We start from the raw sequence: 41,534 nt of genomic DNA, 5'->3' as shown, positions 1-41,534 counted from the left end.
ATATAAGCGTTGTTGGCGTTCATCTAATTGATTAAAATAATTGCGTTCTTCGAGGGTAATTTCCATATAACTAAAAATCAGTATTGAATACGAAGATACAATATTATGAAAATTAATTAGACCAACTTATTATTTACACGTTACTAAGTTCAACAGTATTTCTAAGATAAAAATATCATACAAGAGTTCACAAAACCAGCTACACCTGAGCAGAATGCTCGGGGACACCGAGTCATATTGAATCGTATCATGGAAAGTGTGGTTTGCAAACGTTACGAATTTGAGGATTTAAACGATGCTATTCTTACCATGAATCAATATAAAGAATTCTATAATTTCAAAAGAATTTACTAGGGAGTCAAGTACAAAAGTCCATATAAATTCCTCTTAAACAGAGAGATAGATATGAAAAAAATAAAACTAACAAGCTGAAAAATCTGTCCTAAAATTAGGGGGTTAAGCCAGTATGAATTAACTCAATTTTATTACGTGACAATTTTACTCGCCCTATTCGTTCTAATTGTTTCAATAAGCGAGATATAACTTCTCTTGAAGTAGCAAGTTCTTGACCTAATTCTTCGTGTGTAATGTTAAAAACACTACAACCACATTGTTTAGATTTCCGGTTTAATAATCCCAAAAGCCTTTCGTCTAATTTTTGAAAGGCAATTTGGTCAACAACACCCAACAAATCCTCGAATCTTTTTTGATAAGTCATAAACACATATTGTCTCCAAGTAGCATATTTTTTGATCCATTCATCAATTTTTTCCACTGGTACAGCGATTAATTTTGTCTTTTCGTCAGCTATTGCTGTGATTTCACTCTGACGGCGGTCAAGGCAACAACTCAACGACATGGCACAAGAGTCCATACCGCCCAAATAATACAATAAAGCCTCTCTTCCTTCCGAATCAGCTCTTAATATTTTGACTGAACCACTGAGTAAAATGGGTACGGTTCGTATATAACCCCCAGGTTTCATGAGTGTAAATCCCTCATCTACTTCCACATAATTACCAAATTCCACTAATTCTTCTAATAGTGCAACCTCGAACATATTTCCGAATTTTCCGTGCAGCGACTGAATATCTAATTTCATCTTTGAATGTCTTTTTTAATTGAAACATCAAATTGCATTAAATAATTGAAAATACATTTATTAGAGTCAAACAAATCAATTGAAAAATAGTACAAATCAACTTTTCAATAATTCATGAATCTGTATTTATGAAGTTAGTCAAATTGTTTTGGTAGAATACGATACCTTTGATATATAATAAAACTACTGAGAACAATACGATTCCCGTTGCCATAAATGCTTAAGCACTTTTTCAATTTCTCAAAATATTTTCAAATCAAAATAACGGAGAAAATTATTTACTTATTTCTACCTATCTCGTTAGCATTCATAATTATAAATCAAAAATTCGTAATTCTAATTTTCTATCAATCAATGCTTAACTTAGTTCCGCCAAACTATTTTAAGCTTTTTATATGAACCAAACAAACAACGTTTTTGTCATTACGATTGCCCTAATTCTTTTAGGATTTTTGCTAAAAAAATACAATTTTATTAGCGAAAAAGATGGAAAAACCATTTCCAGATTTTTAATGCACACCACGTTTCCAGCGTTAATGATTATTTCAACGGCAAAAGTCAAATTAGATACTTCATTACTGTTGATTCCAGTTTTTGCCATGTTTGTGGGTTTGTCAATGCTTCTGATTGCTTGGATATGGTTTTCAAATTACGAAAAAGCACTGCGGGGAGTCTTGACAATGGGCGTAGGAGGGTTTAATAGTGGTTTATTTGGATTTCCTATTATTGAAGGATTATTCGGAAAACAGGCAATGGTATATGCTGTTATGTTTGATATTGGAAATACAATTATTGTTTTTGGAGCAATTTATTCTATCGGAAGTTATTTCTCCACGACTAAAAAATCACAGACAGGCATAAAACCAATTTTGAAAAAGGTTTTGACTTTACCTCCCGTTTTGGGAATACTTTTAGGACTGATTATAAATATTACAAACATTCCTTTACCAAAATTATTTTTTGATTTTTTAGAAGTCTTAGCCCTCGGAAACAAACCTTTAGTATTGTTGTTAATGGGAATTTATTTAAGTTTTGATTTAGATAAAAAGCTACTAATTGCCATTTCAAAAGTAATAGGAATCAGAGTGGCCGTTGGGATAACAGTCGTTTTAGCCATATTTTTTTTCGTAAGCAACGATTACTCGTTAATGAAAAAAGTATTAATGATGTGTGTTCTTTTTCCGATTGGATTAACCATTTTGCCCTTTTCCGATGAATTAGGCTATGATTCCAGAATTGCAGGTACAATGTTAAACATTTCATTGATTGTCAGTTTTGTTTTAATGTGGGGGTTCGTATTGTTATTGGGGTTTTGAAAAAAAATAAAACATAAATTCAACGCAATTTATTTTAGTAACGAATTTTCCAAAATTGATAGTAAAACATATAACCATCATTTGTAACTAAAACATGTGTCCTCAACTCAAAAATTTTGGATTATACGGCAAAGAAGCTTCAACGGTTTTGCCAGATTTTCTTAATTTAGTTTCCATAGATTCCAGTTGCAGAAAGCACAACTGGGAAATAAAACCTCATTTTCACAGTAAATTATAAGAATTTTCTTTAAATGAAACCAAAACATCCCAGTTTTTAGAGACACTTTTATTCTTGTTAATGATAAAAATAATTAGAATAAAAACTGATTATGAAAAGGATTTCGTAGTTTCCACCCGTAAATTGGTGTGTTGTAAAGAATTTATTTAAATATTAAGACTATAATTCATACCAACCGCAGTATTGATGATTTTACCAGAGATTTAGGAATAAGTAAAACGCATTTGAATCGGGTATATCAGACGATTACTGGCGAATCAACCAAACAAGTAATCAATAAATATTTGACCAATGAGGCGATGGCACTTTTAGTCCGTTCAGAATTGACTATCTCTGAAATTGCCCATCAGTTAGACTTGAAAGATATGAGTTACTTTTGCCGATTTTTCAAAAATCAAGCCCACATTTCTCCGGCAAAATATAGGGTAGATAATCTCAATTTGGAACATACTAAAAATATTGATGCCCTTAACTATTAATTTCGAAAATGACATACGAATTATTACAAAACCGTTTTAAAAGCCTCATTGATCATAATCCGATGAGTTCATTCCAAATTATGATTGTCGCCATTTGTTTTATACTGAACATGAATGACGGTATTGATGTGCTCATTGTATCTTTTTCAGGTTCGGATATCATCAAAGAATGGGGGCTTTCAAAGGGGCAAATGGGATATATTTTTAGTACGGGATTAGCTGGAATGACGCTTGGATGTTTGTTAATTGCCCCTTTGGGCGATAAAATTGGTCGAAGAAAGGTTTTTATTTTGTCGGTAATTTTAATTTCAAGCGGTATGTTATTAGTTTCGGTTTCTTCCACTTATGAACAATTACTAATTTTTCGATTTATCACAGGCTTAGGAATTGGCGGAATTTTACCAACCATGGCAGCCACTGCCTCCGAATTTTCCAATCAAAAAAATAGGGATTTTAATGTAGGTTTAGTGCAAGCGGGGTGGCCTGTCGGTGCTATTTTTACGGGCTTTTTTTGTGCCTACGCCATCCCACAATTTGGCTGGCGATTTGCCTTTCTTTTTGCAGGTTGTATTTCAGTTTTGATGTTAATTTTGGTATTGGTCTATATGACAGATTCGGTTGAGTTTCTAAGCAAAAAACAACCTAAAAATGCGTTGCCCAAAATTAATACTTTGCTTAGCAAAATGAATTTTGATCACATTTATTTTTTACCAAAAGCTAATAAAACTGAAAACATAATGCCCTTAAAATCCTTATTTTCAGATGAATACAGAAGTTCGACCTTTAAATTATGGATTGCCGTTTTCTTCGGTTTTCTAACACTTTATACCCTTTTAAGTTGGGTACCAACCATTGCCAAAGATGCTGGTTTACCGTTTGAAATGGCAACGTATGTGGGCATTGCTCTCAACCTTGGCGCAATCATAGGCACCGTTTCCGTTGGATTTATTTCGGCAAAATTAGGCTTAAAAAAGACCGTTTTATCGTTTATGATAATGGCTTTTTGCGTGATGTTGTTATACGGAAATTTAATGCTTTCAACCGCCATAATATTCGTAATGATTTGCCTAATTGGCATCTTTGTTCAAGGCGGTTTTAATGGGATTTATCCAATACTTTCCAGCGTTTATCCCACCGAAATACGTACTACGGGTGTTGGTACTGCCGTTGGAATTGGGCGTTTCGGAGCAATTTTAGGGCCAACTATATTTGGTTTACTTTCTGATTCGGGTATGAATATTCCAACCTTGTTTAGCCTTTTTTCAATTCCACTTTTAGTCACGGGGCTATGCGTGTGGAGCTTGAAATCTAAAAATTTAAAATAGCTAAAATGAAAGCAGCATTTTTGGATAAACCTACTGAGATTTCGATACGAGAGGTAGAAATCCCTAAACCTAAACAGGGAGAAGTGAGAATAAAATTAAAGAAAATTGGCGTTTGCGGTTCTGATGTACATCTTTATTTAGGGCATCGACTCTTAGACAAACCAACCATAATTGGACACGAAGGACTTGGCTATATTGATAAAATTGGCGAAGGAGTGATTGGTCGAGAAATTGGTGAAAGAGTAGTCATTGAACCCAATATTCCTTGTAGAAAATGCCGGTATTGTTTGAGTGGTCGTGGCACTATTTGTTCCAACAAGAGGGTTTTGGGCGTAAATGAAGCAGGTTGCTTTGCCGAATATATTTCAATACCTGCCGATTTTGCATGGAATGTTCCAGAGGAGATTTCGGATGAAAATGCGGTGACAATTGAACCGATGGTGGTTGCTTATCACGCCCTTTTTTCATCAAAAGCAAAACCTGGAGATACGATTGCTGTGATTGGTTTGGGAGCAATTGGACTTTTATTAACTCACATTGCCATTGCGTTGGGATATAAAGTTTTTGTAACCGAAATTAATGCCCCAAAAGTAAAAATGGCAACTGATTTAGGAGCAATTTCAATAATACTTGAAGGAAATGAGGAAGCTCAAATTCATGAATTATCCAAAATTTGTGAAGAAAATGATGTTGTTGCGGTCTTTGAATGTGCAGGTTCAGCTTACACAGCATCATTAGTAACTGCTTCAGCTCCAAGAGGTTCTGAAATTGTTTTGGTCGGTCTTTCTGAAAAATTAGCTACATTTAGACCCTTAAAAATTGCTCGGGAAGGAATCACGATTGTACCCTCAATTATTTATGACCATCCTTTTGATTTTAAACGAGTGTTACAATTAATGCAATCGAAAATTATCAATCCAAGTTTTATTATTTCTCGTGAAATGCCTTTGGATGATTTGCAAAATGCCCTTGAAATTGCTGCAATAGGGGACGATTCAAAAATTATTATTAAAGTTTAATCAAATTTGATAACTTAAAACAATCCAAAAACATGAAACCACCCTTCAGAGCCGACCACGTTGGCAGTTTATTAAGAACATCAGCAGTAAAAGAAAACCGTTTACGTTGGAAAAATGGATTAATTTCAGCCGAAGAATTGCGTGAAATTGAAAATATTGGCATCACTGAAACCGTCAAAAAATTAGCATCAACGGGCATGAAATCTATCACGGATGGCGAGTTCCGTAGAGATTATTTTCACCTCGACTTTTTGAAAGAATTAGCGGGCGTAACCGTTACGGGTGGGATTGATGCCAATCCAAACGCAAAAGCTGCCGAAGACGGATTTACTCCACCAAAATTGAGCGTTACGGGAAAATTACAACACGTAAAAGATATTCAAGTAGCTGATTTTGAGTTTCTTAAATCAGTAACAACCCAAACGCCAAAAGTGTCAATCCCGTCTCCTACAATGGTGCATTTTAGGGGTGGGCGTAAATCGATTGATATAAATTCGTATCCCGATATGGACCAATTTTTCCACGATTTGGCAAATGCTTACAAACAAGAAATTGACCATTTATACAAAGCTGGACTTCGATATTTGCAATTAGACGATACGAATTTGGCTTATCTTTGCGACCCAAAAATGAGAGCAGCGGCTTTGGAACGGGGAGAAGACCCTAATGAATTGCCAAGAACTTACGCCGCCTTGATAAATTCAGTAATTGATAATCGTCCCTCAGACTTAACCGTTGGAATTCACCTTTGTCGAGGAAATTACCGCAGCACTTGGTTTGCCGAAGGGGGTTATGAACCTGTAGCTGAAATTTTATTCAATTCAATTAATGTGGATGCCTATTTTTTGGAATATGACGATGAGCGTTCGGGAGATTTTGCTCCACTACGGTTTGTTCCGAAAGATAAAATGGTTGTTTTGGGAATTATTTCTTCCAAATTAAAGGAATTAGAAAAAGTGGACGACATGGCTAAACGCATTGACGAAGCTGCCAAATATATGCCTTTGGAACAAATGTGTGTAAGCCCGCAATGTGGATTTTCATCAACCCATCACGGTAACGATTTGACCCACGACGACCAATGGAGAAAGATGGAATTAGTAGTAAATACGGCCATTAAAGTTTGGGGCGAATCGTAGATTTTTTTATTTCTTTGGATGAAAATGATGTATATTTCATCCAAAGAAATAAATTAACTACTTTCTCTAAATTCCTTGGGCGAAACTCCTACGTGTTTTTTAAAAAGTCTTGAAAAATAAGCCGCATCTTCAAAATTTAATTGATAGGCAACTTCCGAAATAGATAAAGATGTATGGCGTAATAGTTTCTGAGCTTCACCTACAAAAAAATCATTGACTACTTGTGTAGCCGTTTGTTGCGAAATATTTTGGCAAATTCTATTCAAATGAATCGGCGTAATTTTCAATTCGTTAGCATAATCCGCAATCATTTTTTGCGGATTTTTAGCACTTTTTATGCTTTCTATAAATTGTTTATAAATACTCAAACTCCGCTGATTCTGAATAATTCTTTCTTCATTTTGGGCTTGTGTAATCCTAAAAATACTGGTTAAAAATGTCGTAAATAAAGATTGTAGCATAATTTCACGCTCTGGCAAATAACTAAATATTTCCTCTCTAATTTTTTCAATTAAGCCAATGATAAATTGAAATTCAGTTGTATTCTCATCAGCATTTAGGATTCTTAATTTACCCAATTCAATGTTTATTTTGGGATTTAACTTAAACAATTGCGCTAAGAATGAAACCGAAATCGTTAAAACTGTGCCTTGAATTTTCTCCTCATATTCAAAACCATGAAGGGTATTTTCGGGAATCACCATCAAACAAGCATCCTTAAATTCAAATTCTTTATGCTCAATCAATAGCTTTCCGTAGCCTTTTTCAATACAAAATATTTGAAATAATGAAGTATGAATGTGCTGTTTTATCTTCCAATCATGTTTTTGACTCCGTGTTTCAATAGATTCACAATGAATAAAATCGGGCAAAATTACCCTTGCATTATCGCCATAAAGTCCATTGTAATTCAGCATTGTATTTTTCTTAATGTATGTTTTGTCCAAAAATAAGATAAATATATCCAAATTCCATTGAGTAATTTCAAATACTTTTGTGGTGTCAAATTTTAGGAATATAAATTTTATGAATCACAGAACACAAGTCGGAATTATTGGAGCGGGTCCAGCAGGCTTAACCCTTGCTTTATTATTACAAAAAGCAGGTATTTCTTCAATTATTATCGAAAATAGAAGTCGAGAATACGTTGAATCACGGGTAAGGGCAGGGCTTTTAGAATATAATACTGTCGCACTATTTGATGATTTGGGTGTTTCTGAAAGATTGCATGCGGAAGGTTTGGTGCATCACGGTTGTTTTATCAATCATAATGGAAAAAGTCAGCGCATAGATTTTGCCAAACTTACACAAAAGGAAGTAACTATTTACGGACAGCAAGAAGTGGTAAAAGATTTAATTTCAGCTTGTTACGAACGAAATATTGAAATATTCTTTGAAGCGGATGCCACCCAAATTTCCAATTTAGAAACTAAAAAACCACTCATAACTTTTACAAAAAATAACGAAACGCATTCGCTCGAGTGTGATTTCGTGGGTGGATGCGATGGTTTTCACGGACTTTCTCGGAAAACTTTTCCCAAAGATTCTTACCATGAATATAAAATAGAATATCCATTTAGTTGGCTTGGCATTTTGGCGTATGCTAAACCAAATTACGAAGAACTCATTTACGCCTACCATTCCGAAGGTTTCGCCTTAGCCAGTATGCGTTCCGAAAAAGTTTGTCGTCTATATTTACAAGTGAATAATGACGATAAAATTGAAAATTGGTCGGATGAACAAATTTGGAACGAATTAGAAAATCGTTTAGGTTTTGCCTTAAATCGAGGGAATATTTTTGAAAAAGGAATTACCCCAATGCGTAGTTTTATGATTGATAATATGCAATTTGGAAGAATGTTTTTAGCGGGTGATTCTGCTCATATTGTGCCTCCAACGGGTGCAAAAGGCTTAAATTTAGCGATTGCCGACATCAATAATTTAGCAAATGGGATTATTGATTTTTACGAAAATGATAACGAAGAGTTATTGAAAAATTACACGACAAAGTGTTTATCGAGAGTTTGGCGAGTACAAGATTTTTCGAATTTTATGACTTATTTATGTCACAAGCAATCGGAAGAAGGTACTTTTGAAAATCAATTACAAAAATCTAAGTTTGATTATTTAACTATTTCTGAGGCATACCAAAAAACAATTGCGGAGAATTATGTAGGCTTGCCTTTTGATACTTTTGCCTAAGATAAAATGACTTTTACCAATATCAACGGAAAGAATATTCACTATCAATATCTTGACAATCACGATGATAGAACTTTTATTTTTATCAATTCACTCGGAACAGATTTTAGGATTTGGGACGGAGTTGTGGATATTTTGAAGCATCATGGCAATATTTTAAGGTTTGATAAAGCTGGACATGGACTGTCTTCAGATTTACGATTTAATGATTTACGATTGACGAGTCATCAATCGAATATCGAAAATCCAAAATCGTCAATCGTAAATCATTCAAATGATGTATTGGGTCTGATGGATTTTTTAACTATTCAAAAAGCTGTAATTGTTGGGCTTTCGATTGGGGGAATTATCGCTCAATATTTAGCCATTCATCATCCAGAAAGAGTAGAACAACTCATTTTAAGTAATACTGCTCCAAAAGTAGGTTCTGAAGAAGGTTGGAACACACGAATTGAAACGGTTAAAAAAGACGGAATTGCTTCGATTGCTGATAATATTATGAAAGTCTGGTTTTCAGAAAATTTCAGAAATAATCGAATCAATGAATTATTGGGATATAAAATGATGGTTTCAAACATTAACCTTGAAGGATACATCCAAGCATGTGAAGCCTTGAAAGTCAATGACTTAACGAATAAAATTAGTAAAATCAAGGTACCAACTTTATGTTTTGCTGGAACAGAAGATGGCTCAACGCCACCTGAACTTGTAAAAGCAATGGCAGATTTAATTCCCGATTCAACTTACATTTTAATTGCAGGCGTGGGTCATATTCCGTGCGTGGAACAACCAGAATTAATGGCAAATCATATTTTAGCATTTGTAAAATGAACGAATTATACGAACAAGGCATGAAAACCCGCCGAGAAGTCTTAGGAGATACTCACGTGGACAAAGCCGAAGCAAACAAAACGGATTTCGACAAAGATTTCCAAGAATACATTACCAATTCAGCTTGGGGAGCAATCTGGTCACGACCACATCTTACCAAACGAGAACGGTCATTAATTACCATCGCCATTTTGACGGCGCTTGGTTTGGAAGAAGAACTCGCCATGCACATACGAGCAACCCAAAATACAGGGGCAACTGAGCAAGATGTAAAGGAAGTTTTGATGCACACGGGTGTGTATGCCGGCGTTCCCAGAACAAACGGAGCCATGAAAATTGCGAAGAAAATTTATGCTGATTTGGAAAATAAAATTTAACAATAATGGAATCAACCCAAGCCCCATTTTTATATCCTGAATATAAATCAACCATTTTTAGGAGTCCAACGCAACCATTAATGATTGTGCAAAAACATCTAAAAGATTTGACCTTACCCGTTTTTGGCGAATCTCATATTCAAAAATTTGATAATGATTTAACTAAAAATGCCCAAGTAAACGGTGAACCAATCGGTGAAAGAATTAAAGTTTTTGGAAAACTCATGGATGAAAACGGACGAGGTATTCCGAACGCTTTAATCGAAATTTGGCAAGCGAATTCAGCGGGAAGATACATACATAAAGCCGAAATTCACGATGCTCCACTCGACCCGAATTTCTTGGGTGCAGGTCGATTTTTGACCGATAATCAAGGATTTTACCAATTTTATACGATTAAACCAGGAGCATATCCTTGGGGAAATCACTTCAATGCGTGGCGACCAAACCATATTCATTTTTCGGTGATGGGACATCAAATTGAACACCGTTTAATTACGCAAATGTATTTTCCAGGCGACCCATTGTTTGAATATGACCCCATTTATCAGTCAGTTCCGAAACACGCCCGACATTTGATGGTTTCAAAATTCAGTATCGACAAAACCGACCCAGAATTTGCTTTAGCCTACGAGTTTAATATCGTATTGAATGGAAAATTAAAAACGAATTTTGAATAATGGAAATATTTAGCCAAACGCCATCACAAACCGTAGGACCATTTTTTGCATACAGTTTAACCGCAGAACAATACGGATATAATTATAATAGCATTATCACGGATTCTTTGGTTGATGAAACTGATGAGGGTGAAAGAATTCTGATTACAGGTCATCTTTTCGATGGACAAGGAAACGTAATTCCCGATGCAATTATTGAATTAATACAATATTTTGAGACTGATAATCAAGAAATTAAGTCAAAAATTGCTCGTGTAGGAACAGGCACGAGTGTAGATAGTAGTTTTACTATTACCACGATAAAACCCAAAGCCATCAACGGTCAAGCTCCTTTTATTGGGATAATAATTATGATGCGAGGTTCATTGCATCATTTACATACAAGGCTTTATTTTTCGGATGAAAATAATCAACAAGATTTATTATTAAATTCAATTCCAGAAGATAGACGTAATTCGTTGATAGCGAATAAATTACAGAAAAATAATCTAATTTTATACGAGTTCAATATTAGCATGCAAGGGGATAACGAAACCGTCTTTTTTAAAATATGAAAACAGTACCAATTATAGATTTACAGACCGCCGCTTTGATGGTGAAAGAAGGCGATACGCTATTGCAAGGCGGTTTTGGCATGACAGGAAACCCTGTTCATCTCATGCACGCATTGGCTGAAATAGGCACAGGCAATCTTACTTTTATCGGAAATAATACGGGTGAAGCGGGGCTTGGGGGTGGTCGTTTACTTAGAAATGGACAACTCAAAAAGATGATTGGTTCATTTTTTACTTCCAATCCAGATGCAGTGAAAGCAGCACAATCTGGGCAAGTTGAGTATGAACTTTTGCCACAGGGTTCGCTCGCAGAAGCCTTGCGAGCAGGTGGGGCAGGAATCGGTGGTTTTTATACGCCAACTTCCGCAGGAACACTCATAGCAGCGGGGCGAGAAACCAAAATAATTGATGGTATTGAGCAAGTTTTTATCAAAGGAATTCGTGGAAATGTAGCTTTTATTCGGGCTTGGCGAGCCGATACCGCAGGCAATCTGCAGTACCGAATGACGGAAAATAATTTTAATAAAGCCATGGCAACCGCCGCCGATTTGGTTATTGCCGAAGTGGAAGAAATTGTGCCTTTGGGGACAATATTACCCGAAAATATTCATACCCAAGGTTGTTTTATAGATTATTTAGTCGAAGCCAAAATTACCCTCGAAGATTTGGGCAGTTCAGCCTCCGTTTCTTCTTCCAAAAAGGTCGATGAAAGCCGTATGAATATGGCAAAAAGGGCTTTGCAAGAATTAAAAAAAGGGGATGTAGTGAATTTAGGCATAGGAATTCCAACGTTGGTTGCTGACTTAATTACCGAAGAACACGGAATAATTTTGCATACTGAAAACGGAATGTTGGGCGTTGGACCCGTTCCATCCGATGGGGGAGGAGCGATGGAATATCCCGTAAATGCAGGAAAAATTCCCGTTACGGCCTTACAAGGAAGTAGCTATTTTGATAGTGCCGATTCCTTCGGTATGATTCGTGGTGGACATATTGATACGGCCATCATGGGTGGATTGGAAGTTGATGAAGCCGCAAATTTGGCAAACTGGGCAGTTCCTAATAAGCCACTTTTGGGCGTAGGTGGAGCGATGGATTTGGCAAAAGGGGCAAAACGATTAATCATCACCATGACCCACACAAATCCTGATGGTTCCGCCAAAATTGTTCCATCGTGCGTATTACCTTTAACTGCCAAAAATGTAGTAAAATTAGTAATCACCGATTTAGCCGTTTTTGCTTTCTTAGAAGGGAAATTGACCCTCATTGAACTCATGCCCAACGCAACAATTGAAGACGTTAGAGCCAAAACGAGTGCAAGTTTTATAGAAAAAATAACATGAAAAATACCTATATAATTGACGGAATCCGAACCCCAATCGGCAATTTTGGCGGAAGTCTATCTTCTATCAGAACCGACGATTTAGGGGCTTTGGTAATTAAGGAGTTAGCCCAAAGAAACGCCAATATTCCCTTAGATGCTTATGACGAAGTAATTTTTGGCTGTGCGAATCAAGCGGGAGAGGATAATCGTAATGTCGCCAGAATGTCGCTTTTATTGGCTGGATTGCCCTATTCTGTCCCTGGGGAAACGGTAAATCGCCTTTGTGCTTCGGGAATGTCGGCAATTATTCACGCCCATCGAGCGATTCAAGCAGGCGATGGTGATATTTTTATTTCGGGAGGTGTTGAAAACATGACTCGTGGCCCTTGGGTAATGTCAAAGTCTTCAAAACCCTTTGGCAATGATGTGGAAATTTTCGACAGCAGTTTTGGTTGGCGGTTTATTAATCCACAACTTAAAGCACTTTATGGCGTAGATGCAATGGGCGTAACGGCTGAAAATTTGGCAGAAATGTACCAAATCAGCCGAGAAGACCAAGATGCTTTTGCCCTTTGGTCGCAACAAAAAGCGACTGCTGCACAAATTCGAGGCAGATTATCAGAAGAAATTTTACCCGTTTCTATCCCACAGAAAAAAGGTGAGTCTATTATTTTTGATAAAGATGAATTTGTAAAACCTATCACTTCATTGGAAGGTTTAGGAAAATTAAGAGCCGCTTTCAAAAAGGAAAATGGAACGGTAACGGCCGGAAATGCCTCGGGCTTAAATGATGGTGCAGCCGCCGTTTTGATTGCTTCTGAAAATGGTGTTAAACAGTTTAATCTAAAACCCTTGGCAAGAATTGTAGCCTCGGCTGTGACAGGCGTAGAACCTCGAATTATGGGCATTGGCCCTGTTTCTGCCACCCAAAAAGTCTTAGAAAAAGCAGGATTAATACTTGAAGATATTGATATTATTGAACTCAATGAAGCCTTTGCCGCCCAAAGTTTAGCGTGTACTCGTGCTTTGGGTTTAGCCGATAACGACCCAAGAATTAACCCCAACGGCGGGGCAATTGCCTTGGGGCATCCACTCGGAATGTCGGGAATGAGAATAACGTATTCAGCGGCCTTAGAACTTCAAAAACAAAATAAGCGATATGCGCTTGCCACCATGTGTATTGGCGTGGGAATGGGCTATGCGGTTATTATTGAAAAAATGTAAAAGAATTATGAATTATGAGTGATGGATTATAAATGAAAACGTATTCATCACTCATAACTCATCACTCATAACTAAAATGAATTTGTATCAGAATTTCTTCTATTCACCACAAGTTGATGCCTTGTTTACGAACGAAGCAACGATTGGCTATATGCTACAATTTGAATCAGCTTTAGCACAGGCTCAAGCAAAGCATGGCATGATTCCACAGGCTTGTGCAGATATAATTTCCGAAAATTGTGAAATAGAAAATATTGATATTCAGCTACTTATCTCACAAGTTGGACTGGGCGGAAACGCTTGTATTCCATTAGTGAAGCAATTGACCAATGCCGTAAAAAAGCAAAATGTAGAAGCGGCTGGTTACGTTCATTTTGGCGCAACAAGCCAAGATGTGATTGATACCGCCACGATGTTACAAGCAAAAAAGGCAGTCATTATCATCGGAAATGATTTAGAAAAGGTCATTCAACAGCTACAAATTTTAGCCGAAAACCACCAACAAACTCCCATGATTGGCAGGTCGTTTATGCAACAAGCAAGACCCGTAACTTTTGGATTTAAAGTGGATACTTGGTTAGACGGATTAAGCCGTACAAAAGAAAGAATCGAAAGAATTTTACAGGATAATTTTGTCGTACAATTAGGCGGTGCGGTAGGGAATAAATCGGCTTTTGGAGCGAATGGGGAAGTAATTTCCGAAACTTTAGCAACAATTCTAACGCTTAAAAATTCACCGATTTCATGGCATACTCAAAGAGATAGAATCGTTGAAATTGCCACGGTATTGGGTATTTTAACGGGGACAATTTCCAAAATAGCCAAAGATGTTTCTTTGATGATGCAAACCGAAATAGCCGAAGTTTTTGAGCCTTCGGGCGATGGTAAGGGCGGTTCATCAACAATGCCACACAAACGGAATCCAGTTTCGAGTATCGCCATTCTTGCCAATGCCCAAAGAATTCCTAATTTAGTATCAACGATGCTTTCCTCCATGACCCAAGACCACGAGCGAGCCACTGGGCAATGGCATGCCGAATGGGAAACTTTCAATCAAATTATTCAATTAACGGGCGGAACGTTAAATCAAGCAATAAATTTAACCAATGGTCTGGAAATCAATGCGTTAAACATGCTAAAAAACTTAGAAGCAACCAATGGATTGATTTATGCGGAGTCAGTTTCACTCGCCTTATCACAATTTATTGGGAAAAACGAAGCGCATCTTTTTGTTGAAAAAAGTTGTCAAGAAGCAGTAAAACAAGGGATTCATTTGAAAGAGTATTTGAAGAGTCAACCAATTATTGAGCAATATTTACCTGATGCGGTGCTTGAAAGCTTATTTAATAATTGGTTTTAAAACAGTTTAAATATTTGGAACAATAGGTTGTATCCTTTTTTATTCGGAAATACTACCTATCAAGCTGTTTTTACTTTATAAGTTTTAGGATTTACCAAGTAATGACTTTTGAACATATAACTAAAAGTTTTTCTATTTTTAAACGCTAATTGATCACTCACTTCAGATACGCTAAGTTGTTGCGTTTCCAATAGCCAACAAGCATATTTCATGTGAACAGCACAATGATATTCCACGATTGATTTTTCAAACAGTTGTCGAAACAAGTTAGAAATTGTTTGAGGGGAATAGTTAAAGAGTTGGGCTATTTGGGTCAGATTTGGTTTTAATTCTACGGGCAATTGAGAAATATACCGTTCGATGGTTAACATATTTTGAAAATCCCTTAGAGAACATTTTCCATTTGAAAGCTCAATATTTAACGATAAATAATTGACCAAAGTATCGATAATATCCTCTCTTATCTGTTTGTAATCATTATATTTTTTTTTCAAAGTCAGCGAATTTGCAAATGGAAGTGCTTCTTTTGAAAAGAAAAAAAGTGGTACATTTGAGTTTCCAAAAATCGTAAGTTTATCCGATACTGATACAGTTGTTCTTATTAATTGTTCTAAAAACTGTATTTTAGGAATAACAAGTAATTGGAAATTTACCTCCGTATTTGGAGGAATCATCACTTCTAATCCAACGTTTGATGCCCACAGCAACGACCCCAATCCTACGCTGGACTGACCGTTGAGTAGTATCTCATTTATTGGTAGGTCAATATTTACTCTTAAATTTAGACAATTAGTAGATTTAAAATCGAGAAGATAAAAATGCGTTGATAATATATCTGCGGGATAAGTCAAGATTACCCCCGATTTTGTATTCAGTTCCCCATCCCATAAACCAACTTGTTGGGAATAAAATCCCGAATAAATTCCATCGATTTCTCCTTTAAAACCTTCAGTGACCGAACCTGGAATTTGAAGCTTTTTATTAGAAAGACTTTTTTTTTGTAAATCTGAAGATTGAATGGTAATTTTTTTGAATACATCGTCTGGCGGTTGTGTATTTTTCATAATTTATAACCTGGTTTTGATGTGTTAGAATAATGGTTAATATTTTCTAACAATTAATTTTTAGACTTCAACTTCACAATTGAAAATGGAACACAAATTGTCTTACAAATTACATCCGTAAATACAATATTTGAGGGAATTTTCCCTCCATTAATACTTCCACCAATAAAAGCTCGATTGGAATAGTTCCCTACCTCGGTAGCAACTACGGCAAAAGTGATATCTTGAAAGCTATTGGGATTTATCACCTTATTACTTTGGCAAGTTACCAAAGTCCTATTCAAATTATTTACGGTAATTGTACTTGGTTGACAAGTCCAACCAGCCGATGTCGTATTTCCAACCGATTGAAAAATAAGACCTTTTGATAACGTATCAGAAACCGATGTTAGCCCCGTAGTACTTGCGGTTCCCGTATTACCGATACTCAACGTATAATTATATTCTACGCCTACATTAGCAATAATTGGGGCTGTTTTATTAAGTACTAAATTGACTGGATTCGTGCAAGAATTTATCGTAACAGTTACAGGTTGCGAAGCTGGGCTGTAGCAGATAGCATAAACATACAGGTAATAAGTACCTGCCATAACTTGTGTAGGAGAACTTACTAAAGTTGAAACAGCGGGATTACTTGAAACAGTGTGCCATTCAAAAATTTGTCCTGCCACAGCAACGGGTTGTAGCGTCGTTAAATCAACCGTGGTGAGGGGACAAATATTTGTTTTTATACTGGCTAATAGAACAGGCGTGAGTGGACAATTCTGATTGATTTTCAACTTCGGTTGCAGATTATTATTAGCCGGCGAATCCAAAAAACTATTAAAACTACTTACAGTTTGAACATTAATATTCGTCGTTTCAAAGTCCGGTGAAACGGCGTTTCCATTTACCGTAAATAAAATATTTCCTCCCACAAATGCTCCGATGACCACTTTATTAGTCCCTCGCCAGACATCCGCTGAACCGATAGTTCCAATATGTTTCCAATCAAATAATACAGCTCCCGAACCGGTGGGAGCTGTACTTGCATTAGTGGTGTAATAGCTAAAGGCGGTACTAATGGTCAATTCAATCGAGTTTATAGGAATCATTGTTGAGCCAGTATTAGAAAAACTAACCGTTAATATAGCGGTCTGCCCTTTGGTAATTTGACTGGATGAAAACGATGCTCCCGTCACAGCAGGGTCGGCAAACTGTGCAAAAACAATATTGAGCCCAATCATAGAGACAAAGATGGTTAAGATTAATATTTTCATATTGTTTTGTTATTGATACTATTGTTTTGAGAACGCTAATTTGTCAGATATTTAAGAAAAAAAGTTTTTAGCGGTTGTGTAAAAAGTAAAAAGTTTAAAGTATTTCACGCCAAATAAAACTTTTAACCCAGCGATGTTCGCCCATAAACTTCCGACTTTTTACACAACCCCAACCAATCAAATTATAGTTTTCGAGTACTATTATTCCTGTAAAAAATATTATTTTTGAATTGATTGTGCTATTGAAGCTAAATTATTGAATGGATTAGTTTCTCCACCTCCATTCGGTGTAATGTTTGCGGTAAGATTTGCTTCTGCTCCAGCAGTTTTTGCCGTTACCTTAATCGCAATGCTACTTTTACCGTTGGCAGGAATTTTTCCCCAAAAAGTAAATAATGAACCAGAGGTCTTAGCAGTCATTGTCCAATCGGAATTATTTACAGCTAAATCAGCACCATCTTTTCCCAATCCAGTAGCAATGGTCGAGTTTTGAACAAAGGAGTAATCAAATCCAGTAGAATTTGGGATGAAAAATTCAATGGATTTTCCATTGGTAGATACATTCCCCACTTCGTTAATGTTTATAACCACCGTTTTAGTTGCACCTACGGCAAAAGTAGTGCTTACAAATGTAAAATTCGGGAATAAGTCAGCGCCAACTTCGATCGCAGTTATGATGATTTGGGAGGTATTGTTCGTTGTATTTACTTCACCTCCCCCACTCACTACCGCTGGCAGAATTATTAATGGATTACCAACCTGAGTCGCCGATGAAGTAAATGGTACACTAAAGATTGTACTCGATCCAGGTGCAATCGTAGTTGTAGAAGTACACGTTGTAACGATCCCACTCGTTGAACAAGTCCATCCGTTATTATCTGTTGGAAATGTACCAAATGTAGTTCCAAGCGGTATGTTTATAACCACCTTAATTGGCCCAACCGAAGTGGCCGTACCGATATTGCTTACCGTTACAGGTATTGAACTGATTTGAGCCGCAATTGGGAAAGGGGTTGGTAGTCCTACATTAATGGTAATGTCTGGAATCGTACATACGGTAATGGTAACGGTTGCTGGTGATGATGCCGGGCTGTAACAAATGCCTTTAGCGTACAAATAATAAGTGCCAGATAGTGCTTGCGAGGGCGAACTCACGAGTGTTGATGCAATTGGATTGCTTGCTACGGTATGCCATTCAAAAGTTTGTCCCAATACTGCTAAAGGCTGCAAAGTCGTCAAATCAGCGGTCGTAAGTGGACATATATTGGCTTTTGTAGTTGCCAGTAACATGGGTGCTATTGGACAACTCTGATTAATTTTCAATTCAGGCTGAAGATTATTATTAACTTGCGAATCATTGAATTTGGTCAAATTATCCACTGGCTGAACATTAATATTGGTGTTCTCATAACCACTCGAAACGGTATTACCAGTAACTGTCAATAGAATATCTCCACCGTCAAAAGCAGCAACCGCCACTTTATTACTACCTCTCCAAATATTTGAGATACCTGAAACCCCAAGGTAAGTCCAGTTAAAAAATTCGGCTCCTTTTCCCGTTGGAGCGGTAGTTCCATTGGTTGTGTAATAATTGGAAGCCGTACTGATGGTTATTTCAATTGAATTTATTGGGATTTCCGTTGAGCCAGTATTGGCAAAACTTACCGTCAACACAGATGTTTGTCCAACGTTGATTTGATTTGGAATAAAATTGGCACCCGTTACAGCAGGGTCGGCCGATTGTCCAAATACGAGATTTAGCCCTACGAAAAAAGCTAAAATTGTTGTTAAAAATTTATTCATTATATGATTTTTATATTGGCTATAACTTTAATCGATTGAGATATCATTTTTGTACAGATTGAGCTAACGTGGCAGAATTGTTAAATTTGTTGGTCTCCCCACCTCCATTCGGGGTAATGGTTGCTATGATGTTTGCTACCGTGCCTGCAGTATCTGCGGTCACCGTAATAGCAATTCGACTATTACCATTAGAAGGAATGATTGTGTTAGAACTGAGTAATAAACCAGTGTCCTGAGCGGTCGATGTCCAATTTGGATTATTCACAGTTTCATTATTTAATACGGTAACACTCGTTAGAATTTTATCAAAAACGTATTTAAAACCCGTAGAATAAGGAATAAATACTTCAACAGCTGTTCCATTGGTAGAAATACTACCAATTTCCTTAATATTTATGACCACCACCCTACTTGCTGCTACCGTGAAAACAGTGTTTAAAAATGTAAAATTGACGGTCAAATCAGCTGATTTTACCATCTCGCTAATAATGGTATTGGAGATATTATTCGTTGTATTTACTTCACCTCCCCCACTTACTACCGCTGGTAGAATTATTAAGGAAATCCCTACTTGAATTGGCAATGGAATGAATGGAACATTAAAAATTACGTTTGTGCCGTTGACGATTGGGGTTGATGAAGTACAAGTTGCAGTAGTTGTACCACTCGCTGAACAAGACCAGCCATTATTGGTAGTAGTTTCTGGAAATAGGCCAAATTTAGTTCCTGTGGGTATTTGTACCACCACCGTAACCAGCCCTACTGTTGGACTTGTGCCTATATTCGTGACCGTTACAGGAATAAAACTGGTTTGGCTCACGATCGGAACAGGTACTGGTTGACCAATACTAATGGTTAAATCGGGACTTCCAACCGCTACAATAGCGGTTACCACAATAATAGACGTTACCGAACTGCAGTTTGTAGGATTAGTAACTTCACATATTTTATAGGTAAGACTATAATTTCCTGCGGGTGTACCTGGGGCAACAGTAACAGTACCATTTGCATTTAAGGTCAGTCCTGATGGAACTGTGACTCCTGTTAAGGTAACATTTCCTTTTGCTGTTCCAATAACGACTGCTATTCCATTTAATTTATCATTTGAGGTTAAATTACTGGTATTTCCTCCTGTGATTCCGTTCACTCCTGCAGTAGTCTCTGTCACTGCTTCTATAACCGGTGTCCCCAAAGATGTAGAAGTAACGCATTCTGGACTATTATAAATAATACCTGCGTAAGTTGTGGCTGCACCAGCAGTAGAAAGAAGCCTACCCGACAGAAACAACCCAGCGCCTGAGGTACAAGCACCACCGTGGGAAAGAAATGTTCCTTTTAAATCAGCGGCAGCTCCTATGCTAACGGCACCAGTGGCGACTCCAGCTCCGCCAATCCAAAAAATATTACAACGTTGAGCTCCGTTCGCTAAAATTATTTTTGCTTGAGCCGCTATACCAAGTGCCCCCGCAAATTTAAAAACAAATATGGCATCTTTATTACCTTTAGCGTCTAAGGTGAGAGTTCCTCCTAAAGAACCTGCCCCATTTACAAAATAAACGCCAGTATTAATTATTTCTCCGATGCCAAATGCAGCAGCATGGTCAGTAACCGTATTTGGTAGAGCCATCAGTGCTGTATATGCTTTATCAATATCTATTTTTGCTTGTGCGGTAGCAGCATCAGCAGTTGCAAAAGAGCCTACAATAATAGATGACTCATAACCAGACGAAGCGCCACCATCTGTTCCAATTTTTCCATTAATTCCGCTGGTACCGGTATTTGTTACAGCACCGAAGCTGGTAAAAAGGGCATAGTTTGAAAGAACGCCCAAAACATTAACAGACGTGGCAGGCGTACAGTCCGCTTCACAAAATATTGGAATGGTACAAGTGCCAAGCGGTAAACTAACAACCGCTCCAACTCCCGTCGTTATCGCTCCTTCCATGCTAAGCATTCTTCCTTCAAGAATAGCACCTGCCCCAATCCCTACAGCACCTATTTTTGCGAATAAAGTTCCTTTTAAATTAGCAGCAGCCGCAATTGAAATAGCTCCATCAGCCATGAAAAAAACATTACAGGATTGTGTTCCTCCAGTTAAGGTTATCGTTGCCCCCGCTCCTGCGGTCAAGGCTCCGCCCCATTTTATGATGAAGAAGGCATCCTTATTACCCCCTCCATCGAGGGTAAGGGCTCCTCCTATGGAGCCAGCAGCAGGTATGGAATAGACGCCAGGGGTTAATATTTCGCCACCTCCAAAAGCAGGAGCATGAGTGGCAGGATAGTCCACAAACTTGCTGTTAAGATGAATATAAAATCTAAATAAATCGAATCTGGCCTGCGCAGTTGTCGCATTGGCATTGTAGGTATTGCCCTTAAAAGCAGGTGGCGCATCAAATCCGCTAATTATTCCAATATTTGTACCTACATCGCCGGTAAGGAATGTTCCAGCTCCACCGGCAACTCCTCCTGCTCCTGTATAAGCTCCAAATGAAGTAAGTATTCCTAAATTGGCTACGCCATTAGGAGTCTGACTAAAGACTACATTTGATAAAAATAATAGTGCAATAGTTATTGCAGAAAATAGTATTTTTTTCATGATAATTAGTTTAATTTTTAAACATTTCCTTACGAGAATTTATGGCAACAGAAAGTTGTAAGTACTAAAAGAATCGAATGTTCACTATGAATTTGGTGTACAAAATGAAGCTAATAAGAAACATATACCCACCTGGCCAAATATAAATATTGGCAAAATTGGGTCCTCGAACGTAGCTTTGCGAATAACATCCGCTTAACAGTGTGATAAATACAAAGTAGAAATTAATTTTGATCTGATAAAAAGTGGTCGTTTTCAATTCATTGTTGATTTAGCAAATGTTAAAGACTTCGCTCGAAAGATTAATCTATATGATAAAAATCACATTCATAACTGGCAATACTGTGATGCTTACATACTGGTTGCAATTTCAATTCCCTAACTAATGCGAATTCGTCATATTACTTACCTTTTTAGTCTAAATCATAAATATTATCATTAACAAACTTTGAATTTTTACCAAAAAAAAACGCCTAATAATAGGCGTTTTTTTTTGCAAAGCATTAATAATCAATTAGTTAGTAATTATTGTTTGTCTATTACCACCGTAAAACAACTCCCAACACCAATTTGGCTGGTAACATTTAATGTACTATTGTTTTTTCTGGCAAAGTGGCTAATGAGAATAATGCCTAAACCTAATCCACTGTCGCCAACCTCTGGTGTTATTTTTCTGCTAAAAACCTTTTCGATAAAATCTAATTTTTCCGCTTCAATACCATCGCCTGTATCGGATACAATAATTTTAATTTGTTGAGTTTCCAAATTTTCTTTAACATCAATGTTAATACGTCCTCCTATTGGTGTATTAGTATTAGCATTGGCAATTAAATTTCGAATAATAATATCTAAACATTTTGGGCTGGTTTTTACGATTAAATTATCAGGAATATTCAAAAAAATGGTTATATTTTTGGTCTTCATAGCGGCTAAATAACGAGCCACTAATTCATTTAGGAAAAGAGAGATGTCGAAACTTTTAGCGGTAATATCTATACCGTAACTTTTAGCAGTCCCCCAATCCAGCATATTATCCAATAGTAATGAGGTGCTATAACCCAAATAATCAATCTGATTGGCAACTTGCTCCATGGCAGCCGTATTTTTAGTTCTGATGAGATAACCCAAAACACCGCCCATATTAGTTAGTGAATTAATGGAGCCTCTCAAATCGTGGGTTAAAATGGTGTAAAATTTATCTCTAAAACTCGTTATTTGCTTTTCTCGGTAATAATATTTTCTTAGAAATATTAAGGAAATAATCATGAAAATTAATAATACCGAAATAATTCTTAAATAGTTATTTAGCCGTTGATTAGTATCTTCAATAATTTGTGATTTAGCCAAAGCTATTTGCTTTTCAGAATTTTGTTTTATTTGTATAATGACTTTTGCGGCTTTCTCGAATTCATTTTTGAATAAAAGTGCTTCCATTTTCTTCTGCTCGATTTGTAATTTATTTTGTAGCGAAATTTGGATCAATTGAGAGAGTTTCTTTTCAGTAGCAAGGTCTTTCTGTTCCAATTCGCTCCATTCAAAATTATAAAGCGTTTGAATCTGATGAATTGTTTTTTTAGAATTATCCAATTCCAATTTTTGATAATAAATGATACTATCCGCCAATGCATTGCTGTTGATGGGACGACCTAATTTAATGTCGATATCTCGCTCATTCCGAAAAATGTTTATTAAAGTGCTGTAAGTGGTTTCCCCTGTTGACTGCATATAGGCAATTTTGGGGGTTTTATGAAAATACTGAATCGCTAAATGACTAAATTTTAAGGCCTGCTCGTATTGGAGTAATCCATTATAATTTTTGGCATAGTTTAGATAAATTCGGGATAATAAATGAAAATTGTTAGGCTTCACTTTGCTATTTAATTCTTTATTTATTTCAAGAGCTTTATTATAATTTTTTACGTCAATATAAAAACTCGTTTCGATGAATTTAACGAATGTAAAAGTGTAGTCGAGACTGGGCGTGGTGTTATATAATTTCATCAACTGACCCATCATTGACAATTTTCCGATTGGCGTGGGTTCATATTTCAAATTAACCATCAAAAAAAGTATTTTGGAATGTGGATCAGTGGTGGTATTAACCAGCGTTTTAGCCTTCAGAATATAATATTTCGCTAAATTCTCAGTTTCTGAACCATTGTGATAGATATACATTAAACACAAATAACTCAGAATACTTATTTGGGCGGATGTATCATTCAGGTCTTCCGCAATGTGCAGTGCTTCGGTAAGTAATTTTACGGCTCTATCATTTTGGGATTCATTATCTAATAATTCTGCTTTGTGCATTTTGAAGTAAAGAATTCCATTTTTATTCTTTAATTTTTGTGCAACTTTTTCAATTTCGGTTAAATATTTATATCGGTTAATACTCAATTCCCAAGAATAACTTCTTTCAATTTTAATGAGGTTTTTAAGCCTATTTTCATCAATCCTTGGATTTAACACAAGCCATCGCTCTAAACTATCCGAATTGTTTTCTGGATATGTATCTTTAAAACTGTATTTTTGAGCAAACACATTAAATGACAAAATAAGGAAAAGTGCTAAAAAAATAGCTCCTAAAGACCACTTTTTACGACAGTAAATGTTAATGATCATTTTGTGCTTAGTAAGTAAGGTGGTTGTTAGTGGATGTATATGTTTTTTCATGGCATAACAATTTCAGTTCATTCCTGAAAATAAAATAACCACGAATATTTAACTAATTAATATTCGGTAGAGTTTACACGCAAAATTTAACAGGAAAACTCAAATGGCAAATTTTCAAAATATTGTACAATGACTTTTCCGAACGTTTTTTATTATACGTTATTTTTTAAAAAAGGTTTGATTGAGAAAGAGAGGTAGTACAATTTTATAATGTTTCTACAAAAATTTATTGACCATTTAAAATGTTTTTTTTGTAAAAATTATAATAATTTATGTGGGGAGTATGCAAGAGATAAAAAAGAATGACTGAATAAAAGTGGGTAATGATAGAGATAAATGATAGTATTTTTACAAATATAGCACAAAACTATAGCATAATATTGATTTTGGCTAAATGAAATAGTTAGCTCAAAAAAATAAAACCACAGTTTGTTCACAACTTATTTTCATAAGTAAATGACCAATCTGTGGCAACAAATCAAAGTAGTTAGGTTATTCCGTATAATCTCCGCACGTTATTTTGCAAAAAAAATGTTTCTAAAACTAATACTTTGTAGATATGGATGTGTTAGTGTTTATTCTTTTCAAATGTTATTTAAAACTGCTTTCTCTCCAAATAATTCTAAGGCTTTCCGATTGTAAGCCAATGCAGCATCTAACTCACTATCAAACGTTCCCAAAATGATGCTTTTGTTGTTGTAGCCAATACGGGCTATATAACTAACTGTAACACCTCTAAAGTTCTCTTTCGCATTTTTGCATTGCTTATTTTTGTGGTAATAACTATGCGAAGCCTGACCAAAAGTGACAAATTCTAAATTACTTTTCTGGCAATTTAATGAATCCCCATCTTTAAAAAATAATCGTTTTCCAGTGGGTGGTATTCCAACAATTAGGTGTTGTAAAAATAACGAAGTCGTCTTTTTTTCTCCTTCTTCAGATTTTATAAACGTTCTTGCATAATGTCTTATTTTGCGGGATAAACTGGCAGTCCAAATGTAATTTTTTACTAAATCATAGTCCTCTTCGTCTATAAAAGCATATTTATCGTGTGTTAAAGCGATTTTTTTCATATTTCATATTTTAGGAATGCCTAAATTTTATTGAATCTCGTCTTCAAGTAGGAGTTCGGCCTTAACCAACCGAACACCCTATTTGAATTCCTATAAAAGTTTATCTTTCCAAAATGAATTTGAAAAAATGGGAAACCCCTGGCGGAACTTTTACAGTATGAAATAAATGCAGCCCAAATGACTAATCTTACACTAATTGTTATAAAACCTACTCACCGCCGTAAGTTTGTTTACAGCTAATTATTAAAGATTAAATCACTTGGAGAACATTGAAATTTATGTTTAAACAATCTGGTGAAACCAGAAGGATGATTAAAACCAACTTTATAAGATACCTGCGATACTGAATAACCTCCCGTTCGGAGTAAATCCCGAGCCATAATAAGTCTTTTCCCTAAAATATGTTGGTGGGGACTTTCACCATACTCATTATTGAATAATACTTTAAATTTACTGACACTCATATCCGCCATACTCGCCATTTCTTGTACAGAAGGTGATGTTTTATATAATTCAGAAATGACCTTTTGTAGAATTTCTTTTATTTTTTTAGTTTCCAGCGATTGTGTTTTCATTCCTTTATTGTCATTTTGTTCAACCTTCAAGTAGCCCAAAAAATCGCAAATAAATTGTAAACAGTAAGATTGTAAGAATAAAGCTTTAAAGGTCGATTGGTAATAATCTTTGTGAAATTCCAAATATTTATATGAAAATAGACTGAGTGTTGAGGTAAACTCAACTTTAATTTTTTCCAAAACATCTTCAATCTTATTGTCATTTAAATGAAATATCGTCGGGATGTAATCGCCTAAACAAGCACAACTAATACCAATACATATATAAGGAGCCGTATTTTTGTAAATATCTATAAATACGTAGTCATCAATAAGATAATCCAATATTTCATTACTAAGCAATTGCAACTCATCTGATTTATCAGAAATTATACAGAAAAAAGAAAATTTACTCCCAAAATCATAAATATTCGAATCACCAAGATTTATTGAATTGAGATTATCGAAAATTTTACCTGCCCTTCCATTCACAATTTGACACCTACTGATTACAGGCATTTTCTTATCATCGACCATTTTTCTCTGCGGTTTATCTTTACCATCCGTTATAAAGTTGATGATAAATATAAGGAGTGTACCAGTGCTAAATCAATTCAGTACATTACTGGTAGTGATTGGGGGATAAGTGTACTATTTACGGTCAAATTAAAACAATAATATCAAATATATGCTGACAATTACGGAGCAATTAAGATACATAAAAATTTGTTTAAGGATAATTTTCATCTTTTTTCTCGTTTTTTATAGAATGTTATAAAAAGAAAAGGTATGAATTATGTAATTTTTTAAAAAAATTATATAATATTTTCAGTTATCAAAAGCTTATATTTGCCCACTTGCGATTATTTTTAAATTAAAGGACATTAATGACAGCGTATGAAAAATATCAATATAGTATTATTAGAAGACGATCCGATTGATCGAATTAAAATAGAAATTATGATTGCGGAGTTTACTTCAAACCAATACATTTTTCAATTAGTCAAAATATTTGAATCGCTCGAATTGTTACTTGAATTTCTCGAAACACAAACTGTCGATGTTATTATTTCGGATGTTTTTACGAAAAAGCGTGCTACAGGCATCGAATTGTTAAAAAAAATAAAAAACAATGTTAGCCATACCACCCCGATTATTCTAATTACACAATCACAAGATTTGGGTGTTTACCAGGAATCTCAAGAATATGCTCATCTTCAATATTTGATAAAGCCTTTTCATAAGTTTACGCTTCAATCTACCGTTGAAAACGCAATATCTATGAATCGTGAAGAGCAAGAAGATGCTAATTTTAATAAAAAATTTATATTTTTAAAAGGCAATTCTGATAGTACAGACAAGGTTAAACTGGATGAGATTCTTTTTTTGGAAACCGATGGCAACTATTGCTATATCCATATTAAAAATAAAAAATACATCATAAAAAAATCACTCAATAAAATTTTACAAGATGACCTTGATGATAATTTTATCAGGATCCACCATCGTTATGCGGTGAATAAACAACACATTCAAATGGTGAAACTTCACTCCTTAGAAATTTCAGGAAAAATTGATTTTCCAATTGGAAAAAGTTTTAAGAAACTGGTAAACACTTTATTGTAATCTTGCGAGATTTTCTGATGTTTGGACAGGAGACCCAAGGAGGGTTAATTTTCTTTTCTATTTTACTTTTGAATAAAAATTAAAAATCTAAGAAAAAGCCTTTTGCACGTAACTACTGAGTCCATATATTTTGATTCATTTATTACAAATAACATAAAATGGTTAATGTATAAACGGGTGGAGCTTTGCTTCACTCGTTTGTTTTATTCGGAAACAATGGGACGTCTCTTTACTGAAATAGGAATTACGCAAATATTTTCCAGAAACAAAATATAAAAAATGCCCAAAATTTTAAAATTTTGGGCATTTTTGTTTAACGTTAAAGAATATAATTCTCAAAATAACTAAACGTTATCTACCCCCAATTTTTCCTTAAAAACCTCAACCAGTTGCCGTGCATAACGTTTTCAATATCAGTTGGGGTATAACCTCTTTTTTCAAGAATGGTAGGAATGGTTTGTAAATCGGCAATGGTATCTAAATCATAAGGACTTTGTTCACGGCCAAAAGCACCGTCCAAATCTGAGCCAATACCTACGTGAAGAGCGTTGCCCGCTAATTGACAAATATGGTCGAGGTGGTCAACCATAACCGCCAAATTACAATTCATTTCTTCGGGCGTTGATTTGCCTCTTTTCCAATTGGGTACCATCATCCAAGCATCCAACGCTCCGCCAATTACCGCATCTCTACTGATTAATTCCTCGATTTGTTCATCACTAAATTGACGGTTATGATTTACCAAACTTCTGCACAAATTGTGGCTCGCCCAAACCGCTCCATTAAAATGATTCATGGCTTCCCAAAAACTATCATCACATAAGTGCGTGGCATCCAAAATAATGTTGAGTCGTTCCATTTCTTTCAATAAATCTTGCCCAGCTTTCCCCATAAAACCCGTCGCATCGGTTCCCTGAGCGTATCGTCCTGGCCCGTAATGTGCAGGACCAATGGCACGCAAACCATATTGATAGGCTTTTTCTACATGATTTATCGTCACAAGCGAATCTGCACCCTCCAAACTTAAAATATATCCAATTGGTTTATGTTCATTGGGCGTTCCGTCGTTCCAAAGTTGTAAATGTTTTTCCAACGATTCAAGGTTATTAATTTGAACCATCTCTCCACATTCTTCCATGCTTTTATACCAAGCAACTTGCCCTTGTGTTTGAGCCCACGCCTGTTCGGGTGATGCCCAACCCGGTAAAGTGTTGTCGGGTTTTACAAAACGAGCAATTTGTGTGGCAACGACCAAGCCAATATTTCCTGCTCGCAAGGCTGGAAAAGTAACCGTTCCTTTGGCACGGTCGGGTTTATCGAGCAAGCCTTTTTCTCGCTCCCGAATTTCCGAAACCGATAATCTTAAATCACGATTCCATTCCATCGCATTCATGCTAAGGTCAAGATGTGCGTCTATTGTAAACATAATTGATAAAGTAATTTTTAATCTTTGTGAAGTTCAAACAAAGCCTCAATTTCTACAGGAATATTATCGGGAAGCGTGCCCATGCCTACTGCACTTCTTACGCCAATGCCATTTTCAGTGCCCCAAACTTGGGCGAAAAGTTCGCTACAACCATTAATCACGTAGGGATGGCGTTCAAAGTCGGAAACACAGTTGACCATACCCAAAATTTTGATTACTCGCTTCACTCTATCTAAACTTCCTAAATGCGTTTTGATGGTTGAAAGCATGGTTAAACCTACTTGACGAGCTGCTAATTTGCCTGCTTCAATGTCTAAATCTTTGCCAATTCGGCCAATAATCAAACTTTTATCGTCATTTACTGGCCCATGACCTGATAAATACAGATATTTTCCGTCAATCAAATAAGGTTTGTAAACCCCCAAAGGAAGCGGTGCAGGTGGTAAAGAAAGTCCCAGTATTTCAAAAGAAGTTTCGGGTGAGAGGAGTTCAAAGGTATTCATATTTGTATCGTTTTTGTTGCAAATGATTTATCGATGAAAGTGATTTTTATTTGCCATCCACCTTATTTGCAAGGTGAAAAAAAGCGGTATAATTGCTGTCCCTATTAATCCTGACCTTGATTAGTAATGATAATTTTACAATTCGTGAGTAATTAGTTTGTGTTCAGCTTCTTTTCTCGCTTTTTGAAAGGATACTTATGTTGAAAAAATATAATTCTTATGTTAATGGGTTATATCAAATTCAACGAAGAAGAAATACAGCACCTCGTATCAATGGAGTTAGCCACGAATCGTCAACCTTTACGAAATAGGGATGTTTCAAGATATTGCTGAAATAGTTTACAGCGATAATAACGAGTATTATCCTCGTATAAATACAATACTTTTATCTGTGGAAAGCGTTTTTCAATCATTTGTAACTTTTATTTTATTACTATAGCAAACGAGACGGATTAAAATTTTCTAAACACTACTTTGATTTTCGATAGTCTTGGCTTTCATTTTCCAATTGTCCCGAGCGTTGACCGTAATAGTTCGATTAATTTCAAAACATTTGAAATTAATCGAACTATTTTATATGAATTTAGCATACGAACAATCTCCTCGAGGGCGCCCAGTCTTTAAAATTGGCAATGTATTGCTGGCATTCTTCATACGCTTTGAGTACTTCCATTTTTTGCTTTTTTATTCAAATAAGCGTAACGATTATTAGCCTCATCTAAAAATACCGTTGGAAATTTCAAAATATGTTCTATATTGTACACGTAAATATTCTCCATAATACTCATTAGTTTGTTGGTCAAATTCTATTCGGTGGATTTTGTTTGATTTGTCGATTAAAATCTCTTAATTGATTGTATTCCCAACTTATATTAAGGAAGTGTCTTAAAAATGATTAGTGAAAAGCGCTAATTTCAATTAAGCCATTTCGTTCAAAATTTTCATGGCTGGAATCTTAGTAATCTCATTAATCATTCGAGAATTTTCATCAACCTTAAATAGCAGTAGCACTGCAACATCATAAATATGCGAATTAAACACATTTTTACTACCTTTTGTATCCTCATTTTATGGGGTTCGTCTTTCATTTTAAATGCACAAATCAAAGGTACTGAAGCAAACCCTTATGTATTAGAACCTTCTGCTACGACCGTAGCTTGGGGGTATTATTGGTCGGAAGCACCGGCAGTTTTACGAATTAAATCGGGTGATTTCGTGACCATTCATACGCTAATCACTTCAAATCCTGAAAGATTATTAGCTGCGGGAGTCCCTCAAAATAAAATTGAAAAAGAACTATATGATGTACAAACCGTAAAAGAAAGGGGCCCTGGTGGTCACGTACTTACGGGTCCTATCTATGTTGAAGGCGCTGAAGCGGGGGATATTCTTGAAGTTCGTTTCAAAACCATTGATTTAGCAATTCCGTATGGTTATAATGCTATTGGGCAAAATGGTTTTTTATCAGACGAAATATTTGAGCGAAAAACAAAAATCATAGAATTAAACAAAGAGAAAATGCTCGGCTATTTTAACGATAGTATTGCCATTCCTTTGCGCCCATTTTTTGGAAGTGCTGGTGTAGCACCACCCAAAGAAGCAGGCAAATGGAACAGTGCTCCCCCTTGGATAAATGCTGGTAATCTGGATAATAAAGAGTTGGTTACTGGCAGTGCTTTATTTATACCAGTACATGTGAAAGGAGCTTTATTTGAAGTTGGTGATGGACATGCTGCCCAAGGCAATGGTGAAGTAGACATCACCGCTATTGAAACATCTCTGATTGGTAAAATGCAGTTTATTCTACATAAAGGAAAAAGCCTGCGTTGGCCAAGAGCGGAAACCCAAACGCATATCATTACGATGGGTTGCGATAGAGATTTGAATGCCGCAACACATATTGCTGTTAGAGAAATGATACAATACTTAATGGAAGAAAAACATTTAAGCAAATCTGAGGCATATATGCTATGTAGTGTTGCAGTAGATGTCAATATTACGCAATTGGTGGATGGGAACGTCGGCGTACACGCTATGTTACCGAAGTCAATTTTTATAAAATAACGATTATCGAAAACTAAAAATAGAAGGAAATTATCTTCATAATTATCGAAAAAAAATTAATTTTGACCACCAAAAAAGAGAAAAATGAAAAAAGCAACCATAATTATCCTTTTATTTTTACATAGTTTTTTAATATTAGCGCAGAATATTCCCAATTTTCAACGATCTGATTTTCTTAAAAAAGACATTATCAAATCACGCATTGATGCTAATGTGCAAGTTTTTTACTATTACAAATCTTCTCAATCGAAGCCAAGACCTCTGGTTGTTCAGCTTCATTCGTGGTCTAATGCTGCAGACTCCTTGAAAACGGCTTTTTTAGCGCCAGAATCAAAAAACAAAGATTGGAACTACATATTCCCCAATTTTAGAGGGGTAAACAATCATGCAAAAGCCTGTTGTAGCGAGTTTGTAATTGGTGATATTGATGAAGCCATTGATTGGGCAATTAAAAATTTGAATGTCGATTTATCCCAAATTTACGTGGCTGGCGTAAGTGGTGGTGGCTACGCAACATTGGCTATGTATATGAAATCTCGACATGAAATTCGTGGATTTTCAGCTTGGGCATCTATTTCAGATTTATCGGCGTGGTATCGTGAATCTGTTGAGCGAAAAAACAAATATGCGGCAGAAATCCTCAAATGCACCGATTCTGGAGAAAAAATTGATGAAAATAAAGCACGGGACCGCTCACCATTGTATTGGAAAACACCCCTAAAAAAGCGTAGAAATAGTAGCTTACAAATATATGCTGGTATCCACGATGGCTATACAGGTTCAGTTCCGATATCGCAATCCATTGATTTTTATAATAAACTTTTGGTTGATGCGAAAGAGTGTGATACGGAAAAATTCATTTCGGAGAACGACAAGACAATCTTGATTAAAACCCAGTCATTTCCAAACAAAAAGTCGTATGGACCATTAGGAGATAGAGCAATTTTATACCAAAAAACCTCCCAGAAAATTAGCTTAACTATTTTTGAAGGTACTCATGAAATGTTGAATACCGAAGTGTTGGATTTGCTTTCAAAAAATAATAAGTAATAAGAAAATAATTAGTTCTTCAGTCGCACGAGTTTTGTCGGAAATTGAAGAAATTTATAAAGAAAGGATGCTTATTTTGATTAATAGAGGCCTCTTTAGGGTGAATCAATCCTTAATTATTAAATGATTTAAATTATTAAAATCTCCATGAAAAAACTCTCCATTTTTGTCTATTTATTAATTTCAACTTCATTTGGTTTTTCTCAAAATCTCAAAATTAAAGGTTTAAAACAGTCCGTTGAAGTCTTTACGGATACTTGGGGAATATCCCATATTTATGCTAAAAATGAGCATGATTTATTTGTTGCACAAGGATACATGGCTGCTTCGGATAGACTATTTCAACTCGAAATGTGGCGAAGACAAGCAACAGGTACCATGGCAGAACTTCTCGGAGAAAGTGAACTCAAGCGAGATATTGGTACAAGATTATTTAAATTCAGAGGGAATTTGACCGCTGAGTTAAAGCATTATCATCCAAGAAGCAAACAAATTATTGAGGCATTTGTAGAAGGAATCAATACCTACATTGCCGAAGCTCGCCAAAAGCCCGATGAACTCCCTTTTGAATTTAAACTACTGAATACCCTTCCTGATTTTTGGACTTCTGAAATTGTGATTAGTCGTCATCAAGGTCTATTAGGAAATATTGAAGAAGAAATCTCAAATGCACGTTTGGTGAAACTTTTAGGGGCTGACAAAGTGCGTGAATTATCGTGGTTTCATCCTAAAAATTCAGATACAGAACCTAATTTGGCATTAGACAAAATCTTGGATAATGATGTTTTGTTCGATAATATTTTGGAATATTATCAAGCATTCCGTGCGCCATTAAAATTTCCTCTCAAAAATACTGGAATAGGTCTCATAGATAATTTTGATGATTGGTATAAAGAAGAAAAGGAAAATGTTGGGTCAAATAATTGGATTATCGCTGGAAAAATGGCAGAAAGTGGCTATCCGATGTTGGCAAATGACCCACATAGAGCGCAAGGTGTACCCTCATTACGATATTGGGTGCATCTAAATGCCCCAGGTTGGAATGTGATTGGTGGGGGAGAACCAACTTTACCAGGCATATCAATTGGTCATAATGATTTTGGGGCGTGGGGATTGACAATTTTTGAGACCGATAACGAAGACTTATACGTCTATGAAACCAATGCTCAAAACCCCAATCAGTATAAATACAAAGGTATTTGGGAAAACTTGAAAATAATCACCGATACTATTCGAATAAAAGACCAAGCGCCAAAGATTGTACAGCTAAAATTTACGAGACATGGGCCAGTCGTTTTTCAAGATGCTCAAAACAACCATTTATATGCCGTTAGAGCTGGTTGGCAAGAAGTAGGTTGTTCGCCATATCTGGCAAGTTTACGAATGAATCAGGCAAAAAATTGGCAAGAATTTAGACAAGCCTGTACTTTTAGCCGTATTCCTGGAGAAAATATGATTTGGGCAGACAAGGCTGGACATATTGGATGGCAAGCAGTTGGGCTTTCACCGATTCGTAAAAATTGGTCAGGTTTGGTACCCGTTCCCGGTGACGGACGCTACGAGTGGGGGGGCTATTTACCCATAGATTTATTACCCAACAAATATGACCCAAACGAAGGCTTTGTGGTAACGGCAAACAATAATTTAACTCCTCCAAAGTTTCCCAATCGAAATGCAATTGGTTGGAAATGGGCAAATCCTGTACGGGCAAATCGAATAGAAGAAGTATTGAAATCTGGCAAAAAACATAATTTAGAAACCTTTTCGCTGTTACAAAATGATTACGTTTCTATCACGGCCCGCACACTTGTACCATTATTGAATCAAGTAAAAATGGCAGAAAATGCTTATAATCCCCATAAAAATAACCTTAGTAATTGGAAATCTTATGAATTAAATCCAGAATCTACCGAAGCTACTTTGTACGTCGCTTGGGAAAATCAACTGCAAAGAGCAGTACATGCTTTAGCGGTTGCCGAAAATGCCAGAAAGTACATGAAAACTATTCCAACCAAGCGATTGACCGATTGGTTGATAACGCCACCTGCATTTTTTGGAACAAATCCTCTGGCAAAAAGGGATTCTATCTTGATAAATTGTTTTAAAAATGCGGTTGATTCATTAACTATTCGCTTCGGAAATGATATCAGTAAATGGCAATATGGACAAGCCAAAAACAAACATATATCACTTACTCACCCACTTTCGGCTTGGGTTATGGACCCGTTGTTGAAAAACAAAATCAATCTTGGACCGATTCCGAGAGGTGGCTACGGAGAGACAGTCAATGCCACAAGTAATAATTTGAACCAATCGCACGGCGCTTCATTCAGAATATTAGTGGATACCGAAAACTGGGACCGAACATTGGGAATCAACAACCCGGGACAATCGGGTGACCCACGCTCTCCACATTATAGCGATTTATTTAATCTTTGGGGAGCAGGGGGCTATTTTCCAGTATATTTTACAAAGTCAAAAATTATGAAAGTTGCCGAGAAGCATTTGGTTTTGACGGGTAAGTAAACAGTTTTTAATGATCGTTTGGTGTTTTTAATTTAATCAAATTCTATCTAAAATCGCCACGGATTTGATGAAAAAATGTTGCCAAAATCTGTAAATAATTCATCGTTGAATCAATTTTGGGCTAATAAGTTGATGACAATTCACTATATTTGTTCAATCACTTTATCACAGAACAAATATGAAAAAATCGTTACTGTTGCTCCTTTGCATGGGCTACTTCAATTCACTTTTTGCCCAAAATACTTATTTCTTTCCCAGTAAAAAGCTAAATCCTGCTATTCCAAGTCCCGAGCAATTTTTGGGTTATGCCATTGGTTCACACCACACCTGGCACGACAAGTTGGTGGAGTATATGAGGGAACTGGATCGGGTTTCTGACAAGGTTTCCGTACAAAAAATTGGTGAAACTTTTGAACACCGAGAGCAAATAATACTAACCATTACTAATCCTACGAATGCTGCTAAATTAGAAAGTATTCGCCGAGAGCACCTTGACCTTTGTAACCCTTCCAAACCGTTGCCAGATGTTAAAAATATGCCTTCAATCGTTTGGTTAGGGTATAATGTTCATGGAAATGAACCTTCAAGCAGCGAAGCAGCCATGCTAACTGCCTACTATTTGGCTGCATCAGAAGAACCTGAAATGACCGATTGGTTAGCAAACGCCGTAATTTTGATGGAGCCAGTCATTAATCCCGATGGACGAGACAGACATACTTTTTGGGCGGATGCTAACCGAGGCAATCCACTGGTTTCAGACCCCAACGACCGTGAACACAACGAGGCATGGCCAGGCGGACGAACAAATCATTATTGGTTTGATTTAAACAGAGATTGGTATTTAGCAGTAAATATAGAAAGCAGAAACCGTTTGAACTTCTATCACCAATGGTTACCTAATGTGGTTACTGATTTTCACGAAATGGGAACAAATGCAACGCATTTTTTTGAGCCAACCAAAGAAAATGCCGAAAATCCACTTGTACCCAAATCCGTTTATCGTGATTTAAACGGTCGCTTTGCCAAGTATTTTGAAGAAGCAATGAATTCCATCGGTTCATTATATTACACCAAAGAATCCTTCGATAATTTTTATCCTGGCTATGGTTCAAGCTACCCTGATATGGAAGGAGGTTTAGGCCTTTTATTTGAGCAAGCGAGTTCAAGAGGACATTTGCAAGAAAGTCAGAATGGTGATTTGAGTTTTGCTTTTACCATCCGTAACCAATTGACTAACGGACTTGCAACGGTAAAAGCATCTTTGAATGAGCGTGAAATACTGTTAAAACACCAGCATAATTTCTTTGTAGATGTTATTTCACAAGCTCAAAAAAGCACGACCAAAGCATACATAATCGGTAATTCAAATGATGGTAGCCGCAACCGAGCTTTTTGGGATTTGTTGTTACAACATAAAATTGAATTTTATCAGTTAAACGACGATATAGTGCAAAGCGGACAAGCTTTTGAAAAAGGGAAATCTGTTATTATTCCGACAAACCAATCACAATATCTGATGATTCGTTCTATTTTTGACCGCCCTAAAACATTTGCAGATAGTATTTTTTATGATGCTTCCACCTGGAATTTAGCCTTGGCCTACGGATTGCCTCATGCCGAAATTACGACCAATTTTACTAAAGGCGAAAAGATTACAAAAACAGATTTATCGCCGAATATTAAAACAATCCCTAAAAGTAACTATGCTTATTTGGTTGACTATGCTGATTATAATGCTACCAAAGTTTTGTATCAATTACTTGATAATCAGATTCTTACTAAAGTTTCAATGAAACCATTTTCTGTAAAAATTACTGGTACAGAGAAAAAATTTGGATATGGAACACTGGTCATTCCAGTTAATAGCCAAAAGATATCGACGGACGAGTTACATCAAAGATTAACCAAAATTAGCCAAGAGACTGGGGTAATAATAGAATCAGTTTCTACTGGATTTAGTACTTCGGGGATTGATTTAGGTAGTAATTCGGTAGTAACTGTTAAAAAACCACAAGCTTTAATGCTTGTAGGTGGCAACGTGACGTCGTCGGAAGCAGGTGAAGTTTGGCATTTGTTAGATACCAAAATTGGCATGCCTATTACTAAAATCGACATTTATAGTTTTCCAAGAATCAATTTGAGTCGTTATAATACTATGGTAATGGTCGGTGGAAATTATGGAGCATTGGATAAAAGTTCAGTGTTAAAAATAAAAGCATTTGTTGCCAACGGAGGTACACTAATTACCCTAAAAGGCGCCTCTGAATGGGTGATTAAAAATGACATTGTGAAGGAAAAAATTCGAGAAATAAAGGCAGATAGTAGTAGAACTAAAGCCAGAATTAATTATGAAGATTATACCAACTCTGAAGGAGCAAAAGCCACAGGCGGAGCAATATTTGAGGCAGATTTAGACATTTCAAACCCAATATGTTTTGGTTATCAATCTCGCAAGATTTCTTTGTACCGTAATAATAATACCCTATTGGAACCGTCAAATATTGCTGCTAACACAGTGATGAAATACACTGAAAATCCATGGATTTGCGGCTACGTGCATAAAGAGACTTTGAAAAAAATCAGCAACTCGGCAGGTATTTTAGTCGCCAATGAAGGTAGTGGAAGAGTGATTTTGTTTTCGGACAATCCCAACTTTAGAGGCACTTGGTTTGGCACAAATAAATTGTTTTTAAACGCTCTTTTCTTCGGTGGAAATATTTCAAGTTTTAGAGGATTTGATGGCGAAACTGATACGGAAAAATAATGAATATGATTTAAGTAGGACAAAAAGTGTGGGGCAATTAATTTTTTCTTTAGCGTAACCATTTTAAGGTTGCCTATTAAACTAATTAACTGCATTAAAGATATTTTTTTCCACACTTTTTGATGCACTCCTTGATTGGCTAATCTAACTTTTATTGACCAAGGAAGACCAAGCGTATCAACAAGAATGATTCTTTCACATGTATTTACATATATTCACATATATTTACGTATATTTACGTATATTCACTTATGTTTAAGTTTTTCCCACCATCAATGCCAGTTTCCTCATTGGTAAACTAAACTTTCTTAACGCTTTGATCATCAATGGCTAACAAACTTGGAGTGCTATTTCCTCCTTGCTTTTTTCCCTCATTTGAAACGACTGAACCAAAGTTCTTTTTCCAGATTACTCATTATTTAAATTGAGTGAAGTGGAACGCCGCCCGGTGTAGAAAACAGTCCATTATGGTTATTTACTGTCTAAATTTCGCTATTGAAAACCAGTAGTATTGATTGAAAATTGGCAGTAATCATCATTCTCAAGTAGTGCTTACGCTTTCTTTGGTTGTCAATTCCATTGCGGCAATAATTTTATCGATGAATTGCCATTGAAAATCGGTGAATTCACAAAAACTTGTCTGCAACATCTTTGTTGTTTTGGTCGATAACAGGATACGCCGATTCTCACTTTAGCTATTTTTCATAATTCCCAAACAATCTCTAAGCTAAAAACTAATCTATGAAAATTTTACTTTGTTCTTTTTTTTGTATAATTATTATACATTTTTCTGTTTTTTCACAAACTGACAGGCTTGGAAAAACCGTTAGTTTAAATGCCAAAAGTTTTAATGCTTCCAAAATGAACTTTATTCAAAATAATGGTCTGGTAGCAAAAATGGCAGTTAAATTACCCATTCCTGATGGTACGTTAGGAGACTTTGTTTTAAATGAAACCCTTTTGGGTGAGAAAAGAAATCCAACTATTCAAACCTACGATGGCGTTTCGGTAGATGGAACCATCGTTCTAAAACTTACCGTAACCGCCGAAAAGATAGAAGGTTTGATGCACAGCCCTGATGGTTATTTTGTGATAGAACCCCTGGATTTGAAACAAGATTTGTACTTGATCTATAACATGAGCGAAATTCCTTCTAATCGAATGAAATGTGGTGCTGAAGGAGAAACATTTAAGCCTGTTAACAAGAGCGGGAGGGTTTTAAATACTTCTCCATTTCCCGTTGGGACTCAAATGAGAAATTATCGTATGGCAGCAGCAGCCACTGGCGAATTGACCGGTTTTTATACTAATCAATCGGGTGCAGTAGCTCAAATAACTTCCATTATGAATGCTGCCAATTTGATTTATGAATTAGAAGCATCCATCCATTTTACCCTGACAAGTGCCACAACTGGGTATTCTATTATTTTTACCGATGCCGCTACTGACCCATTTACGGTTGATCCCTCTTTTTCAAATGCGGGTAACAGCCAAGCGGGATTTACGGCAATGAATACTTCAAGTCTTTTGCCTTATGCTAATTATGATGTGGGACATACCTTTAATACCCTTGCTGACATTGGTGGTGGTTATTCTATTTCGGGACAAGCAGGGCCAACACCTTGTCAAAATACATCAAAGTCTCGTGGATGGACACAATGGACTTTAAATTCTCCTTTGGGGGCTATTGTTAATTTATTTGTACATGAAGTCGGGCATCAATTTTCAGCTCCACATACTTTCAATGCCGTGGGTGGGCCTTCTGCTGGTTCTACTTTTTGTACAGGAGGTTGGAGTTCTACCTCAGCCATTGAACCTGGAAGTGGATCTACAATAATGGCTTACGCTAATAACTGTTCGTCTCCTAATTATACTTTATCGGGAAGTAATAACCTTAACTATTTTCATACCAAAAGCCTTGAATTTATCTATAAGGCAGTAATAGGTACTTCGGGAACTTGTATTACCCAAACTGCAACGGGCAATACGCCACCAGTAGCCAGTGCAGGAGCTGGTATAGTAATACCCAAAGGTACACCATTCAAATTGACAGGAACAGCATCCGATGCTAACGGAGATGCCATGAGCTACACTTGGGAACAATATGATGTAGCCACCACCAGTGATAAAGGAGCATTTGGAAGTTCTATTTTGGGTACTGGTGGATACTATGCAGTAAATAGTACCACTGCTCCATTATTTAGAAGCCAAATGTCATCTACGGTTTTGGATAGGACTTTTCCAAAATTAACCCATATTCTAAACAGTGCCAACAACCCCGCTGATAGTGAAGCTGAAGATTTACCGCAAGTTGCTCGTAGTATGAAGTTTAGATTTACGGTAAGAGATAATAGAGCCAATGGCGGTGGAGTGGATTCTGATGAAACAATTGTAACGGTTGATAACTCAGGTCCTTTTTTGCTTACCTCACAAAATTCGTCAAGCCTTTGGATCTATAATGGAACTAATACCGCTGCCCTTACGTGGAGTGTGAATGGTACAAATGTCGCACCGTTGAACGTTGCAAATGTAAAAATCAGCTTTTCGATAGACGGAGGAACAACATTTCCTATCATTTTATCGGCAAGTACTCCAAATAATGGAACAGCAACCATTACTATTCCTAATAATCTTACCAGTCAAGGGAGAATAAAAATAGAACCCGTAGGAACGTATGCTTTTTTCGATATAAATAATGTAAATATTACGATTTCGAACTCTTGTAATGCCGAAATTACCAGTATTTCCCCCGTTACCTCCGTATCCGCCCAAGTTGGTAATGCTGCTTTGAATTTGGGCTTGAGTTCGTATGGAAGTGCGATTACAAGTTTTACGGGTTCTCTGACAAGTTCGGACGGTTCTTCAACTTTAGTAGGAAACAATGGTGGAACTTGCATCAATTATAGCAATCCGACAAAATATGATATTTACTCTTTTAAAGTGATTACAACAGCAAGCTATACCTTCACTATTAGTGGGCATCCTTTTTATACAATGTTCAATTTGTATAATGGAGCATTCAATGCTTCGTCTCCTTGTACTAATTGGATGGCTTCAACTTTTGATAATGTTAACAATTCACTTTCAACCACTATTACTAAAACGCTTACACCTGGTACTTACTATATCATGGTTTCAAGTTTTTCTGATTCGCAACCTACACTTCCTGCTAGTTATACAATCACCCCGTCTGGTGGTACAGTTTACAATCTTGCCCCTGCTTCTGGCTCTCCATATGATTATACCTATTTAGCGGTGAATAGTACAGGGAATATCGCCGGTTTCAGTAGCACTTCCGACTTCACTAATTCAGCTATTTATACCGCTGATACTTATACCGTTTACGGTATATCATACCAAGGTGGATTAAATTTGAGTGGATA

The 41,534-nt window shown here is 36.2% G+C and carries 31 protein-coding genes; 19 read left to right on the top strand and 12 right to left on the bottom strand.

Features of this window, described 5'->3' with window-relative positions:
* Nucleotides 1-448 precede the first annotated feature (448 nt).
* Nucleotides 449-1,102, bottom strand: a complete 654-nt coding sequence (locus AC1W31_RS12025) for a Crp/Fnr family transcriptional regulator (protein WP_481734693.1) — start codon at nucleotides 1,100-1,102, stop codon at nucleotides 449-451.
* A 395-nt stretch (nucleotides 1,103-1,497) separates the two neighbouring features.
* Here AC1W31_RS12025 and AC1W31_RS12020 point away from each other — a divergent pair, with 395 nt between their 5' ends.
* From AC1W31_RS12020 to AC1W31_RS12000, 5 genes are all read left to right on the top strand, one after another.
* A complete protein-coding gene (locus AC1W31_RS12020) occupies nucleotides 1,498-2,418 on the top strand; it encodes an AEC family transporter (RefSeq protein ID WP_481734692.1) in 921 nt (306 codons plus the stop codon).
* 378 nt (nucleotides 2,419-2,796) lie between these two features.
* The gene (locus AC1W31_RS12015) at nucleotides 2,797-3,135 is read left to right on the top strand and encodes a helix-turn-helix domain-containing protein (protein WP_481734694.1); all 339 of its coding nucleotides are present in this window, start codon (nucleotides 2,797-2,799) and stop codon (nucleotides 3,133-3,135) included.
* A gap of 8 nt (nucleotides 3,136-3,143) precedes the next feature.
* The gene (locus AC1W31_RS12010) at nucleotides 3,144-4,460 is read left to right on the top strand and encodes an MFS transporter (RefSeq protein ID WP_481734691.1); all 1,317 of its coding nucleotides are present in this window, start codon (nucleotides 3,144-3,146) and stop codon (nucleotides 4,458-4,460) included.
* 5 nt (nucleotides 4,461-4,465) lie between these two features.
* Nucleotides 4,466-5,479, top strand: coding sequence for a zinc-dependent alcohol dehydrogenase (locus AC1W31_RS12005; protein WP_481734689.1), 1,014 nt, complete (start codon nucleotides 4,466-4,468; stop codon nucleotides 5,477-5,479).
* A 32-nt stretch (nucleotides 5,480-5,511) separates the two neighbouring features.
* A complete protein-coding gene (locus tag AC1W31_RS12000; protein ID WP_481734688.1) occupies nucleotides 5,512-6,618 on the top strand; it encodes a 5-methyltetrahydropteroyltriglutamate--homocysteine S-methyltransferase in 1,107 nt (368 codons plus the stop codon).
* Nucleotides 6,619-6,671: 53 nt separating this feature from the next.
* On the opposite strand, the gene AC1W31_RS11995 is transcribed toward AC1W31_RS12000, so the two are convergent.
* Complete coding sequence (locus AC1W31_RS11995; RefSeq protein ID WP_481734687.1) at nucleotides 6,672-7,535, bottom strand: helix-turn-helix domain-containing protein; 864 nt, start codon at nucleotides 7,533-7,535, stop codon at nucleotides 6,672-6,674.
* A gap of 109 nt (nucleotides 7,536-7,644) precedes the next feature.
* On the opposite strand from AC1W31_RS11995, the gene AC1W31_RS11990 reads away from it, so the two are divergent.
* From AC1W31_RS11990 to pcaB, 8 genes are all read left to right on the top strand, one after another.
* The gene (locus AC1W31_RS11990; RefSeq protein WP_481734686.1) at nucleotides 7,645-8,820 is read left to right on the top strand and encodes a 4-hydroxybenzoate 3-monooxygenase; all 1,176 of its coding nucleotides are present in this window, start codon (nucleotides 7,645-7,647) and stop codon (nucleotides 8,818-8,820) included.
* A 6-nt stretch (nucleotides 8,821-8,826) separates the two neighbouring features.
* The gene (pcaD, locus tag AC1W31_RS11985; RefSeq protein WP_481734685.1) at nucleotides 8,827-9,651 is read left to right on the top strand and encodes a 3-oxoadipate enol-lactonase; all 825 of its coding nucleotides are present in this window, start codon (nucleotides 8,827-8,829) and stop codon (nucleotides 9,649-9,651) included.
* On the top strand, nucleotides 9,648-10,028 hold the full coding sequence (gene pcaC / locus AC1W31_RS11980) for a 4-carboxymuconolactone decarboxylase (RefSeq protein ID WP_481734684.1): 381 nt from the start codon (nucleotides 9,648-9,650) through the stop codon (nucleotides 10,026-10,028). The genes pcaD and pcaC overlap by 4 nt, the downstream gene beginning before the upstream one ends.
* 5 nt (nucleotides 10,029-10,033) lie before the next feature.
* On the top strand, nucleotides 10,034-10,708 hold the full coding sequence (gene pcaH, locus AC1W31_RS11975; protein WP_481734683.1) for a protocatechuate 3,4-dioxygenase subunit beta: 675 nt from the start codon (nucleotides 10,034-10,036) through the stop codon (nucleotides 10,706-10,708).
* A complete protein-coding gene (gene pcaG / locus AC1W31_RS11970) occupies nucleotides 10,708-11,262 on the top strand; it encodes a protocatechuate 3,4-dioxygenase subunit alpha (protein WP_481734682.1) in 555 nt (184 codons plus the stop codon). The genes pcaH and pcaG overlap by 1 nt, the downstream gene beginning before the upstream one ends.
* Nucleotides 11,259-12,605, top strand: coding sequence for a 3-oxoacid CoA-transferase (locus AC1W31_RS11965; RefSeq protein ID WP_481734681.1), 1,347 nt, complete (start codon nucleotides 11,259-11,261; stop codon nucleotides 12,603-12,605). Before pcaG ends, AC1W31_RS11965 begins: the two co-directional genes overlap by 4 nt.
* Nucleotides 12,602-13,810, top strand: coding sequence for a 3-oxoadipyl-CoA thiolase (gene pcaF / locus AC1W31_RS11960; protein ID WP_481734680.1), 1,209 nt, complete (start codon nucleotides 12,602-12,604; stop codon nucleotides 13,808-13,810). The genes AC1W31_RS11965 and pcaF overlap by 4 nt, the downstream gene beginning before the upstream one ends.
* A gap of 76 nt (nucleotides 13,811-13,886) precedes the next feature.
* Nucleotides 13,887-15,170 carry a 3-carboxy-cis,cis-muconate cycloisomerase gene (gene pcaB, locus AC1W31_RS11955; RefSeq protein WP_481734679.1) on the top strand — a complete coding sequence of 428 codons (1,284 nt, stop codon included), beginning with the start codon at nucleotides 13,887-13,889 and terminating at the stop codon, nucleotides 15,168-15,170.
* Nucleotides 15,171-15,229: 59 nt separating this feature from the next.
* Here pcaB and AC1W31_RS11950 read toward each other — a convergent pair whose 3' ends face one another.
* The 7 genes from AC1W31_RS11950 to AC1W31_RS11920 all read right to left on the bottom strand — a co-directional run bounded on the left by AC1W31_RS11950 (nucleotide 15,230) and on the right by AC1W31_RS11920 (nucleotide 26,729).
* The gene (locus tag AC1W31_RS11950; protein ID WP_481734678.1) at nucleotides 15,230-16,234 is read right to left on the bottom strand and encodes a helix-turn-helix domain-containing protein; all 1,005 of its coding nucleotides are present in this window, start codon (nucleotides 16,232-16,234) and stop codon (nucleotides 15,230-15,232) included.
* 53 nt (nucleotides 16,235-16,287) lie between these two features.
* On the bottom strand, nucleotides 16,288-17,493 hold the full coding sequence (locus tag AC1W31_RS11945; RefSeq protein WP_481734677.1) for a hypothetical protein: 1,206 nt from the start codon (nucleotides 17,491-17,493) through the stop codon (nucleotides 16,288-16,290).
* Between the two features lie 219 nt (nucleotides 17,494-17,712).
* Nucleotides 17,713-19,296 (bottom strand): hypothetical protein, encoded by a 1,584-nt coding sequence (locus AC1W31_RS11940; protein WP_481734676.1) that lies wholly within the window; start codon nucleotides 19,294-19,296, stop codon nucleotides 17,713-17,715.
* A gap of 43 nt (nucleotides 19,297-19,339) precedes the next feature.
* Nucleotides 19,340-21,892 (bottom strand): ice-binding family protein, encoded by a 2,553-nt coding sequence (locus AC1W31_RS11935; RefSeq protein WP_481734675.1) that lies wholly within the window; start codon nucleotides 21,890-21,892, stop codon nucleotides 19,340-19,342.
* A 525-nt stretch (nucleotides 21,893-22,417) separates the two neighbouring features.
* The gene (locus AC1W31_RS11930) at nucleotides 22,418-24,565 is read right to left on the bottom strand and encodes a sensor histidine kinase (RefSeq protein ID WP_481734674.1); all 2,148 of its coding nucleotides are present in this window, start codon (nucleotides 24,563-24,565) and stop codon (nucleotides 22,418-22,420) included.
* Between the two features lie 584 nt (nucleotides 24,566-25,149).
* A complete protein-coding gene (locus AC1W31_RS11925; protein WP_481734673.1) occupies nucleotides 25,150-25,638 on the bottom strand; it encodes an AP2/ERF family transcription factor in 489 nt (162 codons plus the stop codon).
* Between the two features lie 236 nt (nucleotides 25,639-25,874).
* Entirely contained in the window at nucleotides 25,875-26,729 is an 855-nt protein-coding gene (locus tag AC1W31_RS11920) for a helix-turn-helix domain-containing protein (protein ID WP_481734672.1), read from the bottom strand.
* A gap of 360 nt (nucleotides 26,730-27,089) precedes the next feature.
* Between AC1W31_RS11920 and AC1W31_RS11915 the strand changes: the two genes are divergently transcribed.
* Nucleotides 27,090-27,818 carry a LytR/AlgR family response regulator transcription factor gene (locus tag AC1W31_RS11915; RefSeq protein ID WP_481734671.1) on the top strand — a complete coding sequence of 243 codons (729 nt, stop codon included), beginning with the start codon at nucleotides 27,090-27,092 and terminating at the stop codon, nucleotides 27,816-27,818.
* A 355-nt stretch (nucleotides 27,819-28,173) separates the two neighbouring features.
* Here the strand turns inward: AC1W31_RS11915 and AC1W31_RS11910 are convergent, their stop codons facing one another.
* The 3 genes from AC1W31_RS11910 to AC1W31_RS11900 all read right to left on the bottom strand — a co-directional run bounded on the left by AC1W31_RS11910 (nucleotide 28,174) and on the right by AC1W31_RS11900 (nucleotide 30,526).
* Complete coding sequence (locus tag AC1W31_RS11910) at nucleotides 28,174-29,244, bottom strand: dipeptidase (RefSeq protein WP_481734670.1); 1,071 nt, start codon at nucleotides 29,242-29,244, stop codon at nucleotides 28,174-28,176.
* 17 nt (nucleotides 29,245-29,261) lie between these two features.
* On the bottom strand, nucleotides 29,262-29,747 hold the full coding sequence (locus tag AC1W31_RS11905) for a RidA family protein (RefSeq protein WP_481734669.1): 486 nt from the start codon (nucleotides 29,745-29,747) through the stop codon (nucleotides 29,262-29,264).
* A gap of 650 nt (nucleotides 29,748-30,397) precedes the next feature.
* Nucleotides 30,398-30,526, bottom strand: coding sequence for a hypothetical protein (locus AC1W31_RS11900; RefSeq protein ID WP_481734668.1), 129 nt, complete (start codon nucleotides 30,524-30,526; stop codon nucleotides 30,398-30,400).
* 247 nt (nucleotides 30,527-30,773) lie between these two features.
* Between AC1W31_RS11900 and AC1W31_RS11895 the strand changes: the two genes are divergently transcribed.
* From AC1W31_RS11895 to AC1W31_RS11875, 5 genes are all read left to right on the top strand, one after another.
* Nucleotides 30,774-31,811 carry an acetamidase/formamidase family protein gene (locus AC1W31_RS11895; protein ID WP_481734667.1) on the top strand — a complete coding sequence of 346 codons (1,038 nt, stop codon included), beginning with the start codon at nucleotides 30,774-30,776 and terminating at the stop codon, nucleotides 31,809-31,811.
* Between the two features lie 84 nt (nucleotides 31,812-31,895).
* Nucleotides 31,896-32,861 carry an alpha/beta hydrolase family protein gene (locus AC1W31_RS11890; protein WP_481734666.1) on the top strand — a complete coding sequence of 322 codons (966 nt, stop codon included), beginning with the start codon at nucleotides 31,896-31,898 and terminating at the stop codon, nucleotides 32,859-32,861.
* 147 nt (nucleotides 32,862-33,008) lie between these two features.
* Complete coding sequence (locus AC1W31_RS11885) at nucleotides 33,009-35,387, top strand: penicillin acylase family protein (RefSeq protein WP_481734665.1); 2,379 nt, start codon at nucleotides 33,009-33,011, stop codon at nucleotides 35,385-35,387.
* 178 nt (nucleotides 35,388-35,565) lie between these two features.
* Complete coding sequence (locus tag AC1W31_RS11880; RefSeq protein WP_481734664.1) at nucleotides 35,566-38,151, top strand: M14 metallopeptidase family protein; 2,586 nt, start codon at nucleotides 35,566-35,568, stop codon at nucleotides 38,149-38,151.
* A gap of 861 nt (nucleotides 38,152-39,012) precedes the next feature.
* Nucleotides 39,013-41,534 (top strand): reprolysin-like metallopeptidase (locus AC1W31_RS11875; RefSeq protein WP_481734663.1); only part of this gene is annotated, 2,522 nt, incomplete at its 3' end.

It is taken from the genome of Arcicella sp. (genome assembly GCF_964672035.1).
This window is presented reverse-complemented; position numbering and strand designations above follow the sequence as displayed.

Coding starts and splice junctions, on each gene's coding strand:
- AC1W31_RS11890 (WP_481734666.1), top strand. CDS start 31,896: ATGAAAAAAGCAACCATAATTATCCTTTTATTTTTACATAGTTTTTTA.
- AC1W31_RS11930 (WP_481734674.1), bottom strand. CDS start 24,565: ATGAAAAAACATATACATCCACTAACAACCACCTTACTTACTAAGCAC.
- AC1W31_RS11995 (WP_481734687.1), bottom strand. CDS start 7,535: ATGCTGAATTACAATGGACTTTATGGCGATAATGCAAGGGTAATTTTG.
- pcaG (WP_481734682.1), top strand. CDS start 10,708: ATGGAAATATTTAGCCAAACGCCATCACAAACCGTAGGACCATTTTTT.
- AC1W31_RS12010 (WP_481734691.1), top strand. CDS start 3,144: ATGACATACGAATTATTACAAAACCGTTTTAAAAGCCTCATTGATCAT.
- AC1W31_RS11910 (WP_481734670.1), bottom strand. CDS start 29,244: ATGTTTACAATAGACGCACATCTTGACCTTAGCATGAATGCGATGGAA.
- AC1W31_RS11945 (WP_481734677.1), bottom strand. CDS start 17,493: ATGAAAATATTAATCTTAACCATCTTTGTCTCTATGATTGGGCTCAAT.
- AC1W31_RS11990 (WP_481734686.1), top strand. CDS start 7,645: ATGAATCACAGAACACAAGTCGGAATTATTGGAGCGGGTCCAGCAGGC.
- pcaD (WP_481734685.1), top strand. CDS start 8,827: ATGACTTTTACCAATATCAACGGAAAGAATATTCACTATCAATATCTT.
- pcaH (WP_481734683.1), top strand. CDS start 10,034: ATGGAATCAACCCAAGCCCCATTTTTATATCCTGAATATAAATCAACC.
- AC1W31_RS11905 (WP_481734669.1), bottom strand. CDS start 29,747: ATGAATACCTTTGAACTCCTCTCACCCGAAACTTCTTTTGAAATACTG.
- AC1W31_RS11950 (WP_481734678.1), bottom strand. CDS start 16,234: ATGAAAAATACACAACCGCCAGACGATGTATTCAAAAAAATTACCATT.
- AC1W31_RS11940 (WP_481734676.1), bottom strand. CDS start 19,296: ATGAATAAATTTTTAACAACAATTTTAGCTTTTTTCGTAGGGCTAAAT.
- AC1W31_RS11915 (WP_481734671.1), top strand. CDS start 27,090: ATGAAAAATATCAATATAGTATTATTAGAAGACGATCCGATTGATCGA.
- AC1W31_RS11925 (WP_481734673.1), bottom strand. CDS start 25,638: ATGAAAAAAATCGCTTTAACACACGATAAATATGCTTTTATAGACGAA.
- pcaF (WP_481734680.1), top strand. CDS start 12,602: ATGAAAAATACCTATATAATTGACGGAATCCGAACCCCAATCGGCAAT.
- AC1W31_RS11885 (WP_481734665.1), top strand. CDS start 33,009: ATGAAAAAACTCTCCATTTTTGTCTATTTATTAATTTCAACTTCATTT.
- pcaB (WP_481734679.1), top strand. CDS start 13,887: ATGAATTTGTATCAGAATTTCTTCTATTCACCACAAGTTGATGCCTTG.
- pcaC (WP_481734684.1), top strand. CDS start 9,648: ATGAACGAATTATACGAACAAGGCATGAAAACCCGCCGAGAAGTCTTA.
- AC1W31_RS12025 (WP_481734693.1), bottom strand. CDS start 1,102: ATGAAATTAGATATTCAGTCGCTGCACGGAAAATTCGGAAATATGTTC.
- AC1W31_RS11880 (WP_481734664.1), top strand. CDS start 35,566: ATGAAAAAATCGTTACTGTTGCTCCTTTGCATGGGCTACTTCAATTCA.
- AC1W31_RS11920 (WP_481734672.1), bottom strand. CDS start 26,729: ATGGTCGATGATAAGAAAATGCCTGTAATCAGTAGGTGTCAAATTGTG.
- AC1W31_RS12000 (WP_481734688.1), top strand. CDS start 5,512: ATGAAACCACCCTTCAGAGCCGACCACGTTGGCAGTTTATTAAGAACA.
- AC1W31_RS11900 (WP_481734668.1), bottom strand. CDS start 30,526: ATGGAGAATATTTACGTGTACAATATAGAACATATTTTGAAATTTCCA.
- AC1W31_RS12020 (WP_481734692.1), top strand. CDS start 1,498: ATGAACCAAACAAACAACGTTTTTGTCATTACGATTGCCCTAATTCTT.
- AC1W31_RS12005 (WP_481734689.1), top strand. CDS start 4,466: ATGAAAGCAGCATTTTTGGATAAACCTACTGAGATTTCGATACGAGAG.
- AC1W31_RS11965 (WP_481734681.1), top strand. CDS start 11,259: ATGAAAACAGTACCAATTATAGATTTACAGACCGCCGCTTTGATGGTG.
- AC1W31_RS11895 (WP_481734667.1), top strand. CDS start 30,774: ATGCGAATTAAACACATTTTTACTACCTTTTGTATCCTCATTTTATGG.
- AC1W31_RS11935 (WP_481734675.1), bottom strand. CDS start 21,892: ATGAAAAAAATACTATTTTCTGCAATAACTATTGCACTATTATTTTTA.